This window comes from Acinetobacter sp. B51(2017), assembly GCF_003711395.1.
Classification (GTDB): domain Bacteria; phylum Pseudomonadota; class Gammaproteobacteria; order Pseudomonadales; family Moraxellaceae; genus Acinetobacter.
Map to the genome: position 1 here is coordinate 56,337 of NZ_PJRJ01000005.1, position 57,671 is coordinate 114,007.

Annotated in this window: 49 protein-coding genes, 1 tRNA gene and 2 pseudogenes (2 of these 52 cut by a window edge); 31 read left to right on the top strand and 21 right to left on the bottom strand. The window is 41.9% G+C overall.

Translation table 11 applies throughout. The features are described 5' to 3' along the window. Nucleotides 1-161: the 5' end (the start) of a biotin--[acetyl-CoA-carboxylase] ligase gene (locus CYK47_RS03925; RefSeq protein WP_122899122.1), read on the bottom strand. Its footprint begins 598 nt before the window's first position; only the first 161 of its 759 coding nucleotides appear in the window; its start codon is at nucleotides 159-161; its stop codon lies off the left edge, out of view. Nucleotides 162-189: 28 nt separating this feature from the next. Between CYK47_RS03925 and CYK47_RS03930 the strand changes: the two genes are divergently transcribed. The 7 genes and pseudogenes from CYK47_RS03930 (at nucleotide 190) to ftn (ending at nucleotide 10,341) form a co-directional block, all read left to right on the top strand. Beyond that, nucleotides 190-993, top strand: coding sequence for a sulfite exporter TauE/SafE family protein (locus CYK47_RS03930; RefSeq protein ID WP_122899123.1), 804 nt, complete (start codon nucleotides 190-192; stop codon nucleotides 991-993). 79 nt (nucleotides 994-1,072) lie between these two features. Beyond that, entirely contained in the window at nucleotides 1,073-1,768 is a 696-nt protein-coding gene (locus CYK47_RS03935; RefSeq protein WP_122899125.1) for a GntR family transcriptional regulator, read from the top strand. 10 nt (nucleotides 1,769-1,778) lie between these two features. Further along, nucleotides 1,779-5,213, top strand: coding sequence for a chromosome segregation protein SMC (gene smc, locus CYK47_RS03940; protein WP_122899127.1), 3,435 nt, complete (start codon nucleotides 1,779-1,781; stop codon nucleotides 5,211-5,213). Beyond that, nucleotides 5,214-6,167, top strand: coding sequence for a cell division protein ZipA C-terminal FtsZ-binding domain-containing protein (locus CYK47_RS03945; RefSeq protein ID WP_122899129.1), 954 nt, complete (start codon nucleotides 5,214-5,216; stop codon nucleotides 6,165-6,167). A 93-nt stretch (nucleotides 6,168-6,260) separates the two neighbouring features. Then, a complete protein-coding gene (ligA, locus tag CYK47_RS03950) occupies nucleotides 6,261-8,300 on the top strand; it encodes an NAD-dependent DNA ligase LigA (protein ID WP_122899131.1) in 2,040 nt (679 codons plus the stop codon). A 231-nt stretch (nucleotides 8,301-8,531) separates the two neighbouring features. After that, the gene (gene rlmF, locus CYK47_RS03955; RefSeq protein ID WP_122899133.1) at nucleotides 8,532-9,506 is read left to right on the top strand and encodes a 23S rRNA (adenine(1618)-N(6))-methyltransferase RlmF; all 975 of its coding nucleotides are present in this window, start codon (nucleotides 8,532-8,534) and stop codon (nucleotides 9,504-9,506) included. Between the two features lie 370 nt (nucleotides 9,507-9,876). Beyond that, nucleotides 9,877-10,341: pseudogene (gene ftn / locus CYK47_RS03960) on the top strand (heteropolymeric bacterioferritin subunit Ftn). Nucleotides 10,342-10,383: 42 nt separating this feature from the next. On the opposite strand, the gene rluB reads toward ftn, so the two are convergent. From rluB to CYK47_RS03985, 5 genes are all read right to left on the bottom strand, one after another. Further along, nucleotides 10,384-11,349 (bottom strand): 23S rRNA pseudouridine(2605) synthase RluB, encoded by a 966-nt coding sequence (gene rluB, locus CYK47_RS03965; RefSeq protein ID WP_122899135.1) that lies wholly within the window; start codon nucleotides 11,347-11,349, stop codon nucleotides 10,384-10,386. A 40-nt stretch (nucleotides 11,350-11,389) separates the two neighbouring features. Then, nucleotides 11,390-11,956, bottom strand: a complete 567-nt coding sequence (gene scpB, locus CYK47_RS03970; protein WP_122899137.1) for an SMC-Scp complex subunit ScpB — start codon at nucleotides 11,954-11,956, stop codon at nucleotides 11,390-11,392. After that, nucleotides 11,953-12,747 carry a segregation and condensation protein A gene (locus CYK47_RS03975; RefSeq protein ID WP_122899139.1) on the bottom strand — a complete coding sequence of 265 codons (795 nt, stop codon included), beginning with the start codon at nucleotides 12,745-12,747 and terminating at the stop codon, nucleotides 11,953-11,955. The genes scpB and CYK47_RS03975 overlap by 4 nt, the downstream gene beginning before the upstream one ends. Nucleotides 12,748-13,018: 271 nt before the next feature. After that, nucleotides 13,019-13,636 carry an L-threonylcarbamoyladenylate synthase gene (locus CYK47_RS03980; RefSeq protein ID WP_122899141.1) on the bottom strand — a complete coding sequence of 206 codons (618 nt, stop codon included), beginning with the start codon at nucleotides 13,634-13,636 and terminating at the stop codon, nucleotides 13,019-13,021. 125 nt (nucleotides 13,637-13,761) lie between these two features. After that, nucleotides 13,762-14,424, bottom strand: coding sequence for an elongation factor P hydroxylase (locus CYK47_RS03985; protein WP_122899143.1), 663 nt, complete (start codon nucleotides 14,422-14,424; stop codon nucleotides 13,762-13,764). Nucleotides 14,425-14,521: 97 nt separating this feature from the next. On the opposite strand from CYK47_RS03985, the gene CYK47_RS03990 reads away from it, so the two are divergent. The 8 genes and pseudogenes from CYK47_RS03990 to CYK47_RS04025 all read left to right on the top strand — a co-directional run bounded on the left by CYK47_RS03990 (nucleotide 14,522) and on the right by CYK47_RS04025 (nucleotide 26,309). Beyond that, nucleotides 14,522-15,079, top strand: a complete 558-nt coding sequence (locus CYK47_RS03990) for a YceD family protein (RefSeq protein ID WP_122899145.1) — start codon at nucleotides 14,522-14,524, stop codon at nucleotides 15,077-15,079. 74 nt (nucleotides 15,080-15,153) lie between these two features. Further along, the gene (gene rpmF, locus CYK47_RS03995) at nucleotides 15,154-15,336 is read left to right on the top strand and encodes a 50S ribosomal protein L32 (protein WP_122899147.1); all 183 of its coding nucleotides are present in this window, start codon (nucleotides 15,154-15,156) and stop codon (nucleotides 15,334-15,336) included. Nucleotides 15,337-15,493: 157 nt separating this feature from the next. Further along, nucleotides 15,494-16,480, top strand: coding sequence for an ACP S-malonyltransferase (fabD, locus tag CYK47_RS04000; RefSeq protein WP_122899148.1), 987 nt, complete (start codon nucleotides 15,494-15,496; stop codon nucleotides 16,478-16,480). Further along, nucleotides 16,477-17,211, top strand: a complete 735-nt coding sequence (fabG, locus tag CYK47_RS04005) for a 3-oxoacyl-ACP reductase FabG (RefSeq protein ID WP_122899150.1) — start codon at nucleotides 16,477-16,479, stop codon at nucleotides 17,209-17,211. Before fabD ends, fabG begins: the two co-directional genes overlap by 4 nt. Before the next feature lie 91 nt (nucleotides 17,212-17,302). After that, nucleotides 17,303-17,539 (top strand): acyl carrier protein, encoded by a 237-nt coding sequence (gene acpP / locus CYK47_RS04010; protein WP_122899152.1) that lies wholly within the window; start codon nucleotides 17,303-17,305, stop codon nucleotides 17,537-17,539. A gap of 161 nt (nucleotides 17,540-17,700) precedes the next feature. Further along, nucleotides 17,701-18,174 (top strand): annotated as a pseudogene (lysM, locus tag CYK47_RS04015) (peptidoglycan-binding protein LysM). A 443-nt stretch (nucleotides 18,175-18,617) separates the two neighbouring features. After that, nucleotides 18,618-22,712 (top strand): BapA/Bap/LapF family prefix-like domain-containing protein, encoded by a 4,095-nt coding sequence (locus tag CYK47_RS15690; protein ID WP_252150243.1) that lies wholly within the window; start codon nucleotides 18,618-18,620, stop codon nucleotides 22,710-22,712. Between the two features lie 447 nt (nucleotides 22,713-23,159). Then, entirely contained in the window at nucleotides 23,160-26,309 is a 3,150-nt protein-coding gene (locus tag CYK47_RS04025; protein ID WP_122899154.1) for a BapA/Bap/LapF family large adhesin, read from the top strand. Nucleotides 26,310-26,354: 45 nt separating this feature from the next. Here the strand turns inward: CYK47_RS04025 and CYK47_RS04030 are convergent, their stop codons facing one another. After that, on the bottom strand, nucleotides 26,355-26,549 hold the full coding sequence (locus CYK47_RS04030) for a hypothetical protein (protein ID WP_122899156.1): 195 nt from the start codon (nucleotides 26,547-26,549) through the stop codon (nucleotides 26,355-26,357). 57 nt (nucleotides 26,550-26,606) lie between these two features. After that, nucleotides 26,607-27,185: a DJ-1/PfpI family protein gene (locus CYK47_RS04035; RefSeq protein WP_122899158.1), complete on the bottom strand. Its 579-nt coding sequence runs from the start codon at nucleotides 27,183-27,185 to the stop codon at nucleotides 26,607-26,609. Between the two features lie 166 nt (nucleotides 27,186-27,351). Between CYK47_RS04035 and sbmA the strand changes: the two genes are divergently transcribed. Both sbmA and CYK47_RS04045 read left to right on the top strand, forming a co-directional pair. Then, nucleotides 27,352-28,545: a peptide antibiotic transporter SbmA gene (sbmA, locus tag CYK47_RS04040; protein ID WP_122899160.1), complete on the top strand. Its 1,194-nt coding sequence runs from the start codon at nucleotides 27,352-27,354 to the stop codon at nucleotides 28,543-28,545. Nucleotides 28,546-28,637: 92 nt separating this feature from the next. Next, nucleotides 28,638-29,126, top strand: coding sequence for a hypothetical protein (locus CYK47_RS04045; RefSeq protein WP_122899162.1), 489 nt, complete (start codon nucleotides 28,638-28,640; stop codon nucleotides 29,124-29,126). 57 nt (nucleotides 29,127-29,183) lie between these two features. Here CYK47_RS04045 and CYK47_RS04050 read toward each other — a convergent pair whose 3' ends face one another. Continuing rightward, entirely contained in the window at nucleotides 29,184-29,621 is a 438-nt protein-coding gene (locus tag CYK47_RS04050; protein ID WP_164709143.1) for a hypothetical protein, read from the bottom strand. Nucleotides 29,622-30,159: 538 nt separating this feature from the next. Between CYK47_RS04050 and CYK47_RS04055 the strand changes: the two genes are divergently transcribed. Then, nucleotides 30,160-31,728, top strand: coding sequence for an SNIPE associated domain-containing protein (locus CYK47_RS04055; protein ID WP_122899166.1), 1,569 nt, complete (start codon nucleotides 30,160-30,162; stop codon nucleotides 31,726-31,728). Between the two features lie 45 nt (nucleotides 31,729-31,773). Here CYK47_RS04055 and gatB read toward each other — a convergent pair whose 3' ends face one another. Genes gatB through gatC form a run of 3 tightly spaced genes read right to left on the bottom strand, consistent with a single transcriptional unit; the run spans nucleotide 31,774 to nucleotide 35,093 of the window. Then, nucleotides 31,774-33,249: an Asp-tRNA(Asn)/Glu-tRNA(Gln) amidotransferase subunit GatB gene (gatB, locus tag CYK47_RS04060; protein ID WP_122899168.1), complete on the bottom strand. Its 1,476-nt coding sequence runs from the start codon at nucleotides 33,247-33,249 to the stop codon at nucleotides 31,774-31,776. Further along, entirely contained in the window at nucleotides 33,249-34,727 is a 1,479-nt protein-coding gene (gatA, locus tag CYK47_RS04065; RefSeq protein ID WP_122899169.1) for an Asp-tRNA(Asn)/Glu-tRNA(Gln) amidotransferase subunit GatA, read from the bottom strand. Before gatA ends, gatB begins: the two co-directional genes overlap by 1 nt. Nucleotides 34,728-34,778: 51 nt before the next feature. Next, nucleotides 34,779-35,093, bottom strand: a complete 315-nt coding sequence (gatC, locus tag CYK47_RS04070) for an Asp-tRNA(Asn)/Glu-tRNA(Gln) amidotransferase subunit GatC (RefSeq protein WP_122899171.1) — start codon at nucleotides 35,091-35,093, stop codon at nucleotides 34,779-34,781. Nucleotides 35,094-35,225: 132 nt separating this feature from the next. On the opposite strand from gatC, the gene CYK47_RS04075 reads away from it, so the two are divergent. The 6 genes from CYK47_RS04075 to CYK47_RS15435 all read left to right on the top strand — a co-directional run bounded on the left by CYK47_RS04075 (nucleotide 35,226) and on the right by CYK47_RS15435 (nucleotide 39,980). Beyond that, complete coding sequence (locus tag CYK47_RS04075; protein WP_122899173.1) at nucleotides 35,226-36,272, top strand: rod shape-determining protein; 1,047 nt, start codon at nucleotides 35,226-35,228, stop codon at nucleotides 36,270-36,272. A gap of 13 nt (nucleotides 36,273-36,285) precedes the next feature. Next, entirely contained in the window at nucleotides 36,286-37,143 is an 858-nt protein-coding gene (gene mreC / locus CYK47_RS04080; protein ID WP_122899175.1) for a rod shape-determining protein MreC, read from the top strand. After that, nucleotides 37,130-37,621 carry a rod shape-determining protein MreD gene (gene mreD, locus CYK47_RS04085; protein ID WP_122899177.1) on the top strand — a complete coding sequence of 164 codons (492 nt, stop codon included), beginning with the start codon at nucleotides 37,130-37,132 and terminating at the stop codon, nucleotides 37,619-37,621. Before mreC ends, mreD begins: the two co-directional genes overlap by 14 nt. Beyond that, the gene (locus CYK47_RS04090; RefSeq protein ID WP_122899178.1) at nucleotides 37,609-38,175 is read left to right on the top strand and encodes a Maf family nucleotide pyrophosphatase; all 567 of its coding nucleotides are present in this window, start codon (nucleotides 37,609-37,611) and stop codon (nucleotides 38,173-38,175) included. Before mreD ends, CYK47_RS04090 begins: the two co-directional genes overlap by 13 nt. 42 nt (nucleotides 38,176-38,217) lie before the next feature. Next, complete coding sequence (gene rng / locus CYK47_RS04095; RefSeq protein WP_122899180.1) at nucleotides 38,218-39,672, top strand: ribonuclease G; 1,455 nt, start codon at nucleotides 38,218-38,220, stop codon at nucleotides 39,670-39,672. 131 nt (nucleotides 39,673-39,803) lie between these two features. Then, complete coding sequence (locus CYK47_RS15435; RefSeq protein WP_164709144.1) at nucleotides 39,804-39,980, top strand: PA1571 family protein; 177 nt, start codon at nucleotides 39,804-39,806, stop codon at nucleotides 39,978-39,980. Between the two features lie 55 nt (nucleotides 39,981-40,035). Here CYK47_RS15435 and CYK47_RS04100 read toward each other — a convergent pair whose 3' ends face one another. Then, nucleotides 40,036-41,439 carry a WS/DGAT/MGAT family O-acyltransferase gene (locus CYK47_RS04100; RefSeq protein WP_122899182.1) on the bottom strand — a complete coding sequence of 468 codons (1,404 nt, stop codon included), beginning with the start codon at nucleotides 41,437-41,439 and terminating at the stop codon, nucleotides 40,036-40,038. 139 nt (nucleotides 41,440-41,578) lie between these two features. After that, complete coding sequence (locus CYK47_RS04105; protein WP_122899184.1) at nucleotides 41,579-42,310, bottom strand: phosphoadenylyl-sulfate reductase; 732 nt, start codon at nucleotides 42,308-42,310, stop codon at nucleotides 41,579-41,581. Between the two features lie 199 nt (nucleotides 42,311-42,509). Here CYK47_RS04105 and thrH point away from each other — a divergent pair, with 199 nt between their 5' ends. Further along, nucleotides 42,510-43,133, top strand: coding sequence for a bifunctional phosphoserine phosphatase/homoserine phosphotransferase ThrH (gene thrH / locus CYK47_RS04110; RefSeq protein ID WP_122899187.1), 624 nt, complete (start codon nucleotides 42,510-42,512; stop codon nucleotides 43,131-43,133). Between the two features lie 41 nt (nucleotides 43,134-43,174). Here thrH and CYK47_RS04115 read toward each other — a convergent pair whose 3' ends face one another. The 6 genes from CYK47_RS04115 to CYK47_RS04140 all read right to left on the bottom strand — a co-directional run bounded on the left by CYK47_RS04115 (nucleotide 43,175) and on the right by CYK47_RS04140 (nucleotide 51,322). After that, on the bottom strand, nucleotides 43,175-44,593 hold the full coding sequence (locus tag CYK47_RS04115) for an outer membrane protein transport protein (protein ID WP_122899189.1): 1,419 nt from the start codon (nucleotides 44,591-44,593) through the stop codon (nucleotides 43,175-43,177). 315 nt (nucleotides 44,594-44,908) lie between these two features. Then, nucleotides 44,909-46,084, bottom strand: a complete 1,176-nt coding sequence (locus tag CYK47_RS04120; protein WP_122899191.1) for an OmpP1/FadL family transporter — start codon at nucleotides 46,082-46,084, stop codon at nucleotides 44,909-44,911. Between the two features lie 316 nt (nucleotides 46,085-46,400). Continuing rightward, on the bottom strand, nucleotides 46,401-47,768 hold the full coding sequence (locus tag CYK47_RS04125; protein WP_122899193.1) for an OmpP1/FadL family transporter: 1,368 nt from the start codon (nucleotides 47,766-47,768) through the stop codon (nucleotides 46,401-46,403). A 155-nt stretch (nucleotides 47,769-47,923) separates the two neighbouring features. Beyond that, nucleotides 47,924-49,681 (bottom strand): hypothetical protein, encoded by a 1,758-nt coding sequence (locus tag CYK47_RS04130; protein WP_122899195.1) that lies wholly within the window; start codon nucleotides 49,679-49,681, stop codon nucleotides 47,924-47,926. A gap of 130 nt (nucleotides 49,682-49,811) precedes the next feature. Then, a tRNA-Arg gene (locus CYK47_RS04135) sits at nucleotides 49,812-49,887 on the bottom strand. Nucleotides 49,888-49,963: 76 nt separating this feature from the next. Further along, complete coding sequence (locus CYK47_RS04140) at nucleotides 49,964-51,322, bottom strand: amino acid permease (RefSeq protein WP_122899197.1); 1,359 nt, start codon at nucleotides 51,320-51,322, stop codon at nucleotides 49,964-49,966. Nucleotides 51,323-51,641: 319 nt separating this feature from the next. On the opposite strand from CYK47_RS04140, the gene prpF reads away from it, so the two are divergent. From prpF to CYK47_RS04155, 3 genes are all read left to right on the top strand, one after another. Then, nucleotides 51,642-52,832, top strand: coding sequence for a 2-methylaconitate cis-trans isomerase PrpF (gene prpF, locus CYK47_RS04145; RefSeq protein WP_122899199.1), 1,191 nt, complete (start codon nucleotides 51,642-51,644; stop codon nucleotides 52,830-52,832). A gap of 67 nt (nucleotides 52,833-52,899) precedes the next feature. Then, nucleotides 52,900-53,811, top strand: coding sequence for a sensor domain-containing diguanylate cyclase (locus tag CYK47_RS04150; RefSeq protein WP_122899201.1), 912 nt, complete (start codon nucleotides 52,900-52,902; stop codon nucleotides 53,809-53,811). 72 nt (nucleotides 53,812-53,883) lie between these two features. Beyond that, the gene (locus tag CYK47_RS04155) at nucleotides 53,884-54,783 is read left to right on the top strand and encodes a polyprenyl synthetase family protein (RefSeq protein WP_122899203.1); all 900 of its coding nucleotides are present in this window, start codon (nucleotides 53,884-53,886) and stop codon (nucleotides 54,781-54,783) included. A gap of 78 nt (nucleotides 54,784-54,861) precedes the next feature. Here the strand turns inward: CYK47_RS04155 and CYK47_RS04160 are convergent, their stop codons facing one another. Beyond that, a complete protein-coding gene (locus CYK47_RS04160; protein WP_122899205.1) occupies nucleotides 54,862-55,218 on the bottom strand; it encodes a hypothetical protein in 357 nt (118 codons plus the stop codon). 636 nt (nucleotides 55,219-55,854) lie between these two features. Here CYK47_RS04160 and CYK47_RS04165 point away from each other — a divergent pair. From CYK47_RS04165 to nuoC, 3 genes are all read left to right on the top strand, one after another. Next, nucleotides 55,855-56,403, top strand: coding sequence for an NADH-quinone oxidoreductase subunit A (locus CYK47_RS04165; protein ID WP_122899207.1), 549 nt, complete (start codon nucleotides 55,855-55,857; stop codon nucleotides 56,401-56,403). A gap of 6 nt (nucleotides 56,404-56,409) precedes the next feature. After that, nucleotides 56,410-57,090 carry a NuoB/complex I 20 kDa subunit family protein gene (locus CYK47_RS04170; protein ID WP_122899209.1) on the top strand — a complete coding sequence of 227 codons (681 nt, stop codon included), beginning with the start codon at nucleotides 56,410-56,412 and terminating at the stop codon, nucleotides 57,088-57,090. Nucleotides 57,091-57,178: 88 nt separating this feature from the next. After that, nucleotides 57,179-57,671, top strand: partial view of an NADH-quinone oxidoreductase subunit C/D gene (gene nuoC / locus CYK47_RS04175; protein ID WP_122899210.1) — the 5' end (the start) only. The gene runs 1,292 nt beyond the window's last position; only the first 493 of its 1,785 coding nucleotides appear in the window; the start codon lies at nucleotides 57,179-57,181; its stop codon lies beyond the right edge, outside the window.

Genomic DNA, 57,671 nt, shown 5'->3' on the forward strand with positions numbered 1-57,671 from the left:
GTTTGTTGGTGACTACACACCAAGATGCTCTGTATGCCTTTTTGAGCAATTTCCCGCACATCATCATTGGTTGATTGGGTAATTGGTTTCACCAACAATACTTCTGGGTGTTGTCCGAGCTGTTGTAAACGTTGCTGTAGCTGGCGAGTTTCTAAATCCATTTAATTTTAAATTGAGTAAAAAAGTCTTATGGAGTTAATCACATATTTATTGATTGGCGCAATTGCAGGATTTGCCGCAGGTTTATTTGGCGTGGGTGGTGGCTTAATTATTGTGCCCATTTTATTTATTGTGTTTAGCCAAGCAGGTTTTGACCCCAGTGTCATTATGCATATGGCTGTAGGCACGTCACTGGCAACCATTATTGTCACCTCAATCAGCTCAGTGACTGCTCATCATAAAAAAGGTGCGGTGCTTTGGCAGGTGTTTAAAAACTTAGCACCGGGTTTAGTGTTGGGTTCGTTTTTAGGCGCAGGCATTGCTGATTATTTATCAGGTCAGGGCTTACAACTGATCATTGGTGCTTTTGCGCTGTGGGTCGGCTATCGGATGTTTAGCGGTGCCAAAGCAGCAGTGGATAGCTCTAAAGTTTTGCCAAGTCCAACAAGACAAATGCTGGCAGGTGGTGGCATTGGCATCGCTTCAGCCATTTTTGGTATTGGCGGTGGTAGCTTAACCGTTCCTTATTTAAATAAGCATGGCATGGTGATGCAACAAGCCGTCGCAACTTCAGCAGCGTGTGGTTTACCGATTGCCATTGCCGGTGCGCTTGGTTTTATGTGGTTTGGTGCGAACAGTAGCGTAACGATCCCCAATACCATTGGTTATGTGCACCTTTATGCTTTTATTGGCATTAGTGTCATGAGCTTTATCACGGCAAAACTAGGCGCTAAGGTTGCACATCGTTTATCGCCTGCGATGCTCAAACGTTGTTTTGCCAGCTTACTCACCTGTGTGGGGCTGTATTTTATCTATCAAGCTATGCTGGCATAAAATAAAAGTGCATCTAATGAGTATTGTTGGTTAAAATGGCGGCAAATTATTTTACCGCCATAACAACAACAGGATCACTATGCCACAACATGAGGGCAGTAGCTTGGCACAGCAGATCGCTGAGCACATCGCAAAACAAATTATTCAGGGTGAATTGGTTGAAGGTGAGCGTATTCAAGAATTACGCATTGCAGAAGAACTTAAGGTGAGCCGTGGTTCGGTACGCGAAGCCTTATTATTATTAGAACGTACCCATTTGATTGCGATTTTTCCACGTCGCGGTGCAATTGTCACCGAAATGTCGAGTAGCCAAGTCAGTGCCTTATTTGAAACGCTGAGTTTGGTGTTGGGGCAAGTTGCCACCAATATGAGTGTAGATTTAAGCATCTCGCAGAAAATGTACTTAACACAGCTCGAACAGCAATTACATGATTATGTCGATCACAGCGATATCGAGCATTTTTATGATGCGATCTTCTTTTGCTTTTTAGATTGTGTGCAAGCTGAGCGCTATTTATATTTGGGCAAATTTTACCAAGAGTTATTGCCCAGCCTAAGACGCTGCTATTTTTTAACCTTAAATACCGCCAAGTATGAGCTTGAACAATCCGAAGCGCAGTTTAAATTGGTGATTGCTGCAATTTTAAGCCAAAAATCGCAACAAGCCACTTTATTTATGCACGATTTTTGCCGACACTTGCAACAGCTTGTGTTGCAGTCGCTGACACGAATGAAACAAATTGAATTGGCCTGGGCAAGACGTTCACGGCGGTAATTAGGACATTATGCGTTTAAGCAGTTTAAAACTTTCCGGCTTTAAATCATTTGCCGACAGTAGCACCTTAAATTTTAAAGCCAACCGTACTGCGGTGGTGGGTCCTAATGGCTGTGGTAAATCCAATGTGATTGATGCTATTCGTTGGGTGATGGGTGAGTCGAGCGCGCGGCAATTGCGTGGCGGTAGCATGCAAGATGTGATCTTTACCGGCGCCGCCAAACGTAAGCCTGTGGGGATGGCCAGCGTAGAGTTACGCTTTGACAATACCTATGGCAAATTAGGTGGCATGTATAATGCCTATAATGAATTGTCTGTACGTCGTCAGGTCAATCGTGACGGTAAATCTGAATACTTTTTAAATGGCACCAAATGTCGCCGCCGTGATATTACCGATATTTTCTTAGGCACCGGTTTAGGCCCGCGCTCTTATGCCATTATTGAACAAGGCATGATTAACCGTTTAGTAGATGCTAAACCTGAAGAAATGCGGGTCTATATCGAAGAAGCGGCAGGGGTTTCGCGTTATCAAGCGCGTCGCCGTGAAACCTTAAATCATCTCGAACATACCACGCAAAATTTAGCGCGTTTAGAAGATATTCGTCTAGAACTCAGTAGCCAACTGAAAACCCTCAAACGCCAAGCCGAAGCTGCACTGCAATATAAGCAACTTGAAGCCAGTATTCGTAGCCTAAAAATTGAAGTGTTGTCATTTCAATATGGCAAAAGCATGCAGTTGCAACAAGAATATACTCATGAGATGAACAGCTTAGGTGATCAATTTAAGTTAGTACGCTCAGAACTCACGACACTTGAGCATGATTTAACGGCAACCAGTGCGCTGTTTCAGCGTTTAATGCAGCAATCCATGCCATTACAACAAAATTGGCAAAGTGCAGAGCAAAAATTAGCTGAGCTAAAAAGCCAATTGCAACAAAAACAGCAGCTCATTAGTCAAAATCAGGCCACTTTAAGCCAACTCACGCTACAAAAAGCACAAAGCCAAGAGCGTTTACAGTTAATAGATGTGCAACTTGAAACTTTAATTGAGCAACAAGCGCATTATCAAGCTGAACAGTTACAAGCAGAACAGCAGAGCCATGCTGCAGAGCAACACTACAGCACACTAAAAGCGCAACAGCAGCAATTGCAAAGCCAATACCAAAGCGTGAAAGCACAAGTTGAACGTCAGCAACAACAACAGTTGCACATGCGTAGTCAAGTTGAACAGCTCAACAAAACCATCGAGCGCCAACAGCAACATCATGACATGTTACAAGCGCAAGCCGCCGCTTTAACAGAACATGATCAACAGCTAGAAATCGCTGCTTTACAAGCTGAACATCAAGATTTAAATATCAGTGTATTGCAGCTGACAGAAAAACTCACATACAGCCAAAGCGTATTAGCTAACTTAGAAAATGCAGAACGTGATTTACAGCAGCAGTTACAAAGCTACCAAAATCAAATTCAATTGTTACAGCGTGAACAGCAGCAATTAAACAAAGCTTTACCTAAACTGAGTCAAAATGATTCAAAGGGTCAGACCTTAATGCAAGTTTTACAACTTGCTGAGGCGGCTAAGCCTTATGCGCATTGGCTAGAAAAGCTATTCAGCAGTTGGTTAGGTAGTCAGCTTGTGGCTGCAGAGGGTGAGTTTGCCGAGGATATTGCACGGCAGATCAAAGCATCTGATTCCGCACCCATTCAGCTTGCGGGTTTAATGCCTTTAACCGATTGGGTCATTGCACCAAAGCATTCACTCTGGGCAAATATTGCCATTGCAGAACATTTAGCCCAAGCCCTGACATTACAAAAGCAGCTTGGCACAGGGCAGAGTATTTTAAGCTTAGATGGTTATCATATTGGACCAGATTGGTTGGTTGCACTGGATTATGAGCAAGCGCAAGTGTCCGGTTTAAGCCAACGTTTGCGTTTAGATGAAATTGAGCAAGAAATTGCGCATTTAAACCAAGAAGTTGCGGCATTAAAGCCACGTCGTGCTGATAATCTCAATCAGTTATCGGCGGCTAAAGTGAGCCTGAAAGCACAGCAAACCGCTTTAAGCACGGCACAAGCCGAGCAGCACCAAATTAGTTTGGAAATTGTGAAGCAGCAAACAGCACTCCAAGCCTTTGCCCTGCAAGCCGAGCAGTTACAACAGCAAATCGGCAAACTTGCTGAGCAACTTGAAGAAGATGCCATGCAGCGTGATGATCTAGAGATTGATCTGCACGCCGTGACGATGAAGCTTGAGCAACAGCAGCCAGAATATAAAACCTTGCAATTTCAGTTTGATGAATGCAGCAATGCCTTAGACGAGGCACAGCAACAGTGCACAGTGGCGCAGCATGCTTTAGAGGCAGCCACGCGTCGTTGCCAAGACGTGCAGCAACAAGTAGGTTTGTTAGAAAAAGATGCGTCGTTCTTAACTGAACAACAAAAGCAGATTGTGAGCCAAATACAGCAAGCAAGCAGCTTTGTCGCACCACTAACAGGTGAGTTACCCGATTTAAGCGCTGCCGTAGAACAGCAGCAGATCTTGGCAAGTGATTTGCAAGCACAATGGCTGACTTGGCAACAAGAGCTAAATGCAGTGCAAGGCAAACAACAACATTTAACTCAAAGTAGACAGCACGCACAGCAGCAAGACGAACAATTGCGTCAAGCCCTAGAAGATAAACGTTTGGCATGGCAAGCTGCCAAATCTGATACGGCACATTATGCCGCGCAGTTGCAGGAAATGGCGGCTGAACCTGTCAGTGCTGCATTTGATCTAACCGATAAGCAACAGGCACTTGAACAAGCACAGCAAAAATTTGCCAAATTAGGTGCAGTCAATTTAGCGGCATCTGAAGAATATGAGCAGGTTGCAGCGCGTTATGATGAACTGAAACATCAAATGCAAGACCTTGAAAACACGGTTGAGCAGTTGCAATCTGCCATGAAAAGCATTGATCAAGAAACCCGTAAATTATTTATGGATACCTTTGATCGGGTCAATCATGAGCTTGCGAGCTTGTTTCCCAAAGTATTTAATGGCGGTGAGGCGAGTTTAAGTCTTGAATCAGACTGGCAGTCGGGTGTAAAACTAATGGCGCGACCACCGGGCAAACGTAATAGCTCTTTGGCTTTACTGTCAGGTGGCGAAAAAGCTTTAACCGCCTTGGCGCTGGTGTTTGCGATCTTTAGACTTAATCCTGCACCGTTTTGTGTATTGGATGAAGTCGATGCACCACTCGATGATGCCAATGTTGGACGCTTTTGTAATCTAGTCAAAGAGCTGTCCGAACAGGTACAATTTATTTATATTACCCATAATAAGCTTGCAATGACGATGGCAACAGATTTATTAGGTGTCACCATGCCGGAACCGGGGGCATCCAAATTAGTCACTGTCAACTTAGAACAGGCAGAAGAATACAGTTTAGTCGCGGAGTCATAGATGGAAATCACCACAATTGTTGGTATTGTTGTCGCCATTATTATTATTGGTGTTGGTTTAAAAATGGTGCTTAGAAAAAGTAATGACGCAGCGCCATCTTTAGATTCTGAACTACATATTAACCAAGAAAGTCAGCAACCTGTTATTCCACGGCATGTACGTGACCAGCTACAAGCAGAAACACCGGTAAGCGTATCTGATCGTGATAGCACTATTTCGACCTCTGCACCAACAGCAGCAGAAGCTGAAGCAGTTGCAGTAAACCCTGAAGCAACAATACTTGAGGCTGAACCGACTGCGAAAGCGGAAACAACCACTGCTGTGCCTGAAACAACGCCAAGTCCTGTAGTTGCAAGCCAGCAGTCAGAACCCGCTTTAGAAGAGCAGCCAAAGTCAGAAAAATCGGCTGAATTTAGCTTAAATAGCAACATCGAAAAAGCTGAAATTGCTGAATTTTCCGATGAAAGCAGTATCTTAGATGCGCATTTACATGAGCAACAGTTGGTAGATGAGGAAAGCGCTTTAGCCACAGCAGAAGATTTTGTGGCCTTAAATGTTTATCCTGAGCGTCGTTTATTAACGGGTGAAAAAACTTTAAAAGTGTTAATGAAATACGGTTTACGTTATGGCGAAATGGCCTGTTTCCACCGTTATAACGAAGATGGCACAAAACTATTATTCTCGGTGTTACAAGTGACCGACGAAGGTGCATCAGGCTTTGATTTAGAAGCACTATCAACAGAAGAAGTCAAAGGTTTAGCGTTCTTCTTAGCATTGCCGCATAACGATGTGCAAAATGCCTTTGATACCATGGTAAGTATTTCAGGTCTGATTGCGCGTGAAATTGAGGGCACAGTTTATGATCAAAATAATCAAGAATTTACCCCACAATTACGCGAGCATTGGCGTCATCAAGCGATTGACTATCGTTCAGGGCAAGCTGCACAAGGCTAAATCCTGAATTGAAACCCATCGCGACGGTTTTTATAATAGTGTAGATAAATGATGTTTAGGGCGGGCAACCGCCCTTTTTTATGGTGAATATTGATGACAGAACAGGCCACAATCATTGCGCAAATGCGACAATTGATCCAAATCTTAGCCCAGCATAACCATGCCTATTACGTGATGGATCAACCGACCATTAGCGATAGTGAATATGACCAACTGTTTCACCAACTCAAAGCCTTAGAACAGCAATATCCAGATGCCGTGCAAGCCGATACTCCAACTTTAAAGGTGGGTGGTCAGGCATTGTCAAAGTTTGAATCGGTAACGCATGTGGTACCAATGCTGTCTTTAGGCAACGTCTTTAATTACGAAGACTTACAAGCCTTTGCGCGTCGTATCGAAGAACGTTTGCCCAATCAAACGGTTGAATATGATGTTGAGCTGAAATTTGATGGTTTAGCGATTTCGCTGTGGTACGAAAACGGCGTGTTGACCCGTGGGGTAACGCGTGGTGATGGCGAAACTGGCGAAGATATTACCCAAAACGTCAAAACCATTCGTAACTTACCTAAAGTCATTCAGTTAGCCGATGGCAGCGTACCTAAACTGTTAGAAGTGCGCGGTGAAGTGCTGATGCCTAAAGCCGGCTTTGAAAAACTGAATGCCGATAACGAAGCGCGTGGCGAAAAAACTTTTGCCAATCCACGTAATGCAGCAGCAGGAAGTTTACGTCAGCTTGATCCAAACATTGCCGCAGCGCGTCCTTTGGCATTTTATGCCTATGGTATTGCCCAGTGCGAGCCACATCACGGTTTAACCAGCATGTCAGCGAGCCTTGAATGGCTTAATCAACTCGGCTTTGCCGTGGGCGAGCGTCATTTTGTTTGTGACTCAATTGAAGCTGTACAAGCCGCTTATGAACAAATTAACCGTGAACGTCCGGAATTGTTGGTCGAAATTGACGGTATGGTGATTAAAGTCAATGACTTGAAACAACAGCAAAGCTTAGGTTTTTTAAGCCGTGAACCACGTTGGGCTACTGCTTATAAGTTCCCTGCGGTGGCAGCACTGACTACAGTCGATAACATTGATTGGCAAGTGGGGCGTACAGGCACACTTACCCCTGTGGCACGTTTAAACCCTGTCGCAGTCGGTGGTGTTACAGTCTCCAACGTAACCCTACATAATATTGGTGAAATTCACCGTTTAGATGTACGTGTTGGCGATACGGTAAGCGTGTACCGTAGCGGTGATGTCATTCCAAAAGTCGAAAAAGTTTGGCCGGAATTTCGTCCTGTAGACACAGTTGAGGTGCAGCTTCCTGCTAACTGCCCAGTGTGTGATTCGCCTGTGGTGATGCCAGAGGGCGAAGCACTCGCACGTTGTTCAGGTGGTTTGTATTGTGCCGCACAGCGCATCGAAGCCATTCGTCACTTTGTTTCACGTAAAGCTTTGGATATTGAAGGCTTGGGCGATCGTTGGGTGGAATCGTTATTACATCTCGATTTACTGAAAGATGTAGCTGATATCTACCATTTGCATGAGCATCGTGAACAGCTGCTGACCATTGAAAAAATGGGCGAAAAATCCGTGCAAAACCTGATTGATTCGATTGAAAAAAGTAAGAAAACCACGCTAGCAGCCTTTATTTATGCGCTTGGGATTCGTGGCGTGGGTGAAACCACCGCACGTATGCTTGCCAATACTTTCCAAACTTTAGAGGCGCTTAAAGCTGCTGATTTAGAGGCGTTAAAGAAAACTCCAGATGTGGGTGAGATTACTGCCGAATGGATTTTAGATTTCTTCCAAGCCGAACATAATTTGGAAGTGGTCGGGCGTTTAATTGAGGCGGGTATTCATTGGGATGCACCGATTGCGCCAACGCGTCAACCATTGAATGGCGAAAGCTGGGTAGTCACAGGTACATTAAGCACAATGGGACGTGATGAAGCCACCCAATTGCTACAAGCCTTAGGTGCACGCGTGAGTGGCAGTGTTTCAAGTAAAACCAAATGTTTGGTCGCAGGTGAAAAAGCCGGCTCTAAATTAGACAAAGCAGAAAAATTGGGCATTCCTGTATTAAATGAAGAACAGTTTATTGCCCTAATGAAACAGCATGGTCAAATCGAGAATTAATCTTTTTAAACCATGACTTAAATCAAAAAGACACCGAGGATCATTCATCTTACGGTGTCTTTTTTTATGGCGCTTAAGCAAGGAGCAAGGTTGCTGCGTAGAGGTAGCGTGATCGACAAATAAAAACACAGGGTCGTCATTGTGACTTGAATTCACGTACAATATCGGTTCATTTGCAGGTTTAAAGCCTGCCTTAATGATTCTATTCTCCCGTTGATGATTGGCATAAATATGGCGCACGCAAAGAAATCTTTTCCGCAGCAAAAATCAGAACTCCATGCACGAAATCTGCATCGCAGTCGTTACGATTTTCCTGAGCTGATCAAGAGCTGTCCGGAACTTGCAGCGTTTGTGCGTCCAAATCAATATGATGATCTTTCCATCAACTTTTCTGATCCACAGGCTGTGAAAATGCTCAATAAAGCTTTGCTCAAGCATTTTTATGCCATTCAATATTGGGATATTCCCAAAGATTATCTGTGTCCACCAATTCCCGGTCGAGCTGACTATATTCACTATTTGGCTGACCTGTTGAGTGATCAGAATAAAGGTCAGATACCAACTGGACCTTTAATTCAAGTGTTAGATATTGGGGTGGGCGCGAACTGTATTTATCCGATCATTGGGCGTCAAAGCTATGGGTGGAAATTTGTTGGCTCAGATATTCATGCTGCATCGGTGAAAAGTGCACAATTTATTGTCGAGGCAAATCCAAATCTAAACAAAGGTATTCAGATTCGCTTGCAAAAGACCCCGAGTAATATTTTTAAAGGGGTGATTAAACCCTCAGATCGTTTTGATTTGACCCTATGTAACCCACCATTTCATGCTTCACAAGATGAAGCCAATGCCACAGCCACGCAAAAATTACGCAAACTGGGTCAAGCACTCGATCGCACTAAGGTGGTATTAAACTTTGGCGGGCAAAAGAATGAGTTATGGTGTGAGGGTGGTGAAGCACGCTTTGTGTGTCAGATGGTGCAAGAAAGTACCCAGTTTGCAGAGCAATGTCTGTGGTTTAGTACATTGGTATCTAAGAAAAGCACATTGCCGATGTTACTTAAGACTTTGGCTAAGAGCGGTGCGGTGGATGTAAAAACCATTAAAATGGCACAGGGTCAAAAAGAAAGCCGTTTTGTCGCTTGGACGTTCTTAGACGCAAAGCAACAACAAGCATGGAAAAATGCGCGTTGGACTTCAGCTTAAGCTCATTCTTCTAATAATTGTGAGCTTGTCAGTGCATACACATGGACAAGCTCAAGGTTTAGCGATGAAGGTTGTCCTGATAAATTCACTATTTTTGCTTTGCATAGCGCTACAGGTGAACAAGATTTTCAATCAAGTTACAAAAAAAAATACGCGATAAAACGCCTTGAATTCTGTTCATCTAAGCCTAGTTTTAAGTGCAAGCACTTGTTTTATAAGTGGCTATTTGTTTAATTTAAATGCAAATGCACATAGTTATCATTTAATTTTCATAAAAATCATTAACTTACGAAATAATTACTTTGCAAAATACAATAAAATCCGAGATAATTTTTACAGAATTAATAAATCAAAGTATTGGAGATGGATGATGCGTGGCAATCCAGAGGTTGTAGATTATTTGAATATGCTGATTGGTGGCGAACTGGCTGCTCGTGATCAATACCTGATCCATTCTCGTATGTAAGAAGATTGGGGTCTAAGCAAAATCTTTGAACGTATTGATCATGAAATGCAAGAAGAAGCACAACATGCCGATGCGATTATTCGTCGTGTATTGTTCTTAGAAGGCACACCAAATATGCAACGTGACGACATTAATGTCGGTACGGATGTGGTGAGCTGCTTAAAAGCCGATTTAGAACTCGAATACGAAGTACGTGCCAAGTTGGCGGCAGGGGTTAAACTCTGTGAAGAAAAAGGCGATTACATTACCCGTGATATGCTGCGCCAACAAATGTCAGATACCGAAGAAGACCATACCTATTGGTTAGAAAAACAATTACGTTTAATTGATTTAATTGGTTTACAAAACTATATTCAATCGCAAATGTAATAAAAAAAGCCGCGAATCGCGGCTTTTTTTATGCTTTACAACTTAGAACTTTTTAAAGCCCTTATTGATGCCATAAGGCTTACGACCTGCATCGTCACGGTCACGACGATCGTCACGGCGTTCGCCACGTTCACGCGGTGGAATAGAAGGTGTACCTTCGTTGTCACGACGTTGTTGACGTAAGAAACCGCCACGACGTGCATTCAGTGGTTTGTCTTGCATACGTTCAGTACGGCGTTTTGCCATACCATATAGACCAGTACCTTGACGTGGTTTTAACTCAACTGATTTGGTTAAGTTATCAATATCGTTCTTATCAAGTTCAATCCAACGACCTGTACGTAATTCACGCGGTAAAATCACTGAACCATAACGCGTACGTAATAAACGGCTGACTTTTAGACCTTGTGATTCAAAGATACGACGTACTTCACGGTTACGACCTTCTTTTACCACCACTTGGTACCAACGGTTAATCCCGTCACCACCAATTTCAGAGAACGATTCAAATTTCGCAGGACCGTCATCTAATACAACGCCCTTAAGCATGTTGTTTTTAAGCTGTGGTGTGACTTCACCCATGACACGAACTGCGTATTCACGCTCGATTTCATTTGATGGATGCATTAAACGGTTAGCCAGTTCACCATCGTTTGTGAATAACAATAAGCCAGTTGAGTTAATGTCTAGACGACCCACCATGACCCAGCGATCACCGGCTAAAGTTGGTAAGTTATCAAATACCGTTGGGCGTTTTTCTGGGTCGTTACGTGAACAGATTTCGCCTTCTGGTTTGTAGTAAATTAATACGCGACGACGGATTTCGTCTTCGATTTGGAACTGCACTTTACGACCATCGATACGAAGCTCATCGCCTGGCTCAATACGTTCACCGACTTGGGCCACTTGACCATTGACACTTACGCGACCCGCGGCAATGACTTCTTCCATATAACGGCGAGAACCCAAACCAACGCGTGCCAGTACCTTTTGCAATTTTTCACTCATGACAGCATAACCTTAGAAATTATCACAACAGTCCACCTATTTATGAGCTAAGTGCCTGAGCACCCAACACCACAAAAGCTTCCTTGGCATCCTGTAGGGGAGGCAGTTGATCTAAGGAATTTAGACCAAATGCATTTAAAAATTGAGGCGTCGTAACCAACAACGCCGGTTTTCCTGGGAGTTCACGAAAACCAGACTCTTTGATCCAGTTCCAATCAAATAATGTGCGTATTACTTGGCTATTATTTGACACTCCACGAATTTGTTCAATGTCTGCTCGGGTTACTGGTTGATGATAAGCAATCACAGCAAGTGTTTCGAGCATGGATGGTGACAGACGAGTTGGTCGTTCTGGCCATGTTTGCGCAATGATCGGTTGATACTTTGCACGCACTTGAAAACGGAAACCTTGCGCGGTTTCCACAAGTTCAATTGATCTGCCGTGTTGTAGCACAGCAAGTTGTTGCAAATATTGACGTAAATCAGCTTTGGAATAGGCGTCGCCTAAAGCCTCTTTTAAACGTGAAATTGGCATAGGGGTATCGCTGGCAAAAATCAATGCCTCAAGCAACATGAGCACTTCATGCTGTTGTTCGACTTGACTCATGCCATCACCCCTTGAATCTGTAATGTATGTTGGCTGCCATCACTAATAATCTGTACTTTTTGCTGACGGGTCAGTTCAAGTACTGCCATAAAGGTCACCACCATGCCCATACGCCCTTGGCTGGGTTGTAGTAGCTGGGTAAAATCCAAAACTTGCCCTGAGGTAATTTTCGTTTCAATAAAGGCAATGCGTTCTTCTAGAAGTACTGGCTCTGCTTTAACCGCATGGGTGACAGGTTCAGGACGCTGGAAAATACACAGCATGGCATCGCGTAATTGACTGGCAGCAAACCCCGTTGGCACATCATCCAGCTGTTCGACTTTGCCAATATGCGCAGGGAAGGTATCGCGCTCTAAAACTGACATCTGCCCTAAACGTTCAGCAGCCTGTTTAATACGTAAATAGGTTTCTAAGCGTTCTACTAAATCTTTTTGTGGATCTTTTTCGAGTTGAATTTTTGCGGCTTTAGGTAGTAATAAACGGGATTTTAAATCGGCAAGTAAAGCTGCCATCACCATATAATCAGCAGTCAGTTCGATGTTTAAACTTTTCATGCTGTCAATGTAGGATAAATATTGATTGGCAATCGGCGCAATGTCGAGTTGTAATAAATTAAAGCCGTTTTTTTGAATCAGATAAATTAAAAAGTCGAGCGGGCCTTCGAAATGCTCTAACAAGATTTCAAATGCAGCAGGAGGAATATATAAATCCTCAGGAATCGTCTCTTGCCACTCATCCAAAACGCGGATGTGCGGGGCGTGTGCCAAAGCAGGTTGGACAGATTGATTCATTACAGTTATGAGCCACGCGAATTTTCAAAGGCATGAAAAATTATTTCAACAAAAAGGGAAGTTGAAATAACAAATACAAGAATGCGCTTAGTGTAAAGCAAAACGGTCTGTGAATAAATTACTTACATCGGCAAATGTCAAAAAAAGCCCAAAATAAATATCGGTCATTTATTTGTGTGATATTTCAATCAATTAAAATGACCGATATTAAGTACTTTGCCTAAAATACAAGCGAATTGTGGCTGAGTTGCATAAAATGTATCAGTAAAGATTAGCGAAAAGCGCTGGTATCTCCCACACCTTCACGGATCACCACAGGATAATCACCAGATAAATCGATAATACTGGTGGTTGACAGTGTACCTAAGCCCCCATCAATCAAGACATCAATTCTTTTACCAAGCTGCATTTCAATCTCATAAGGATCATCTAAAGGATCATTTTGCCCTGGCAAGATTAAAGTTGAGGTCAGTAAAGGTTCACCGAGCTCTTTGAGTAACATTCGGCAAATAGGGTGGGTGGGAATCCGTAAACCAATGGTTTTCTTTTTGGGATGCATCAGGCGTTTCGGCACTTCACTGGTGGCCGGTAAAATAAAAGTGCTAATGGCTGGGGTATTATTTTTGAGTAAACGATACATGGCGTTGTCTACCCGCGCATAGGTGGCAATATCTGATAGATCACAACATAAGATCGCATATTGATGTTTGGCATCCAGTTGACGAATTTGGGCGATGCGTTCCATGGCGGCTTTATTACCAATTTGGCAACCAATCGCATAGGCGGCATCGGTAGGATAGACCACTACATCACCAGCGCGTATACGCTCCACGGCTTGGCTAATCAGACGTGGCTGAGGGTTATCTGGATGAATTCTTAAGTGCAGCATGGTGTTCTCCCAATATTGTTGTGTTTATCAAGCGGGCACGTATTGAAACGGCTGGCAGGGAATCGTTTTATTATGCGCAGGATTGACCTGCGCTGTGAGGCAATTGTGTAATTATAAGGGATGACTTAATCCAATTCAGTTCGTAAAAATTCAGCGCTTTGTAAGCTTTTGCCACTTCGAGTGCAGGCACAAATACATTCAATAAAATGTGCAGCATCGCGCGGTAACTTAGCTTCGCCATTAAAATAACCTTGTACTTGAGCATAAACATTGTCTTTAAAGCTTGTGCCATCACCGCCATCGCCCGTTAAATTATCTAAAGAGACACGAAATTTACGTCCAAAGGCTTTGGCAAATAACCATTCAATGGCTTGTGGTTTGATTTCCACTTGCTCAAACAGGCTTTGTTGTTCTTTGCTTCTACCATCTGGAGCATACCAATAGCCTAAATCGGGCAGTTTGCGCCGTGCATCTCCGGCAATCGTCCAATGACTAATTTCATGTAATGCGCTATTAAAGAAGCCATGCGCAAATTGAATGCGTGCGCAACTCTCTGATGTTGCAGGGAAATATTCTGGTTCAAAATCACCTTTCACCAAAGTCACATTTAGGTGGGAAAACCAGTGATTAAAGTGTAAGATAAGCCAATCTACCTGTTGAGCTTCAGTTTGCAGATTAATCCATGGTGCGAGTTGCACGCGGTCTACGGAATCGATCAAACTTGAACGAGTAGGAGAGTTTAACTGTAATGAAGTTGTGACTTCAGGTTGCGGCTGCAACTGCTGCATGACTTGTATTACCCAAATGATCTGTCTGAATAAGTACAAAATTGTATCTTAATCTTTGACAGAGTACTTATGAATTTGTAGAATTGCCGCCTTAATTATGTCAGCAAATACCTTTCCGGCACAGATTGAGCCGTTTAAATGGGCTGAACAGGGCTTTACATGGTCAGGTACCCTGCCATTGTCTCGCTTTGTTCGTATTGCTCGTGAAGCTGTTGGATCAATTGATGATCAATTGATTACCATAGACTGTAAGCTATCAATGGATGCGTATCATCGCATTGTATGGTTAGATGGCAGTGTTGAAACAAAAGTCCCAATGGAGTGCCAACGTTGTTTGGAACCTGTTGAGATTCCACTTGTTTTGGATTTTCATTTAGCCTTAGTCGATGATGAGTCACTGATAGAGCGCTTGGATGAGGATGCTGATTTCATCGTTTTAGGTGAAAGTGAAGCAACAACCAAAGGTTCATATGATGCACCTGCGACTGCTGACTTACTCTCACTGATAGAAGATGAATTGTTATTGTTGTTGCCGTTGTCTGCTAAGCATGATGCTTGCGAACATCAGCATCAACCTGCCATTCAAGACATTGTCGAAGAAAAACGCGATAATCCGTTTGATGTTTTGTCAAGTTTGAAAGGTAAACTTAACTAAATCGTGATATACTATTTGGTTAAGACAACTGAATTTGTTCTGATCCATTTTTTCGATATTTGTAAGGAGCCATCATGGCCGTTCAGCAAAACCGTAAAAGTCGCTCTCGCCGTGACATGCGCCGTTCACATGACGCTTTAACCGAGAATGCATTAACTGTAGACCAAGCTACTGGCGAGACTCACCGTCGTCACCACGTATCTAAAGATGGTGTATACCGTGGTCGTCAATTATTCGCTAAAGCATCTGCTGAATAATTGTTGATGCATTAAGCTTTAAGCTTAGTGAAAAAAATGGGAGCGTTAAGCTCCCTTTTTTTGTCGCTATTTTTGTTGTATTTGGCAATTACCAAAGCCATGTTTAAGTGTTAAATTCGCCTCCATTGAGCTAAAAACAACATGAAAGGATTTTTCTATGTCGGCAAATCGACTTGATCAAGCCGCTCAAGCCACCCAAACTGCTTTTGTTTTCCCAGGTCAGGGTTCACAAAAAATGGGGATGCTTGCGGATTTAGCTGCCCAGTTTCCAGTGATTGAAGAAACCTTCAAAGAAGCATCAGCAGCAGTAGGTTTTGACCTCTGGCATATTGCACAAAGTGGTGAAGGGATTAATGAAACCCAATACACCCAGCCAGTTTTACTGACCGCAAGTATTGCGCTTTGGCGTTTATGGTTAGATTTAGGTGGTGTAGCACCAAAATTCTTAGCCGGTCATTCACTCGGTGAATACAGTGCTTTAGTTGCGGCTGGCAGTTTAAGCCTAGCTGATGCGGCAAAATTAGTGTATTTACGTGGTCAATTGATGCAACAAGCTGTGCCACAAGGTGCTGGCGCCATGGCTGCCATCTTAGGCTTTGAAGATGCCAAAGTAGTAGAACTTTGTGCACAAATTTCAGCACAAGATTTTGGTTCAGTTGAAGCTGCGAACTATAATGCCAACGGTCAAGTTGTGGTTGCAGGCACTAAAGCTGCAGTTGATGCTTTAATTGCATTAGTGAAAGAAAATTCAGGTAAAGCGATTGCATTACCTGTATCGGTACCTTCACATTGTTCACTGATGAAACCTGCAGCGGAAAAATTTGCTGAGGCATTGGAACAAACGGCCATTGAGCTACCATGTATTCCTGTAATACAAAATGTAAACGCAAAAGCAGCGCAAACTGTTGATGAAGTTCGCCTTGCATTAACGGCTCAATTATACGAGTCTGTGCAGTGGACTAAGACCATGCAAGTATTTGAACAACAAGGTATTCATTACCTCATGGAATGTGGTCCGGGTAACGTACTTGCCAATCTTGCGAAGCGTTTGCCAAACATTGAAAAAGCTTTTCCGCTTGATACCCAAGCGCGAATGGAAGATGCATTAAACGCCGTTTTAGTGGCAGAAGGGAAAATTGCATGACACAAGAGCGTAAAATTGCTTTAGTTACTGGTGCAAGCCGTGGCATTGGTGCTGCCATTGCAGCGCAATTGATTCAAGATGGTTTTTTTGTGGTGGGGACAGCCACTTCTGAAAGTGGTGCAGAAAAACTAAGCGCACAATTTGCAGACAATGGCGCAGGCCGTGTACTTGATGTACGTGATGGTGCAGCGATTGATGCTTTAGTGGGCGACATCGAGCAAAATTTTGGCCCAGTATTGGTCTTAGTTAATAACGCTGGGATTACCAAAGATAACTTATTATTGCGTATGTCTGAAGATGATTGGGATGACATTCTGACCATTCATTTAAAAGCAGTCTATCGCTTATCAAAACGTGTGCTTAAAGGTATGACCAAGGCACGTTTTGGCCGCATTATTAACATTAGCTCTGTGGTTGCACATTTTGCCAACCCAGGTCAGTCAAACTACTCTGCTGCTAAAGCGGGTATGGAAGCATTTAGCCGTAGCCTTGCCAAAGAAATGGGTAGCCGTCAAATTACGGTGAACTCTGTAGCACCGGGCTTTATTGCAACAGAAATGACTGAACAGCTGAATGAAGAAATTCGTAAAAAAATGAGTGATCAAGTGGCACTTAACCGTTTTGGTGCGCCACAAGACATTGCGAATGCAGTAAGCTTCTTGGCTTCTGAGAAGGCAAGCTACATTACTGGTACTGTACTCCATGTAAACGGTGGTCTTTACATGAACTAATTGATTCATGTAGAAACTTTCCAAATTTACTAGATTCAATTACACTTAACCGCAAATTAAAAAACGCTACAAAGCATTGAGGAGAATTCCTGTGAGCGATATCGAACTACGCGTAAAACAAGCAGTTGCAGAACAACTTGGTATTAAAGTTGAAGACATCAAAAACGAAGCATCTTTCATGGATGACTTAGGTGCTGACTCTTTAGACTTAGTTGAACTTGTAATGTCTTTCGAAAACGACTTTGACATCACAATTCCAGATGAAGATTCTAACGAAATCACAACTGTACAATCTGCAATTGACTACGTTTCTAAGAAACTAGGTTAATTCTAGATTAAGCATCTTGCTTAAAAAAAGCCACTCATTTGAGTGGCTTTTTTACTTACATAACTTAACTGATTACTACCAAACACTAGCAGCCCAATGACAAGAGATTGAGTATAAAAATAAAGCCAACTACAAATACACAATAACAATTGGAGTAATCTATGGGTTTATTTGATTTCGTCAAAGGAATTGGTAAAAAAAATACGGCACCAGCCGAGCCACAACCGCAAGCTGCAACACCTAGCGAACCATCTGCACAAGAAGTAGCAAATCAATTATTGGGTTTAATTAAAAGCTTAGGTCTAGGGGTGGAAGGTTTATCTGTGACGTATAATGGTGCTGCTGATGTGGCGACTATTAAAGGACAAGTGAAAAGCCAAGCAGATAAAGAAAAGATCGTATTAGCCGTGGGGAATGTTGACCATGTGGCTCAGGTAGATGATCAAATGACAGTTGTTGAAGCTGCACCTGAAAGCCAATTTTAAACAGTAAAATCTGGTGATAATTTATCTAAAATTGCTAAACAATATTATGGCGACGCCAACCAATATAATAAAATTTTTGAAGCCAATAGACCATTGCTTAAAAATGCCGATGACATTTTCCCTGGTCAAGTTTTGCGTATTCCAAGTTAAAATATACAGCACAAAAGAGGAGCTTCGGCTCCTTTTTTTATGTTTTAAAGTTTTTGATTTATTGGTTTTTCTTGGTAATAAACACTCAGTTTTGGTAGATATCGTCATTGAAATTTTAGCTTTATAAAAGTCTAAAAAATAATCATTGAAAACTGTAAAAATTATGTTTTTTTATATGTTTTTTTGTAATTAAATTTTGTATCTAATTGTTTTTAATATTGATGTGATGTATCTAACACTTGCTAGAAAAATTGTGATTATTTTTACTTGAATTGGTCTATATTTCTCGCATTAAATCAACATGATTTAGATCAAATTATTGCTCTAATATAGTGACACTTTTACATTTTTTTAAAAAAAACTATATTACAGCTGCTGTTTTTTTATTTTTTTCTCACTTTATAACAATTTTTGCTATTTAAGTCATTTGGAGACTTCTATTTATGGCACAAGTCCAAGTCATTTCTAAAGCAGCTCACACTGCTTCGGAAACAACGACCTCGAATAAAATCACGTTACAAGAACCTTGTGTAGTTGTTATTAAAGGTTCGCCGCAGGATGTACAGCAATTAGAGCGTAATGGCAATGATCTAGTTGTAACTTTCAAAAATGGTGAAATCCTCATTGTTGCGAATTACTTTGATGCCAACGCTAATCATGACATCGTGTTTGCCGATGAAAATGGTCAGTTACATATTTTAGAAGTGCCTAGTGATGCGGCCAATCCTCTTGCAGTCAATTACAACCCAATTGAAGAGATTGAACCACTACTTGATAGCCAAAGCTCAGATTTATTACCGTGGTTAGCACCGATTGTGACGACTGCGGGCATTTTAGCGTGGGCGAATGATTCTGATTCAAGCCGTCGTAGCGATGATTCAGACTCAGATGCAGATTCAGATAGCGACTCTGATTCGGACAGCGACTCAGACTCAGATAGCGACTCTGATTCAGATAGCGATTCAGACTCGGATAGCGACTCTGATTCAGATAGCGATTCAGATTCAGACAGTGATTCAGACTCTGATAGCGACTCAGATTCGGATAGTGACTCTGATTCAGATAGCGATTCAGATTCGGACAGTGATTCAGACTCAGATAGCGACTCTGATTCGGACAGCGATTCAGATTCGGACAGCGATTCGGACTCAGATAGCGACTCGGATTCGGACAGCGATTCAGACTCCGATAGCGACTCGGATTCGGACAGCGATTCTGATTCTGACAGCGACTCTGATTCTGACAGCGACTCAGATTCGGATAGTGACTCAGACTCGGACAGCGACTCAGATTCGGATAGCGACTCAGATTCGGATAGTGACTCTGATTCAGATAGCGATTCAGATTCGGATAGCGACTCAGATTCGGATAGTGACTCTGATTCAGATAGCGATTCAGATTCGGACAGCGATTCAGACTCAGATAGCGACTCGGATTCGGACAGCGATTCAGACTCAGATAGCGACTCTGATTCAGACAGCGATTCGGATTCGGATAGCGACTCGGATTCAGACTCAGACAGCGATTCAGACTCGGACAGCGATTCAGATTCGGACAGCGACTCTGATTCAGATAGCGATTCAGATTCAGACAGTGATTCAGATTCAGATAGCGACTCTGATTCTGACAGCGATTCAGATTCGGATAGCGATTCAGATTCGGACAGCGACTCAGATTCGGATAGCGACTCTGATTCGGACAGCGATTCGGATTCAGACAGCGACTCTGATTCGGACAGTGACTCAGATTCGGATAGCGACTCCGACTCGGACAGCGACTCAGATTCGGATAGTGACTCAGACTCGGACAGCGACTCAGATTCGGATAGCGACTCAGATTCTGACAGCGATTCGGACTCAGACAGTGACTCGGATTCGGACAGCGATTCAGACTCTGATAGCGACTCTGATTCGGACAGCGACTCAGATTCGGACAGCGATTCAGACTCTGATAGCGATTCGGATTCGGACAGTGATTCAGATTCGGACACCGATGCGGACTCAGATAGCGACTCAGACTCGGATAGCGATTCAGACTCTGATGCTGAAGACATCACTGAGCCAGAGGTTAAGTTGGCGCAAAATTCAAAATCATCCGTGTTATTAACTTCAAATGAGGCCGGTGATTACAGCATTACAGCGGGTGGACAAACTTATACTGGTACAATTGCAGCCAACCAATCAATCACCGTGACTTTTGACCAGCCACTTGCAGAAAATGAAACAGTGACTGCAACAGTGACGGACGCTGCAGGCAATACAGGTCAAGCAAACCTAGTTGCCGATGTGACTGATCCACAGGTTGAATTAACTCAAATTGCACCAGACACAGTTGTATTAATCTCAGATGAAGATGGTACCTATGTCGTCACTGTAGATGGTGTCAGCTATGCAGGTGACATTACAGCCAATGAAATGGTGACTGTGACATTATCTCCAGCCTTAACAGATGGCCAAGACGTCGTAGCTTATGTCTCTGATGCAGTGAACAACACAGGCAAAGCACAACTCATTGCTGATGTGACGGAACCGACTGTAGAGCTTGAACAAACTTCGCCTGAAAGTGTAGAAATCACGTCAAATGAAGATGGTGAATATACACTCAGCATTGGTGATGACGTTTACACGGGTGAGATTAAAGCTGGAGAAACGCTAGAAATTCCACTAGATCGTCCATTAACTGAAGGCGAAGAAATTGTTGCCGAAGTGAAAGATCAAGCGGGTAATACAGGTGAAACCACTTTAGTTGCCGATGTGACGAAACCGACTGTAGAGCTTGAACAAGCTTCACCTGAAACTGTAGAAATCACATCAAATGAAGATGGCGAATATACAGTCAGCATTGGTGATGATGTTTACACGGGTGAGATTAAAGCTGGAGAAACGCTAGAAATTCCACTGGATCGTCCATTAACTGAAGGCGAAGAAATCATTGCTGAAGTGAAAGATCAAGCCGGTAATACAGGTGAAACCACTTTAGTTGCTGATGTGACTCCACCAACAGTGACAGTGAATCAAACAGCAGACAATAGTGTAGTCCTGACTTCAACTGAAGATGGCGAATATACAGTCACTATTGGTGAGCAAACATATACAGGTAGCATCGCTAAAGACGAAGTTGTGACGATTGAGTTGCAGGATGTTGCGGCAGGTACACCTGAAGTGACTGCACAAGTTACCGACCAAGCTGGTAATACAGGATCGGCGAGCACAACACTTGACTTACAAGCACCAACGGTTGTAGTACGTCAGACAGACCCACTAACATTGGTACTCACTTCTGATGGAGATGGCTCATATACAGTAACTGCGGGTGGACAGACCTTTACTGGTCAAGTGACAGCAGGTACGCCAGTGGAGCTGAGCTTAACTACAGCTTTAAATGGTGGTGATAAGATCGAAGCTACAGTGCGAGATAGTTTTGGTAATGCTGGTCAGTTTGAAAATAGCGTACCTGTTGCAGTGGCCAATGGTAATACTTTATTAGGTTTAGTGGGACTAGATGTTGCAGGTTTAATTGACTTAAATCAGCAAATGTTTGCAGCATTAGATCCTGACAATAATTTAAGCAAAGTTGAAATTACCCAAGGCGGTTTCATTTCTGTAGTTGCATTGCAATTTGGCTATTCACAACAACTCGCACAACAGTTTGGTCTAAAAATTACTTCTGTGAAAGGAGATAGCTTATTAGGCCTAGGCTTAGTGCAATTGTCTGCATCGAGTATTGTGATTGAAGCGCTTGATGGCGGTACTTTAGATAACCAGAAAGTATTGGAATTCTTAGCCACAGTTGCCTTAGAGCCACAAACAGGTGTGTTGGGTCTGAGTGGATTGCTAGGCAGTATCTTGCAATTAGATGTATTACAGAAGCTGACGGTGACGGTAACAGATGAATACGGCAGCAGTAACACATCCGATTTAGCTTCATTGTTGGGTGCTGAAGTTTTAGATAATCTACTTGCGGGTCAAACCATCTATGAAGGTGTAGATAAGAATGTTAATGCATTGCTAGATGATACGCTTGATCAATCTCAAGCAACTCAATCAGTGCGTTTATATGGCCATGACGGCCATGACGTACTCATGGGTGGTCAAGGCAATGATGTGATTCGTGGCGGTAATGGTAATGATACCCTGAATGGTGGTGCAGGCGATGACTACTTAGTAGGTGGTGCAGGTAATGACGGCATTACAGGTGGTGCGGGTACAGATATTGTATTCTTTGAACTCCTGAATGCAGAGGATGCAACAGGTGGTAATGGTGTAGATACATGGAATGACTTCCATGTGGGCGATACTGCAACTGATGCTGAAGCTGATGTTGTTGATGTACGTGAATTATTAGGTGATGAAGTCACAGCTGATAATATTGATCAATACTTAAGTGTTGAACAAGATGCTGAAGGCAATGTGACTTTAAACATTGATCGTGATGGTCAAGCTGATAGTTTCCAAAGCACAGTGTTAATTCATTTAGGTCAGCAAGCAGCAGACTTAAGTTTGCAGCAGTTATTAGAAAATAATCAAATTATCTTCTAATCCTCACTAATTCAGTTTTTTTCAATAAAACCCAAGCTTCAGCTTGGGTTTTTTAGTGAGGAGAGTGATTGTTTTAAATTGTGAAATATTATTATTTATTTTTGTGTAGTGTGATTTATTTCCTATTTTTAAAAATAACAATAACAAGTCGCTTCTATTTTAGAACTATTTAAATAATTTATTGATTTATATATTAAAAATATATAAAAAGCTGATATTTTGAGCGGTTCTTTATTTTATGATTAAAAAATTAAACAGAAATATGAATAATAAATGTATAGAGTTAGTTGTTTTTATGTAGATGCATCAAATTTAAATATACTGCGCTTGACGTTTATCAAGTCCAGTTGGGAACATTAGAACGCGGATGATCTAATGAATGTAGCTGAAAATGCTGGTTAGGCGTTTGGGGATAATCCAAACCAGCAGTGTAAATTTGAGTAAATAATGAATACAGAATTTTTTTGGGCCTATTTAGCTGAAGATACAGGCCGTTATGATGGTGTGACAGCCAATGGTTTGGTGCTGGTGCAAGGGGTGAATCCAGAGCAAGCGTGGTGGCTAAGTTTAGATGGTGGTACAACGTGGACTCAAAGCTATGGCACCAGTTTTACTTTAGCTGCGGGTCAGCATCACGTTTTGCTTAAACGTAGTGAATATGAATTGCCGTATTTACTGGGCAAGATTAGGGTTGACCAAACTGCGCCAGAGGCGCCTCAGGCACAATTTTCCAATAATGGGGAATATATCACTGGAAGCACCGAAGCTGGTGCAACGGTAAAAGTACATATCATGCGTGATGGTATGCTGGTAGAGCTTGCCTCGACGGTGGCGGGGAGCGATGGCCGCTATAGCATACGGATTCCGAGTTTAGGCAATGCTGAAACCGTACAGGTGACTGCGATAGACTCGGCCTTAAATCAATCCGAAGTGAGCTATGTAAAAGCCCCATTAATTTTAGAAAATTTGCTTGCCACAGCAGACAATCAGGCATTTTTGCACACGCAATTTTTAGCTACAGAAATTGCCAATCCATTGCAGCATAAAACTAGTTTTTCTTTGCTATCGGCAGATTTAGGGCCTGTACTAGCCGCGGATGTGGTTACTCGCGTGTTTGGTGCAGCATTACATTTTGATGTGGCAGAAAATACCCAGCGTCAATTGAGTTTAAAAGGTCAATCGGGTGGGGTGCAAGTAGGCGCCATGTATGACCTGCATATCTATAAACTAAATCAAGCGACGGGTGAATGGGTCAGTCAATATGTGGAGCGTAACTGGTTAAAAGCGGTGTTATTGGCAGGCGTATCGGGTGAATTTGAGATTCGCTTAGATGCGGGTCAATACATGATGGTATTGGGCAATGGTTTAGGGGTGAGTGCTTTGACCGGCTATACCCTAAAAACGGTGTCTGACCTAACTTTGGACTATAGCCAACCGACAGGTGCAACTGGGGAAATCACAGGTAATGTACTTCAAGACATTGATTTCAATCATGGCCTAGATGTATTGCCAGAAGGCACACGTATTTTGAGTATGCAGGTGCTCAATGAAGCGGGGAGTTTAGATCATTATTTGGTCGGTGATCAGGGCACGTATAGCGTACAAGGTTTGTATGGCGTGCTGTATATTCAATCCAATGGCAGCTACCGCTATGAAATTGATGCAGACTTCCAACTGATACATAGTGTCACTGAGGTATTTAGCTACGAAGTGGCAACCTTAAATGGTGCTCGCAGTACAGCTAATTTAAGTATTCAGATTAATGCCAGCCGCGTACCTGAAACACAAGTAGATTATCAGCTAATTTTGCAGCCCGAACCGAGCATTTATGCCGGTGAAAGCTTAGGCAAGGTGGTAGATTTTAGCATTTTAGATGTGGAACTGCTTAAACCAATTTTAGGCGCCGATGCCTTAGCCTTTAAAGGGGCGATGAGCTTTAATGTTGAAGAACAGACCTTACGTGAACTCACGTTTAAAGGTGCATCGGGTGGGATCGAAATTGGTTCTCAATATGACTTGGTGATTTATAAATTAGACCCTGCTACAGGTCATTTTATTCAGCATCATGTGGTTGAGGATTGGTTTAAAGTGATTTTATTTGGTGGTGTATCCAAACCTACCAGTTTGAGCTTTACACCAGGACAATACAGAGTGGTCTTAGCAGGCAAAACTTTGATTGGTGCGCTCAAAGGGACTGCGGTTGAAGTGCTAGAAGATGTCATTAAAGACTATAGCCAACCGCTCAGCCATACTGTGAGCAATCCTTTAAGTGGTGATTTCACTGTAGATGCAGCCGATCAAGTTTTAAAGGTTAATCAAAGTTTTATCAGTGCTGAGGGTGTGACCCAAGTACAGGGTCAATTTGGTCTGCTCAGTATTGAGCGCAGTGGCGAATATCATTACCAACCTTATAGCAGCTCTACAGCAGCATACGGTGAAATTGAAAGCTTCTCGTATTTGGTGCGTCATGCCGATGGCAGTCAACGTATCGAAGTCATCAATATCCAAATTAATAATCAACATGCCAGTGATGATGTTAATGCACTGCAATTAGATACAAGCAATAAAGTCTTTAGCCATACCGAACAGGATAAGCCACACCGTAAAGACTATAGCTATAGTTTTAAGGTAGATGCTGCAACGCAAACGGATATCACCTTATCAGCCAAAGTATTGTCACTGCTCAATAATAACCGTGAGTTAAAATATATCTTAACCAATATCACGACGGGTCAAGTGCAACAGGGCAGTGTTACAGGCAAAAATCCAAGTTTAGAGCAGTTTAAATTTACTGATTTAAGCGCAGGCGACTATGTGTTAAGTCTAAATCTAGATTCAAGCAGTGGTTTAGCTGGCACAATTACCTCGGTGAGCGTGACCCAAAACAGTCTCTATGTATCTGAGTTTGTCAGTACAGCCCCTCAGATGGTGACAGGTAATATACTCGACAATGACTTGGGTTTAAGTCATTTCACTGGCATTAGCATCGCAGATCAAAGCATTTACACGGGTGCAGGTCAGCAGAGCATGCAGGTGGCGGGTCAATACGGCAGTTTAACCCTACATATTAATGGTGATTATAGTTACCAAGCCTATGGTAATGCCTCAGGGGTTGAGCAGTTTGAATATCGCTTAAATTCAGCAGTGGGTTCGCAAAGCAAAGCGGTATTAGAAATTCATGTCGGTCAGCATATACAAGCCAGCAGTGCAGATGAAACCGTAATTGCAAGTAGCGCTCATGATCAACTGCATTTAGGTTTAGGGCAAGATACTCTAGTATTTAATTTACTCGATAATAACAGCGCCACAGGTGGCAATGGCAGCAGCATTTGGCATGATTTTCAAGCGGGTCACGTCAATCAAAATCGCAATGCCGATCAAATTGATTTAAGCCAATTGTTGCCACAGCTTGCGCCTGAGCAGCTTAGTGATTATCTGATGTTAAGTTATGATCAAGGCAGCCAAACGCTGGCTTTAAGTATTGATCGTGATGGTCAAGGCAGTCATTTTGCCGAGGAAAATCTACTTTACCTGAGCAATCAAAGCCAAGCTTTAAGCTTAGATGAGCTGCTATACAATCAGCAAATTTTATTTTAATGGAACATGCCCAAGCCAAGTGCTTGGGCATTTTCTTTGAGCATGTTAAAAATAACGCCAATATTTATTTTCATCGCTCACTGCTAAAACAAAATTAAAATAGTCATCGTTGGCCACCAATAGGCTACGTGGTGTAACTAAAAGCACTTTGAGTAAAGTCCCTTGTTCCAGATGGATGGGATGTTGTTGCCGCCGTCCTAAGGTCATGGGCAGCAAGATTTCAATCACACGTTGTTGCATCTGTAGGCTCCGTTTATGCCACCACGAGCAAGACAAAAATGGCCGAGTTACAGCAAGTTAAATGCTGATTTTTGTACCTAAGAGAGTCACAAATTGTGCAAGCCAAGCCGGATGTGCAGGCCAAGCTGGGGCTGTGACTAAGTTGCCATCGGTAACCGCTTCAGTGACGCCAATATCTGCAAAATTACCACCCGCGAGTTTAACTTCTGCGCTACAGGCAGGATAAGCCGAGCAGGTTTTACCTTGTAAGATACCTGCCGCAGCTAAAATTTGCGGGCCATGACACACTGCTGCAATGGGTTTTTGGGCTGTATTAAATTCTTGTACAATTTCAAGCACACGCGCATTTAAGCGTAAATATTCAGGCGCACGACCACCCGGAATCACCAGTCCAACATAATCTTCGCTGTTAACTTGATTAAAATCATAATTAATCGCGAAATTATGACCACGTTTTTCGCTATAAGTTTGTTCACCTTCAAAATCATGAATCGCCGTGGCTACCGTAGCTCCGACTTGCTTATCTGGGCAAACCGTATGCACTTGATAACCTAAAGCCAGTAAAAATTGAAATGGCACCATGCACTCATAGTCTTCGACATAATCACCTACCAACATTAAAATTTGTTTAGTCACGCCCGCATCCTTGATTAAAGTTTTGTTTAAATTATAAGCATATTTTTGCTAATGACGCTGACCAAAGTGACCAAAATACAACTACATAAAGTACATAAAAAAGCCGCCTATTATTTTAGAAAAGTTTTATGATGACCTCCTTAGTAAAAAATACAGAGAAATCATTGTGTTTAAGTCATTTTTTCCGCATCCCAAATGGTTTTTTTTATCCTTAATTCTATGGTTTGCCATCAATATTGCGCTGTGGTATTCGGGCGGGCACAGCTGGGGCAGTTATTTAGGCTTAAATTTAGTGGCGGATGATGCTTTACCTATTGGCGTCAGCCGTTTTTGGTCAGGCAATTTTTTATGGTTTTATCTGTGGTTTGTGCTGTCGACCAGCATTTTTGCCATGTTTTGGCGCTTAAAATCCAATAATCCTTGGCAAAAGTGGTCAGTATGGGGCTCGGCTTTTATTCTGTTTAATATTTGGTTTGGGGTACAAGTCAATGTGGTGATTAACGCATGGTATAGCCCATTTTATGATTTGATTCAAAAAATGCTGACCCAAGGTGGTGGTGATGTCAGTTTGTTATATAACGAAACCCTGACTTTTTTATACATCGCCATGGTATATGTGACCTTTGCGGTATTTAACTTATTTTTTGTCAGTCATTATATTTTCCGTTGGCGTACCGCCATGAACGACTTTTATACCGCGCATTGGCAAAAATTACGCCATATTGAAGGTGCGTCGCAGCGTATTCAAGAAGATACCATGCGTTTTGCCAAAACTATGGAAGGCTTAGGCGTAAGCCTGATTGAAGCCTTTATGGTGCTGATTGCCTTTTTACCGGTGTTATTTACCCTATCGAGCCATGTTAAAAGCTTACCCTTTGTCGGTGAAATCGCGCATGCTTTGGTTTGGGCTGCGGTGACATGGTCGGTTTTAGGTACTATTATTTTAGTGATTGTGGGCTTTAAATTGCCGGGGCTTGAGTTTAATAACCAAAAAGTTGAAGCCGCCTATCGTAAAGAATTGGTCTATGGTGAAGATTACCAAAACCGTGCCGATCCTTTAACTTTAAAAGAATTATTTAGCAAAGTACGCGTCAATTATTTCCGTTTATATTTCCATTATGCCTATTTTAACTTGGTGCGGATTTGGTATATGCAGCTCGATAATCTATTTGGCTTATTTGTGCTGTTCCCAAGTATTGCCGCAGGTACCATTACTTTAGGTTTAATGATGCAGATTTCCAATGTGTTTGGCAAAGTGCGTGAATCATTCCAATATTTAATTGCCTCATGGCCGACGATTATTGAACTACTCTCGATTTATAAGCGTTTAAAAGCCTTTGAATCAGCCCTTGATGATTAAAATGATGCCCACAATGTGTGGGCTTTTTTACATAAAGATAAAAGGCGCAAGCTGCACTTTATGCTACAACACAGCCAAATGAAAGGAACTGCATGATGAAAAAATTACTCGGTCAAATTGCATTAGCAACCAGTTTAACTTTAGGTGTGGTTGCCACCACGCAAGCAAGCAGTACAGTGGATGCTTTAAGCCAATGTTTAGTGCAATCGACCACGGCTACGGATAAAACTACTGTATTACAATGGACCTTTGCTGCGCTTGGTCAGCATCCTGATTTAAACACTATGAGCAGCGTCACCACTGCACAAAAAGAGCAATTGGATAAGAATTTAGCCCAAGTATTGCAACGTATTTTGGTTGAGCAATGTAGCAGCCAAACCAAATCCGTGATTCAAACTGATGGTTTAGAAGCAGTGGGGGAGAGTTTTCAAGAATTAGGCACCATTACCGGTAACGAAATTTTAAAAACCCCACAAGTGAAAAGTCAGCTTAATGGGGTATTGAAGCATGTGGAAATGGGTAAATTGGTGACGACGTTTTTAACGCCTGATATTTGGAATAAATTAGGCGTGATTCGTTAAGCTTAAGGTTTACTTTTGGCAAGTGATGGCTTGCCAAAAGCTGAACATTGCAAAGTATTAAGTATATTTTTCAGGGTTATTTAAAATTTCTAAGGCTGCACAGCCGTTACTGACAATCGAGTCGGCAATGGTTTCGGGAATGGCTTTATTCATCGTGATACTGCTTACGCTATTGGAATCAAGCATTTTGCCTTTGGCGTTATAGTTGACGTTTTGTTTAATGCCAAACTCGCGATTAGGGCAGTTAATTTTATATAAAATCATTTGGTAGTCGTTAATGGTCATACCGTCTTTGGTGAGGTCGTTATAGATCACGGCTTTGATCCACATTTCTAGTTCTGTGGCTGGGGTGCTTGAGCGTCTGATCGGATTAATGTGTTCAGGTGAGGCGTAATATTTTTTTTCGTCACTTTGGGTGAGTTCAAACCATTCGGCAGCGTAGATGCTGCTCAAGCTCATTAAAGTTATGCTGAGTAGGGTAAGTTTTTTAAACATGATTTAACCCTCAAATCTTTTTTGATTTTTTATTATTTTAGTCTGCTTAAAGATGAGCAGCAATGTAATTGGTCTGCTGGTCTGAGTTGCTTTGTTATAAATGAAATTATTCTCCTCCCTAGCCCTCATCCTTTCTTGCGCTTCGTTTTAAAGCAGTGCTTTAAAACTCGCTCAGGAGAGGGAACACCACGTATCAATTTGATCACATGACAAAGTCTCCCTTTTTTAAAGGTGAGAAGCAAAGCTTCGCAAGGAGAGGGATTCAGAAGTCACGCATAAAGAAAGACTTTGACAGTTGGATACGTCCTAAGTCTTCAAGTTTGGCGATAGAGGATACTTTTTGATGGGCATTGGTATTAAGTATTTGATTGTATAATAGTCATTATTGATATAGATTTTATCCAAAATATTCTTATAAATGGATAAATTTATGGCATTTTTCTTTTTTGTAGTTTGTCTGTGTTTAGGTGGAGTTGTATTTACTTTATATAAGAAAAATTAAGAGCTCCAAAACAAGCATAACAACAGTGAAATAGAGTTGAGAGCAAATCATTCAAAAATTGCTGATCTTCGAGCTCAAACAAGTAGTGATTATCGACAGATTACAGGGCTGACGAATATTAAAGAAAACTTAGAAGCGAGAGTTAAGTCGCTGGAGCGTTTTCAAGATGTAGTTGATACTATGGAGTTTATAAATCAACAAAAAGAGAAAGCCAATAATGAAATTTTTGAGCAACAAAATCTGAATAAAAAAGATTGCAACTTAAGATTAGCAAAATGTGAAGAATATAGATTGGAGATAGTTAAGTCAGCTAATAAACTATTAGAAGAAATAAAAACAAAAATTGAGAAAACAACTATCTTTCTTGAAAATCATCATCAGACTACTTTATTGAAGATTGAGAAAGAAGCTCAAGAGTTGTTAGGCGAATACTATTTATTAGCTAATGAAAAACAAGAATTGAAGAAATTAGTGCAGGCATTAGAAAATAAGATTAAAGGCTATGGTGATGAATATTTAATCCCAAATCAGACAATATTAAATGATTTAATTGATGGTTATGATCATGTGGATGCTGCACAGTACCTAAAATCTATAAGGGAAAAAGTGAAATCAGCAATTAAAGAAAATAGAGTAGCTGAATGTGATTATGTGGAAGATAATCGCAAAAATACAGCTATTGCTTTTATTACGAATGCCTTTAATGGTAAGGCAGATGCACATTTAGCCCGAATTAGACACGATAATGTAGGTAAGATTGTTGAAGCTGTAAAGGAAGATTATTTATTGCTTAATAATTACGGACAAGCTTTTAGAAATGCTCGTATTACTTCTGAATATTTAAATTTAAGGCTTGAAGAAATTAAATGGGCTGCTCTTGTACAGGAATTTAAAGTAAGGGAAAGAGAGGAACAGCGTGAAATTCGAGAAATGATTCGCGAAGAAGAAAGAGCACGTAAAGAGTATGAAAGAGCTATGAAGGAGGCTGAGAAAGATGCTTTAGCGCTTCAAAAAGCGTATGAGAAAGCAAGAAAAGAGTTTGAGTTAGCATCTGACGATCAAAAACTAAAATATGATGAGAAGTTGAAAGAACTTACTGAAAAATTAAAAGTCGCAGAAGAAAAATCTCAGCGTGCGATTTCGATGGCACAACAAACTAGAGCTGGTCATGTATATATAATTTCAAACATTGGCTCTTTTGGCGAAGATGTTTTAAAGCTTGGAATGACGCGAAGACTTGAGCCGATGGATCGTATACGTGAACTAGGTGATGCTTCAGTTCCATTCACATTTGATGTTCATGCGATGATTTATAGTGATGATGCCCCAACACTTGAAAGGAAGCTTCACCATTACTTTAATCATCAGAGGGTGAACAAAGTAAACTACAGAAAAGAATTTTTTAGAGTGGGCTTAAATGAAGTGAAAGAGTTTTTGGAGTCTGAAAATATATCTGCAAAGTTCACTTTAAAAGCAGAAGCATTACAATATAGAGAATCTCTCAGAATTGAAGCCTTACCTGATGATGAGCAACGAGAATTAGAAGATCGAATTGAAAAGATTGAATTGAATAACCCAATCGAAATCGAACTAGAAGAGGGGTAAAAGAAAAACCCGCTTTCGCGGGTTTCTTTTTCAAAATTAATCAGATTAACCAATCAATTTCTTCATCAATTCATTTACTTGCGCAGGGTTGGCTTTACCTTTCGCTGCTTTCATCACTTGACCAACAAGACCGTTAAAGGCTTTTTCTTTACCAGATTTATACTCTTCAACCATCTTCTCGTTAGCAGCAAGCACGTCTTTAATAATCGCTTCAATTGCGCCTGTATCAGTTTCCTGTTTCAAGCCTTTTTCCGCAATAATCTCGTCCGCAGTTTTGCCTTCTTCCCACATAAAGCCGAAGACTTGTTTTGCAATCTTACCGTTAATCGTGTTATCCACAATACGTGCAATCATGCCACCCAATTTTTCAGCAGATACAGGAGAATCAGACAATTCTAAGCCTGCTTTATTTAAAGCACCTGAGAATTCACCCATCACCCAGTTAGCCGCAATCTTACCTTGTGCAGCACCGCCCGCAGCCTTAACCACTTCTTCGTAGAACTCTGACATTTCACGCGTAAGCGTTAAAACGTGCGCATCGTATTCAGTTACACCAAAGTCCGCTACGAAACGTGCACGACGTGCAGCAGGCAGCTCAGGAAGGGCAGCGCGTGCCGCTTCAATTTGCTCGTCTGCAATGATCACAGGTAAAAGATCAGGGTCAGGGAAGTAGCGGTAATCGTTCGCTTCTTCTTTTGAACGCATAGAACGCGTTTCCATCTTCACAGGGTCGAACAAACGGGTTTCTTGGTCGATGGTGCCGTCCCATTCCAAGATTTCCATTTGACGTTCAATTTCAACATTGATCGCTTGTTCAATGAAACGGAATGAGTTGAGGTTTTTCAATTCACAACGTGTACCAAATGGTTGACCCGGACGACGTAAAGACACGTTACAGTCGGCACGGAATGAACCTTCTGCCATGTTACCGTCAGAAATACCTAACCAACGCACAAGTGTGTGGATTGCTTTAATGTAGGCAACGGCTTCTTCAACCGAACGCATATCCGGCTCAGATACGATTTCTAAAAGCGGTGTACCTGCACGGTTTAAATCGATACCTGACATGCCTTCGAATTGGTCATGGATTGATTTACCTGCATCTTCCTCAAGGTGAGCACGGGTTACGCCAATGCGTTTTACTGTGCCATCTTCAAGTTGGATGTCGATATGACCCAAGCCCACAATTGGGTTGTCCATTTGGCTAATTTGGTAGCCTTTAGGCGAGTCAGGGTAGAAATAGTTTTTACGTGCAAATACAGACGCTTGGTCGATGTAAGCATCAATACCTAAACCAAAGCGAATCGCAAGATCAACCACTTCTTTGTTGAGTACAGGTAATACGCCCGGCATTGCAAGGTCAACAAGGCTGGCTTGCGTGTTTGGATCATTACCAAAAACAGTCGATGAACCTGAGAAAATTTTGGTGTTGGTGGCAAGCTGAGTGTGAATCTCAATACCAATAACCACTTCCCAACCGTCAATTAAGTTTGACTTTGGTTTTGCAGTGTTCTTCGCCATTATGCGTTCTCCTCAGCAATTGCAGCGCGTTTTGTATGCCAATCGGTTGCTTGTTGATACTGATGTACCACAGACAACAATTGCGATTCTGACCAGTAGTTACCAATCAGCTGTAAGCCAACCGGTAAGTTGTTTGCGTCAAAACCAACAGGCGCGTTAATGGCAGGTAAACCTGCAAGGTTCACCGCGATGGTGTAAATGTCACCTAAGTACATTTCAACAGGTGACAGGTTTGCACCAATCTTATATGCCGTGGTTGGTGCAGCAGGTGCAGCAATGACATCAACTGATTCAAATGCTTTTAAGAAATCTTGTTGGATTAAACGACGTACTTTTTGCGCTTTTACATAGTACGCATCGTAGTAACCCGCAGACAGCGCATAAGTACCAATCAAGATACGTTGCTGAACTTCTTTACCAAAACCTTCTGAACGAGAGCGTTTGTAAAGATCCATTAAGTCGACTGGATTTTCAGCGCGGTAACCGTAACGCACGCCGTCATAACGTGAAAGGTTTGACGATGCTTCAGCAGGTGCGATTAAGTAATACGTTGGCACGTAGCTTTCCGTCATGTTGAGATCAATCTCAACCAACGTTGCGCCCATTTCTTCTAACTTTTTCAGTGATTCTTCAACACGCGCTTTTACGTCAGCGTCTAAGCCTTCTACGTTAAAGTACTGTTTTGGAATACCAATGCGTAAGCCTTTCACCGATGTGCCGTTGAGGTTCGCTACGTAGTCATCAACTTCTTTGTCTACAGAGGTTGAGTCTTTGGCGTCATGACCTGCCATCACGTTCATGAGGTACGCACAGTCTTCAGCCGAACGCGCCATTGGGCCACCTTGGTCTAAAGATGAGGCATAGGCGATCATACCAAAACGTGATACACGACCATAGGTTGGTTTAAGACCAGTCAAACCACAGAAAGATGCAGGCTGACGGATTGAACCACCCGTATCTGTACCTGTTGCAAATGGAGCAAGGTCAGCCGCTACAGCCGCCGCAGAACCACCTGAAGAACCACCCGGAACATGGTTTAAGTTCCATGGGTTTGCCGTTGCGCCGTAGAATGAGTTTTCTGAGGTCGAACCCATGGCAAACTCGTCCATGTTGACTTTACCTAAAGTCACAAGACCGGCTGTTTTAGCTTTGGCAACTACAGTCGCATCGTAAGGCGAGATGAAGTTATCGAGCATTTTAGAACCGGCAGTGGTTTTAATGCCTTGGGTACAGAAAATATCTTTATGCGCAATCGGTACACCAGTCAGTACGCTTGCGCCGCCCGCTTGACGCAGTGCATCCGCTGCGTCTGCTTGAGCCAATGCTTGCTCAGCAGTCACGGTAATATACGATTTCACTTGTGCATCGATTTTTTCAATGCGTTTTAAATAATGTTCGGTAATTTCGCGTGATGAAAACTGAGCATTGGCTAAACCTTCAGTCAGTTCACGAATCGATAAACGATGTAAATCAGTCATGAGAGAAAAATCTTCACTAAAATATAAGAAAAAGCTTTAGATGAATAAATATTATTCAATTACGCGTGGTACAAGGTACAGACCTGCTTCTACAGCAGGGGCAACAGCTTGATATTCTTCACGATGATTGCTTTCAGAAACTTCATCAACGCGTAGGGGTTGCGGATTGTCAAATGGGCTTTTTAGTGGCTCAACACCATCGGTATTGATCTCTTTGAGTGATTCCATCATGCCTAAAATTTTATTTAAACTTTGAGCATATTCAGCAGATTGCGTATCATTAAGCGATAATCTTGCGAGATGGGCAATTGCTGAAACTGTTTGTGCATTTAAATCTGCAGAATGCTGAGCATCCGATGTCGACATAACATCACCTCATCAGTATTAAAAATTTTCAAAATATCGTGCGTTATAATAAGCGATTGACTTGTTCAAAGCATCACATTTAGTTAAAGTTGCCCACTTGCGTCCACATAAAGTTTAATTGAGAACGTCCCCGTGATTCTAAAACGACTAATTGGCTTGTTTTCGCCTGATCTGGCCATTGACTTAGGTACAGCGAATACCCTTATTTATGCACCAGGACGCGGCATTATCTTAAATGAACCAACCGTCGTGGCGATTCGTCACAGTGGTTCACAAAAAATTGTTGCCGCCGTAGGTCTTGATGCGAAACAAATGCTTGGTCGTACTCCTGCAAACATCTCAGCCATCCGTCCAATGAAAGACGGTGTGATTGCTGACTTTGAAGTAACCGAGACCATGCTCAACCAATTTATTGGTAAAGTGCATGAAAAGCGTTTATTCCCACCTGCGCCACGTGTCGTGGTGTGTGTACCGTGTAAATCAACCTTAGTTGAGCGCCGTGCGATTCGTGAAGCGGTATTTAACGCAGGTGCACGTGATGTACGCTTAATTGAAGAACCAATGGCTGCGGCAATTGGCGCTGGTATGCCGGTTGAGCAAGCATGTGGTTCAATGGTCGTGGATGTCGGTGGTGGTACAACTGAAATCGCGATTATTTCACTGCAAGGTTGTGTATATGCTGACTCGCTGCGTATTGGTGGTGATGTGTTTGATGAACAGATCATTAACTATGTACGTAAGGCACATGGCTGCGTGATTGGTGAAACCACTGCAGAAACCATTAAAAAAGAAGTTGGTATGGCATTGCCTGATGAAGGCGCGAAAGAACTTGAAATTGAAGTGCGTGGTCGTAATTTGGCCGAAGGTGTGCCGCGTGCGATTAAAGTCACTTCAACTGAAGTCACTCAAGCGATTGCTGATCCGTTACAAAGCATTGTGTCTGCAGTAAAATCAGCACTTGAACAAACTCCACCGGAATTGTCATCAGATATCGCCGAGCGCGGTATTGTGTTAACGGGTGGTGGTGCATTACTACGTAACCTCGACAAGATGTTGGCACAAGAAACCGGCTTGCCTGTGGTTGTAGCAGAAGATCCACTGACGTGTGTTACGCGTGGTGGTGGTAAAGTGCTTGAGTTCTTTGATAACCCAAATCACGATATGTTATTCGTTGGCTAAAAGGATCTAGGCGGTGCAAGCAAATCTGTTTTCCAGACAGCCGCCATCTTTTCGCTCATTGATCATTGCGGTCATCACATGTTTGGTTGTGCTGTTTTTAAACTGGCGCGTTCCACATGTGATTCAGCCCGCAAGAGATGTCTTGTATGCGGCATATAATCCGATATATGCCTTAGCAAGTTATCCCGTGTTATCGCGAGAGTGGCTCACTCAACAAACCAAGTCTGAAGCACAATTGCGTCGTGAAAATACTGCGATGCAGGCGGAGCTATTACAGGCGCAAGTCCGTTTGCAAAAATTATCTGAACTTTCAGCAGAAAATACCCGTTTACGCGGCTTGATCGATACACCATTGATTATTGATGGTCGTATGGAAATTGCCGAAGTGATTGGCACAGATGCCGACCCATTGCGACATATCATTGTCATTAACCGTGGTTCAAGCAGCGAGTTAAAAGTCGGACAAACGGTACTCGATGATAAAGGTATTATGGGGCAAGTGGTGGCGGTGTATCCGCATAGTAGCCGTGTCATGTTGCTGTCGGACAAAGAACACTCTTTATCGGTACGTTTAGAACGTAGCGGTATTCGTGCCATTGTCAGTGGTAAAGGCGATTTAGCTCAACTTAAAATGGAATATGTGCCGACCAGTGCCGATGTCAAAGTGGGTGAAAAAGTCTATAGCTCAGGTTTAGGTGCGCATTTCCCTGCCGGTTATTTAGTTGGTATGGTACAAAAAGTTAGCCGCCATAACAGCGGTGAATTTGCTCAAATTGATATTAAACCCGCAGCTCAGCTTGGCGGCGGTCAGCACGTTGTGGTTTTATTCTCAGACTCATTGGCGATGGAGCAACCGCATGTCGCTCAATAGATTAAATCGCAAGACCAATCAAGATCCCTTAATTGCCATTGTGATGTCGGTGATTGTGGCATCGGTATTAATTGTTTATCCATTATCCTATAGTGCCTCAGGTTGGCGACCAGAATATATGTTGCTGGTGGTGATGTTTTGGGTGATTTGTCAGCCGACATGGTGTGGGGTATGGTTTGCATTTGCAACAGGCATGTTTTTAGATTTACTGGTCGGGGCACCGCTGGGGCTGAATGCCTTAAGCTTTGTGATTGTGAGCTTTGTGACACGGTTTTTAATTCGTGAAAAACGGATTTTAACCTTTTTACATATTTGGATCATTATCAGCTTGGCCACCACCGCGCATTTATTATTGCAGTGGTTTATGCAGGTCATGGGCGGACTTGATTTTGCTTTAGCCCGACATTGGCAACCTTTACTCAGCAGCATTGCGGTATTTCCGCTGCTATATTTTATGTTAAAACGATGGCGCATCTAATTTTAGCTTCGAGTTCGCCGCGGCGTCGTGAGTTATTAAGCCAACTAGGCTTAAGCTTTGATATCTACAGCCCCAATATTGATGAGTCAGTCAAGCTTGGGGAAGAGGTCAGTGCCTATGTCGAGCGTTTGGCATGTGCCAAAGCTGAAGCTGTTTTAGCACAGTTTCCTGACGCTATCGTCATTGCCGCCGACACTTCGCTTGGCGTAGATGGACAGATCTTAGGAAAACCTAAATCTAAAGCCCATGCTTTTGCCATGTGGCAGATGATCTCTAATCGCAAACATGATGTTTTTTCAGGTGTTTGCGTGCGTACAAAACAACAAATTTCCAGTATAGTGGTACGTACTCAAGTTGAATTTCAAAATTTAACGCTCAAAGATATGGAAGATTATTGGGCAACAGTGGAACCCCTTGGTAAAGCCGGTGGTTATGCGATTCAAGGCATAGCAGCGCGTTATATTCCAAGCATACATGGTAGCTATAGCAATGTAGTGGGTTTACCTTTACATGAAACAGTACAGTTATTAACAGCGTTTAAGGCATTAAATTAAACGCTGCGCAAAAAGAATTTTTATAATGTTTTGAGTTTTATTATGTCTGACGAATTATTAATTAACGTCACCCCGATGGAATGTCGGGTGGCGTTAATTGAAAATGGTACCGTCAACGAATTGTTCGTTGAGCGTACCGCCAAACGTGGTTTGGTCGGCAATATTTATAAAGGCAAAGTGGTTCGGGTTTTGCCAGGGATGCAAGCTGCTTTTGTCGATATTGGTTTATCACGTACAGCATTTTTACATATTAATGACATGGTGTGGCCACGTCATCAGCCTACCCCAAATGTCTTCGAACTGTTGCAACCTGGACAAATCCTGACCGTACAAGTCATGAAAGATATGCTGGGGACTAAAGGCGCACGCCTATCAACGGACCTGTCTATTCCTTCGCGTTATTTAGTCTTGATGCCCTATGGTAGTCATACCGGTGTATCACAGCGTATTGAAGCTGAAGAAGAGCGTAATCGCCTGCGCAGTATTATTGAGAATATTCAAGCCGAGCATAAACTCCCAGGTTCGGTGATTGTACGTACTGCAGCCGAAGGCGTGTGTGAAGCAGAAATTGCGCAAGATATGGCCTATTTGGCCAAGCTTTGGGAATACATTCAGCGTAAACAAAAAAGCATTGCAGTACCGTCATTAATTTTTGAAGAGTTGCCACTACCGCAGCGTATTATTCGTGATTTAGCCAACGAAAAAACAGCCAAAATCTATGTTGATTCACGCGAAATACACGGCAAATTACAAGAGTTTGTGGCTGAGTTTGTGCCGATGATGCAAGATCGTTTATTGCATTACCCAGGTGAATGTCCAATCTTTGATTTATATAACGTCGAAGAAGATATTCAAAAGGCACTGCAAACGCGTGTAGCGCTTAAATCGGGTGGTTATCTGATGATTGACCAAACCGAAGCCATGACCACCATTGACGTCAATACTGGCTCTTACGTGGGTGGACGCAGTTTAGAAGATACTGTGTTTAAGACCAATATGGAAGCCACACAGGTGATTGCCCGTCAGTTACGCCTGCGAAACTTAGGCGGCATCATCATTATCGACTTTATTGATATGCAAGAAGCTCAACACCGTGAAGAAGTGATGAGCCAGTTTGAGCAGATGCTAGAACGTGATCATGCCAAAACCAAAATTACCCAAGTGTCAGAATTGGGTTTGGTGGAAATGACGCGTAAACGTACCCGTGAATCTTTAGAGCACTTATTATGTGAATCTTGCCCAACCTGTCAGGGACGTGGTTACATCAAAACTGCCGAGTCAGTGTGTTACGAAATCTTTCGAGAGATTCTGCGTTACACCCGCGCATTTAGCTCACAGACTGGCTTTACTGTCGTAGCGCATCCTTCGGTGATTGATCGCTTACTCACCATTGAAGCGCCAGCAGTGGCGGATTTAGAGCATTTCATTAATCGCGTCATTAAATTCCAAGTCGAAAATTTATATACGCAAGAGCAATACGATATCATTTTAAACTAAAATTGTAACAGGATATCGTTAAACACTTGTTACATCTGAGATTTTACTTTTTTCCTGTTCTTGCTCAATATGACAGTACAAGCTAGCCAAGACCGAGATGTCAAAATAACGGTCGAGCAAAAGAGGTCAGTATGGGAATGAGTAAAGTGATTATGCAAGCCAGTGTTCAACATCATCCAAGCCAGCATAAAAATACCCACCATGCCTACATGGTGGATGATCAAGGCAAAGAAGTACAAATTACCAGTGCTATGGTACGCACAGTGTGTCATCAGTTATTGCAACAATGTGGAATGATTAAAAATTAAGGGGCTAAAATTAGCCCCTTAATTTTGCAAATTTATTGGCAATTTCTACCAATGCTTAACTGACTGCTTGTAAGGGCACATCATTTAAGGGAGTGGTGCTTGGATTTTGAATGAGTGCCTCAAAGCGTGCAATTTCATCTTCTAACAGCCCCAATAAATTTTGCATTTTTGGCACTGCATTACGGCAGGCCGTTAAGCCAACCTCTAACTTACCCATATAGCTGGTCATGGTAATATTTAATGCTTGACCATCTAATACAATTGAAGCTGGATAAATTGCGTCTAAACGTGCGCCATTCCAATACAATGCTTCTGTTGGGCCCGGTAAATTTGAAATTACTAAGTTAAAGGCTTGGCGTTTAGGTAATAACCCCGACACAATATTTAAACCCGCAGGGCTATAGACGCAAGCACTATAACTTAAAATCTGATCGCTACTCATGCGTTTAAAGCGTTGCTTAGCATTCATGACACTGCGACGAATGGTATTTAAGCGTGCCAATGGGTCAGTTTGATGGGTAGCTAAATTGGCTAAAATCATGGTAATACGATTAGAAGTATCAGAATCATCATTACGTACCGATACTGGCACCATGGCAATCATAGGCTTAACAGGTAGCGCATCTTGACTGACTAGATACTCACGTAAAGCACCAGAACAAATCGCTAATATCACATCATTGAGCGTGACATTGAGGGCTTTGGCAATTTCACGCAGACGGTCGAGTTCAAAAGATTGTGCGGCAAAGCGACGCGAAGCACTGACGCGTTGATTAAAAATGGTGGTCGGGGCTTGGAAGCTAGAGACATAATCGGGATGATTGTTTTTCTTATCTTTAAAAGCTGAGAGCAATTCTGCCATGACCTTTGGCGTGGCTTTACATTGTCCTTGTAGGATATTGGCGAATTTTTTAATTTTACTGCTGGGTGCTTCTGGATTTTTTAAGCGTTTGGCACGACGACTTTCGACACACCACGGTGCAATGATGCCTTTGGTGGCAGGGTCATGGGCAAAAGATTTTTCTAGTAAACGCATACCTGCGACGCCATCGGTCATGGCATGGTGGATTTTAAAGTACATGGCAAAACGATTGCCTTCGATGCCCTCAATGATATGACAAGTCCACAGCGGTTTGGCACGATCAATCAGGCTGCTATGTTCTTGTGAAATATATGCCAGTAGCTCACGAATACGCCCTGGATGTGGCAGGGCAATATGACGAAAATGGTGTTCTAAATCAAACTCAGCATCATCATCCCAAAATAAGCCATTGAGTTTATTGGTAAAAGGTGGCACAGGAATACTTTTTTCATGACGAATATCTGCAACTAAATCTTGGATAAAGGTCGATGGCGCATCTTCTGGAATTTGAAATAGAAATAAGCCAGCAACGTGCATGGGTTGTTGACGTTTTTCCAAAGACAAAAACAGTAGATCGATTGGATGTAAAGGGCGCATATCCGGTTGCCTCGTATTTTTAAATTACTTTTTAGAGTTATTGCGTGTTCTAAATTAAATTATATAAGTGATTGTAATTAAAACAAATGATTTATGAGTTTTTCTGAAAAAAAAGCCACTGCAAGCAGTGGCACAGACTTTATTTAAGGTTGCCCGCGTGTAAACCACACTCTTTATGCGTGGCTTCCTCCCACCACCAGCGACCTTCACGTTCATGTTGATTTGGCAACACTGCACGCGTGCACGGTTCACAACCAATTGAAATAAAACCTTTTTCATGTAATGGGTTATAAGGTACTTCCATTAAACGAATATAATTCCATACATCTTGGCTTGACCAATTGGCTAGCGGATTATACTTAATGAGTTGTTTGCCTGGGCCTGAAAAACCAGCGTCGGCTTGGATCACTGGAATTTCATGACGTGTACCTGGGCTTTGGTCACGACGTTGACCGGTAATCCAACCATCTAAAGTGGCTAATTTTTTACGTAAAGGTTGAACCTTACGGATGCCACAGCATTCTTTATGATCATCTTTATAGAAACTGAATAAACCTTTTTCAGTGACAAGTTGCTGTACCGCTTCATGTTCTGGGAAACAAATTTCGATGTTAATCCCATAATGCTGACGTACTTGCTCAATAAATTGGTAGGTTTCTGGGTGTAAACGCCCCGTATCTAAACTAAATACGCGAAAAGGCTTGCCTAAATTGGCAGCCATATCAATCAGTACCACATCTTCTGCACCCGAAAAAGAAATGGCGATGTCACCTTGTTGGCTTAAAGCCAGTGCCATAATTTCAAGAGGTGATTTTTCTGCATATTCGGCCGCAAGGGCATCAACTAAATCAATCGTGGGGATAGTTGTCATGAGCGTTCCTGGCAAATAGGCTTGGACAGTTCAAAACCTATATAACTTGATTAGTGAAATATTCTAATGCAATTGAATTTATCTGCTTAGCACTAAAAATGCGATGGTTATGAAATAAATAGATTTAAAAATTAACCAAAGGCAGCGTACTTTTTCGCTACCATACCCAAAACTTAAACTTGAATACAGGAAAGACAGCGTGGAAGTGGTGTGTTTGGATCTTGAAGGGGTGTTAGTACCAGAGATTTGGATCAATTTTGCCGAGCAAACAGGCATTCCAGCATTTGCTGCAACAACGCGTGATATTGCCGATTATGATGTATTGATGCAACAGCGCTTAACTTTACTTAAACAACATGGGTTTAGCTTGCATGATGTACAGGCAGTCATTGCCAAGATGCAGCCTTTTGCGGGTGCGAAAGCATTTTTAGATTGGCTGCGTCTGCATTTTCAAGTGATTATTTTATCGGATACTTTTTATGAATTTGCCCAACCTTTAATGCAGCAACTGGGTTCACCAACCTTATTTTGCCATCAATTAATAGTCGATGAGCAGGGTAAAGTTGTAGATTATAAGTTACGTCAGGCAGACCAAAAGACCCAAGCGGTAAAGGCACTACATGATTTGAATTTTCGCGTGATTGCAGCAGGGGATTCGTACAATGATATTGGTATGCTGACAGAAGCTGAGGTTGGCTTTTTATTTGAAGCACCAGCGCATGTGATTGAGCAGTTTCCGCAATTTCCAGCTATTCAGGGTTTTAGTGCATTAAAGCAAGCTATTTGTCAGGCATCAAAACGGCAGATTGATGGCGAGGGCTAGACAGAAAACTAAAAAAAGGGGCGCTTGGCGCCCCGTGCTGATTAAAAACGTTGCGCGATTTTAAGACCATAGGCCATAGCATCATTATTGCTAAAACGACCTGCTGGCGTGTGTGCACCGGTTTGTGCATCGGCATCACCAAGCCATAAATACTTAGCACCAAAAGAAATTTCGCTACCTGGTTGTGGGGTATAACGTGCGCCTAAGCCAACATTCCAATAACCCTCAGTAGGCCCTAAAGTAGACACTGGATTGCCTGCACCTGAATCCCAGCCGACAGACAATGTTCCGCCCCATTTTGGATTGAGTTTACGCCCAACGCCTAAATTTGCTGACCATTGATCTTTAGAATAATCGACTAAGTTAAAGCCATTCGCTTGATTGACTAAGCCTAAACCGCCTACCACTTGTGACAATAAGCCAAACTTATGCGGTTGAATAGCAAATTTTGACCATTCTACCCAGCGTACATTGCCAAATAACACCGTATCTGTCATGACGCCAGTTTGGAAATCTAAATTAACTGACTGTGGCGTGGTAATTTTGGTGTCGGCTTGTGAGGCATTAATGGCAGCAGCTTGTGCTTCTAAACCCAACAGGGCAGAAGCGGGTAACAACATGCCAATATTTTCGCGAACGTTGACTTCGTGTTCAATTTCAGAACGATACGTCAAAGACGCTTTGAGTGCGACCTCTGGAATTTCATAGGCAACCCCAGCCAACCAACCAAAGGCATGATTTTCGCCAATGTCGGCATCATAGCCATTGTATAGACTATAGGTAGTACCACGTAATGCGACTTTACCTTTTACAGTTTGATAGACACCACCACCGTAAATATTCCAGTTTTCAGTCGGTTGGACGCCCATCACAAAGGCCAAGTTTTGCGTATCGACATCAACAGTTGTCCCACCTGTGACATTGTTATTTAAATAACTATTGACGTTATTTAAACCTTCTTGAATTTTCGCTTCGACTTGGCGGCGCACAATGCGCTGAATAGGTGCAGCCAATTGATCAAAGGTGGCGCCTTCACCTAAAATTTGCTGAGCGCCTTGATCTAATAAGCCTGGCATACGACGCTCAATAATGGCATCCGTAGTGGCAGTTGGTAACAAGGTATCATTTGGGCGAGCCACAAAGGCATTGTCACCGCTATAGGCAGCTGCTGCGCCAAACGGTTGATCGTACATCAAACCAAATGAAATATGCTCGGTGGCTTGGACTTTTAAAACCGCACTTGGGAAATAATAATCTTCGCCCATGTCACCAGTTTTATTGCCTTCTAAATCTACCCCAGACACTTTGGGGTCTAAGATATTTATTCCCGCTTCAAAATAATTCCCCGGTTGTAAAAAGCCTTGCATTGATTGACCTGAACGATCTAAGGCTGCGGCAAATACTGAAACGCTTGGTAGACAAGTCAGCATTAAAGCACTGGCTAAGGTGGTTAATTTCATGGTTTCCATCCTGGAAAAAAGGTTTAATTTTTCTGATTTTCTCAATTAAATAGAGTATTCAATTGTGGTTGATTTTTTTGGAAAATTACCACAATAAAAAAATGAGTAAATGCTCTAATTTGACTAAGCGGTCAAAAAAATGTTGATTTAATGCACTATTCATTTAAATTTTATAAATCTTATAGGTGTTTTTATATTGAATATATTGCATATTATATTTGAATAATATTGTTTTTTTATAAAAATCTAAGTGTTTATTTTATAATCAATTAAGTAGCATAAAAAAACCGGATCACTTGGATCCGGTTGATTTTATTAGAAACGGTAGCCGATTTTCATCCCGTAACCAATAGCATGGTTATCTGAGAATTGTCCAACTGCGTTACCCCCAGTTTGTGCTGTTGCATCGCCTAACCAGAAATATTTTACTCCACCTTGGATAAAGTAATGTTCGGCTGGACTATATTGACCGCCAAGACCAATGCTCCAATACCCTTCAGTTGGGCCTAAGGTGGTCACGGGATTACCTGCACCAGTGTCATAACCTAAAGCTACATTAGCTGCCCATTGAGCATTAAATTTACGCCCTACACCGACATTTGCCGACCACTGATCGTCTGAGTAATCAATCAGGTTTTGATTGACTAAAGGATGGTTCAGTAGGGTTGGACTCACCACAAAGTTGTCCCAATGTACCCAGCGCACATTGGCAAAAGCTAAAGTATCGGCTGCAATACCCGTTTGAAAATCAAGGTTAACCGATTGCGGTGTAACCGCTTCTACTGTGCTGACCACTTGGCTTAAATCGACGCCATTTGGGAATAATGGGTGATAACCTGCAGGCACTTGAGGAATACTTGAAGTTTCTGTGGCATTGGCTTTATGTTTAATTTCAGAGCGATACGTCAGCGCAGCTTTTAATGCAATCTCAGGAATTTGATACGCAAAACCTGCTAACCAACCAAAAGCCGGCTCTTGGTCAACTTTAATATTATAATTGCCAAGCTTATTTGCACCACCATAAGCTGCACCGCGTAAACGAATATCAGCTTCTACCGTTTGCCATACTGGGCCTGCATAAAAATTCCAATGTTGATTCGGTTGATAGCCCAGTAATGCGGTTAAGTTATTGGTACGCACTTCTACTGTTGTGCCATCGACACCATTACCAAATATCACGTTATCCGCAGCATAGCTCGCATCTGCACCATAAGGCTGATCGTAGAGTAAACCAAGAGAAATTTTATCGGTCGCTTGAACTTTTACCGCAGCAGAAGGGAAGTAGTAATCATCCGCCATGTCGCTAACCGGTTTTTGGTCACGACCTTGACCTTCTACTGTTGGATCAAGAACTGAAAGACCTGCTTCTGCATAGTTGCCTGGTTGTAAAAATGCCGCGATGGATTGACCTGAGCGGTCTAGACCAGCAGCAAAGGTGGTCAGTGGCAACGCAGTCAATAGCACTGCTGCAGACAATACAGAAAGCTTCATAGCTTCAGTCCTTGATAAAAGCGGTAAGTTAAATTTGTTGGAAAATTACCACAATTAAAAAAAGAGTAAATGCTTTAAATTGAGCAAATTGCGCTAAGTTTGCTTAAATTGCCATAACATTGTTAATAAATTACATATTTTGATATTTATATCTATATGATTTAAAACATTAAAAAAATAATTAATAAAAATGCATTGGCTGAAATGACATTAAAAACCTAGATGGTTTAAATTTGAGCAATTAATTTATAAGTGTATAAAAATACCGAATTTAGCCGTGACTAAATTCGGTAGAGTTCACACATATTGCTCAATTTTAGAAGCGATGACCAATTTTTAAACCATATGCTAAAGCATCATTGTCATTAAATACGCCGGCAGGAGAGTGAGCACCTGTTTGTGCTTTAGCATCACCAAGCCATAGATATTTAACTCCGCCAGCAATAAATGATTTTGGAGTTGGACTATATTGTAAGCCTAAGCCCATATTCCAAAAGCCTTCTGTTGGCCCTAAAGTGGTCACAGGGTTGCCCGCGCCAGAATCCCAACCGACAGACACATTACCTGCCCATTTGTCATTCATCTTGCGTCCAACACCAACATTTGCCGACCACTGATCTTTAGAATAATCAACTAAGTTAAAGCCATCTGGTTTACCTAGACTTGGCAATAAACCACCTGCCAGTTGTGATAATTGACCAAACTGATAAGGGCGCATCGAGAAATCTTTCCAATTTACCCAGCGTACATTGGCAAAAGCTACAGTGTCCGCCATGATGCCTGTTTGAAAATCTACATTGACAGATTGTGGTGTGGTGACTTTACTTTGTCCAGATTGACCTAAAGCAGCCACTTGTTCTGGGGTGAGTTTATTTTGTGATACCAATAAAGCACCCATCGCAGGCACTAAAGGCATACTTTCGCGGGCTGTAAATTCATGATCGATTTCAGAGCGATAGGTTACAGAGGCTTTTAAGGCGATTTCTGGAATTTGATACGCAAAACCTGCTAACCAACCCACTGCGCTGTCTTCGGGTACATCTAGGGCATAACCATTAAATAAGCTATAGGCATTACCCCGTAGACTAACATCGGCTTTTAAAGTTTGATAAACCGCACCACCGTAGAAATTCCAGTGTTCATTGGGCTGAAAACCCACTAAAAAATTTAAATTTTGCGTCATCACTTCAACTGAAGTGCCGCCTGTAGTGGCATTGTTAAGTGCAATTGCTACGGGTTGTCCTGTACTTGGATCAACTTGTAAAGGCGTTCCATCTGGTGCAATAAAGTTAGGCTGTCCAGTGACAACAGCTAAACCATTGGTTAAATCGCTCGGCGGTAAAATCACATCCGATGTGGTGCTCACAAAGTTATTACGCCCGCTATATTCGGCATCTGCACCAAAAGGTTGATCGTAAATCAAGCCGATAGAGAATTTTTCAGTCGGTTGTAGTTTTAATACGGCATGTGGATAGTAATAGTCGCTGGCCATATCGCCTGTATTGTTGCCAGAACTGTCTTTGCCCGAGACATTTGGGTCTAAAATACTAATTCCTGCTTCAAAGTAATTATCTGGTTGTAAAAATCCTGCAATAGATTGACCAGAACGGTCTAAAGCGGCAGCAAAGGTGGTGAAGGGTAAGCCTAAAAGGCAAAGTGCGGCTGTTAATTGTTTTAATTGCATAAGCTCATTCCTTGTCGTGCAGTCTCAAACTGTCATCGTTGTTATGTGATCACTGCTTCATGCATGTGAGGTCATATTGACCTAACTTAGCACAGAATAAAATTGAGTAAAGCAAAAAATAACCGAGCAATCTTGCTCGGTTATGACGGATTGGATTAAGCAATATTGTCCAGATCGTAATCTGACCATTTTTGACTGGCCAGCTTTAAATCAAAGTCAAGATTTTGATGGATTTCTTGTAAATTAATTAAACCACGGTCTTCTGGCAGTTGTACCAACAGCGGCAAATGCGTGACCCCGTTATCACCCACAGCAAAAGCATAATGGCGCTCTTTATGGTTAATCGAAATCAGAGCTTCAAACTCTAAATACACGGTTAAATTAGGATATTGTTTAGGAATACGTACAATATCTAAATAGGCATTTTGGCGTTCATGAAAGGCATTTTCTTTTAAAAATTGAATCTGCTCGTCAATTTTTTTGGATTTATTTAGCATTTTGCCTAAAAATGACTGTCCTTCTTTGTCTAAGCTGCGTTGTAACTCTTTTAACTGCCGATATTGCTCTCGATGCTGTTGTAAGGCGCTGCGCACAGTCATGTTTAACTGGTTAATAGGTTGTAACATGGCTTCATGGTTTTGTGCCCAATCTTCAGCGGATAATAGAGCAAAGACTTGGCTACGGCGTTTTTCATGTAAGGCTAAATAGGATTTTAAGCGTGCTGCAAACTGATCCGCCTGACTATCAAACATTACTGCTGCTTGTGATTGGAAATCATAGAAGTAACTGATGATATCGCCAATAATTTGCCGCGTGCTCATATACAAATAGTCCATTTCATCAATATGCTGGACTTTATGACGCAGCGCATGATGCAATGGCTCTAAAATCTGAATAGCCAGTTCTTTTTCAAAAGCCAATAGGCGTTTTTCGACCACTTTTTCAATCACTAAACCCGATGAATCTAAAGGTTTAAGTAACAATGGCAATAAGCGTTCGTTATTGACTTGCTCAAGTTGACTGACAAACTCAATCACATGCTGACCAATTTGTTTTTCAACCGTGATGATGCGCTCGACTTGCCATTGAAAAAATTGCTGATGTTCGGGTTGATTTAAATAAGCTAAATCCAGCACCGCAGCGTTTAAATAAATATTGTCGCTTAAGGCCAAACGTTCTTCGCTTAAAAAGCGACGGATTGAAAAAGGATTGACATCGCTTTGATCGCTTTGCGCCAGGGCAAAAATATAACGTGAGGTTTTGACGATTTCTAGCTGACGTAATTTTTGCTGTTCAACCAAAAACACCTGTAACAATGGATGCGACTGACGTGTTAGTTGACGACCACGTAAGGTTTTAAAGTAATAATGCAGCAGTTGCTGCTTCAGAAACACTTCACAAATAAAGCATTTCAGCATGTCACTGCTTAAACGGCGATGATTCTCGGGTAGTTGAATATCGGCTTTGTCGTTAACAATACGGGCGGCGGTATAAATAAAACCTTGACGTAAATTAAGCTTAATTTGTTGTAAATTGAGGTTTTCTTCAACATTGGTTTTGTCAAGCTGGGCTAAAATGCTTTCTAAATAATTGGCGATTTGTATCGCATCTTGATATTTTTCTAGTTCAGCTAAGGAATTTAAAATTTTTTGACCTAAGTTTTTCATCCCTGGATGGACAATTGCTTCGACCACCATTTCAAAATGCGCTGCGGGGCTACAGCTAAAGCTATTTTGCTCAGCATTCCATTTGATATTTTTTTTCAGCAGAATCTGACGATAGATGCGATCCCGTTGTTCAGGATCAATTTGGCTAAAAATAGTGCTTAAATTGTTTTGCCAATACAGATCTAAATAAGGATCAATTTGCGTGACTAACGATCTGAGTTCATAAGGAATGTAATCCTGTATCATCTTGAATGTTATCCTTCAACACAATAGTTATTTTAATGAGAAATTGTGATGAGATTAACACAAGAAAATGGGTAAATTATACAGATAAGAGAATATTGCTGCTTAAATAAAATACTTTTTTGCTAAATTATGGTGCGCCTTGCGGGAGTCGAACCCACGCCGGTCACTTAGGAGGCAACTGCTCTATCCAATTAAGCTAAAGGCGCATAGGACATAATGTACGCCACTTTTCGCTAAAAAAAAAGTTATTGCCGAGGCAATAACTTTTTAAATACTCAATAATTAGGCTTTGTTGTTGGGTTTAAGTAGCTTAAAGAAAATCAGCATACTGATGATCCACACAGGAATCATAATTACCGACTCTTTAAAGCCTTGTGTCCACATGATATATAAAATCACGCCAATAAAACTTAATACCAACAGGTTGCCAAACGGTGAGAATAGCGCAGGGAATAAGGTTTTTTCGCCCGTCTTTTTCATGGCTTGAATAAACTTAAAGTGGGTTAAGCTAATCATGGCCCAGTTAAGTACCAACGCACCCACCACGATATAAATAAGATGGCTTAAAGCATCTTCAGGTACAAAGTAGTTTAAAATTACACAGCCAAAAATTAATAAGGCAGAGAATAATACCGCTGGAATAGGCACACCTTGTTTATTGACTTTCATAAATACTTTAGGTGCATTGCCTTGCTGTGCTAAACCAAACAGCATACGACTGTTGGCATACATACCACTGTTATATACCGATAAAGCTGCGGTTAAGATAATAAAATTAAGTAGATGTGCTGCCCAATCAATGCCCAATTGACTGAAAATCATGACAAATGGGCTCTTATCCAAGCCGCCAAGTTCGAGCTGATTCCAAGGCACTAAAGATAATAGAATGGTTAACGCACCCACATAAAACACCAAAATACGAAACACCACTTGGTTAATCGCTTTAGGAATGGTTTTTTGCGGATCTTTGGCTTCTGCTGCTGCCATACCAATTAACTCAATGCCGCCAAAGGCAAACATTAAGAACGCCAGCATATAAAATAGCCCTTCAAAGCCATTTGGGAAGAAACCACCAGCGGTCCACAGATTGCTAAATGCTGCTGTCGAATCTGGGCTTGCGGTCATCAGTAAGTAAATACCAAATACAATCATCGAAATGACCGCAGTCACTTTAATAATGGATAACCAAAACTCTGATTCACCGTAGAATTTAACATTCCCTAAGTTAATGAGGGTAATCATCACAAAGAAAAATAGAACCGATGCCCATGCCGGGATATGAGGCCACCAATAGTTAATATATTTTGCCACCGCAGTCAGTTCAGTCATGGCGACTAAAATATATAAAATCCAATAATTCCAGCCGGCTAAAAAGCCTGGGAATTTACCCCAATATTTATAAGCAAAATGACTAAATGAACCAGCCACGGGTTCATGAACGATCATCTCGCCCAGTTGACGCATAATTAAAAATGCAATGAAACCACCAATGGCATAGCCTAAGATGATGGATGGACCTGCAGATTGGATGACCTGTGCGGAACCTAAAAATAAGCCAGTACCAATCGCGCCGCCCATGGCGATGAGTTGGATATGACGGTTCTTTAAGCCACGCTGAAGTTGCGAAGACTCGTTATTCAAAGTATTCAGCCCGACAATGGATAAGTCATTTGATTGTAATAGATCACAAACAATTCGCCTAGTAGAGCCTTAATGTTGATTTTTTGTTATAGGTTGCATAAAAAAAAATCATACTGCTATTTTTTATAAAAGATAGCTGAATCAATAGATTAATTTTATTAATAGCCGTTAAGTTTATATACTGAGCTTTTTAAGCTTTGCTTAAATGTTGATTTTTTATACTTAAGTCCTAAGTCAATGTCATTGTGTATAAAAAGCAGTATCCTTAGGCACAAGCAGCTTGACTGCCAATAACAATGATCAAAAGGATGAAATAACAATGGCATTTGCCCCACAAATTAAAATTGCTGCAACCTATATGCGTGGTGGAACCAGTAAGGGCGTATTCTTTAAACTCGATGATTTACCTGAAGCGGCACAAGTGCCAGGGCGTATTCGTGACCAAATTTTATTACGCGTGATTGGTAGTCCAGATCCTTATGGCAAGCAAATTGATGGTATGGGTGGGGCAACTTCAAGTACCAGTAAGACCGTAATTTTGGCCAAAAGTGAACAAGCCGACCACGACGTTGATTACTTATTTGGACAAGTGTCGATAGATCAAGCTTTTGTCGACTGGAGTGGTAACTGCGGTAACTTAACTGCTGCAGTTGGGGCTTTTGCGATTACCAATGGCTTAGTCGATGCCGATAAGATTCCTGAAAATGGCATTTGCACGGTAAAAATTTGGCAAAAAAATATTGCTAAAACCATTATTGCGCATGTGCCGATCAGCAACGGTCAAGTCCAAGAAACGGGTGATTTTGAACTCGACGGTGTGACTTTCCCTGCAGCAGAAGTACAAATTGAATTTTTAGATCCAGCTGATGATGGTGAAGATGGCGGTGCCATGTTTCCTACAGGTAACTTAGTGGATAGGTTTGAAGTGCCTGAGATTGGTACATTCCAAGCCACTTTCATTAATGCAGGTATTCCAACCATCTTTATTAACGCTGAAGATTTAGGTTTTCAAGGCACAGAATTACAAGACGCGATTAATAGTGATGCCGCCACCTTAGCGCGTTTAGAAACCATTCGTGCTTATGGCGCCAAATATATGGGCTTAATTGATGATGTCGCTGAAGCAGAAAAGCGTCAGCATACGCCAAAAATTGCTTTTGTTGCTGCGCCTCAAGCCTATACCACATCGAGCGGTAAAGCCTTAACTGCCCAAGACTGTGATTTATTGGTACGTGCTTTATCAATGGGTAAGTTGCACCATGCCATGATGGGCACTGCGGCAGTGGCAATTGGCACAGCTGCCGCGATTCCAGGTACATTGGTGAATTTAGCTGCTGGTGGTGGCGAGCGCGAAGCGGTACGTTTTGGTCATCCATCGGGGACTTTACGTGTCGGTGCGCAAGCCATTCAAGAAAATGGTCAGTGGGTAGTCAAAAAAGCAGTCATGAGTCGTAGTGCGCGTGTACTGATGGAAGGCTGGGTTCGTGTAGTGCCAGAAGCATTCAGCTAAAAAAGCACTCGCTCCTTTGATATAAATTTTGTTAGCATGCAGTAAAGCTTATTTATTATTTTGCTGTATGTTTATTCTTGATTCTAATCAATATTCAGTTCCACAGGTACAAAGCCTGATTCAGGTTTTGCCTGTGGCAGCGGTATTATTATCACCTACAGCAGAAATTTTAGCGGCAAATCAGCATTATGCTAGCTTTTTTCGACGCCCTTTCTCACAACTTTTGTCTAAAAACCTGCAACATATAGACAACTATTGTTATCAATCCTATTGCAACGATTTACGCATATTAAGACAAGGAAAGAAAATACAGCCTTTTGAGCATATTTTTGCGCAGCGTGAACATCGGTTGAATTTTCAAGCCTATTACAATAGTCAAGGTGATTTGTCTGCCGTATTAGTTTGTGCGGTGGATGTGAGTGATCTGACTGCTAAACAGCGGCATTTAAAACAGTGTAATCGTGATCTAAAACAAAAGCTTGATCATGATGAGCTTACAGGACTTTCCAGCCGTCATGCTTTTGCGCAACAGTTACGCCAGCAAAATGCAGTGGCGGTTGCCATTTTAGATTTAGATAATTTTAAAAACTTAAATGACCAATATGGGCATATATTTGCTGATCGAGTATTAAGTCAGTTAGGTAAACGCTTACAACACTTGAGCCAAAAATATGCTTGGCCCACCATTTATCGTATGGGGGGAGAAGAGTTTGTGATTTTATTTGAGCAGCATGATTTACTACAGGCCTGTCAGATTATGGAACAGATTCGTCAAGCTACGCTGTTATTAAATCAGGAATTCGCCTTATCTCAAGACACGATTTCCATTTCAGCAGGGGTTGCTGCTGTCACACAGAATTATACTGCCATTCATGCGCTAGAGCAGGCTGATCAAGCCATGTATATGGCCAAACAACAGCATAAAAATAGTGTCTATTATTACCAAAACGCAGATTTTTATCGTTACTTTGAGGCTTAAACTTGGATGCATCTTGACTGAGAACACAGTATGATGTGCCATGCAATCCTAACTTCTTGATTCGAGGCGAAAGTGTCCCTTCAGCAAAATCATGCCCTGGTGTCCGCACAACAACAAATTCAACAAGATCTGATCAACACTTTAGATGCCTTTGCACTGCCTGAGCCTTTAAAAGCTGCGGTGCATCATGCTGTAATGTTAGGCGGTAAACGCGTACGTCCCGCGCTGTGTTATGCCACTGCGGCTTTACAACCGAATCAAAACTTTGCTGCAGTGCGCCGTGCTGCGGTGGCAATTGAATTAATTCATTGCTATTCGCTCGCGCATGATGATCTGCCATGTATGGACAATGATTTATTGCGCCGTGGTCAACCCACCTGCCATGTGGCCTTTGGTGAAGATACCGCTTTATTGGCTGGAGATATTTTGCAATCGATGGCCTTTGAGGTGTTAGGTAGTCGTTTGTTTGACCAAGGCGCTGCGGTTGATCAAGGTATTGTCCTTAAACAAATGCAAATTTTAGCCACGGCAAGCTCTAAAATGGTCTGTGGTCAGGTCTTAGATTTACAAGCTGAAGGTAAACAGATTGACCAAGCTGCGTTAGAAAATATTCATCGTAATAAAACGGGCGCGTTAATTTCTGCTGCCATCATGATGGCGGCTGTCACTGTATTTAAAGGTACAGATGTTGCGCTGCCTAAATTACGTGAATATGCTCAAGCCATTGGTTTAGCGTTTCAAGTGCAAGATGATATTTTAGATGTTATTGCAGATACCGAACAATTGGGTAAAACAGCGGGCAAGGATCAACAGGTGGAAAAATCCACTTATCCAGCATTAATGGGTTTAGCTCAAGCGCAAGCTTACGTACAGCAATTGCATCAGCAAGCGTTTGCCGCCTTAACGCATTTTGATACAGGTGCGGAACAATTACAGAGCATCTCTGAGTTTTTGTTGCATCGTCAAAGTTAAATATTGTGCAGTACAATATCAAGCAGGCATTGAGCCTGCTTTTTTATATCGTTTATATACGGCCACATAAGGATGTGCTTATTGGTGTACAGTTGCATCGGGTGGAATAATCGGGCGGCCATTACGCAGTGCAGTGACGGCAGCGGGATCAAAATCAATCAACAATTTATTTTCTTTGCCATCAATCTCATAGCGACGAATTAATTTTTGATCGCCATCTAAAGTTTCGACCTGATATTCATCGGCAATGTTCATAATGCCATCTAAATTGGTGGTGGCAGATGCCATATCTTGACGAAACAATTCGTAAATATCACGCAGCTCAAAACTGGCTTGATTAGTTTCTGGATTTTTTTGCACGTAAGTTTGAATATGACGAATAATTAACTGAGCAAATAAGAAATAATCCGGTTTATGGGTAAATGCCAAGCTCATGTCTTTACTCCTTATTCTGATATGTTCTTGTTGTATGCTGTATACAAATAGCATGAGTGGCTTAAAAAAACAGCACTGTTTGCAAAAACATGACAAAAGGTCAGTCGGCTAGGCACTGACTAAATTGTGCTGTACTCAAAGAAATTTTAAGATTTAGTTGCTTATTAAAGCGACATTGCGACTTGGCGGCTGCAAATGGCTGTACAAGTTAAAAAAATCAGTCAGATCAAGTACAAAATTATCAACTCAAGCGGTATTCAGTAGCACTTTACCAACAGATGATAGTGCCATACTTAGATTTTTAACTGGCATAAATTGAGCTTAGTTTTTGTTTTTTATCAATTCTTGGGTTTTATGGCTATTTTCTGGCTGCATCCAGTCAGATTGATTTTTGAAAAAAATAATAATATTTAAACTTTTAATTTAATAAACCGATCAAATGCAACCACAAGGCGCTAAAGGGCAAAAAAAGGCTTAAGTGATTAAAAAATCATCCGAAAGACTAAGACCGAGAAGCTAGCAACACACGTCATCAATCAGGTACAATTGGCGGGATTAATTTTGTGTTTGGTGTATTTGAAGGCCAATACATACATTCTTTGTTAATAAATTAGGCCTGCCAGGAGTTATCCCCGCATGAGTGCCATTACTCCATACGAATGGGCAATTATTGCCTTCGTGATCGGCGTTACATTTCTTTGCGTCTTTATGCTCACTGTCCCATTACTCCTCGGGGGTAAATCATGGGGTCGTGCTAAGCAGGAGCAATTTGAGTCAGGTGTTGTAGGTGCAGGTGGTGCACGTATTCGCTTGTCGGCAAAATTCTATTTGGTGGCAATCTTCTTCGTTGTATTTGACTTAGAAGCATTGTACCTCTACGCATGGTCCGTTTCGGTTCGTGAAGTAGGTTGGGTAGGTTTTGCAACTGCAGCTGTATTTATTTTAGTTTTACTTGTTGGTTTGATTTACGAATTTTCGACTGGCGCACTGAATTGGGCACCTTCTGATAAACGTAAAGCAGCAGGGATTAAACCTAAAATTGGTTCACCAAATATGGACCTTGCAGAAATTACACGCTTTAACTCAATTGAAGAATTGGTGACTGACCCTACAGGTCAAATCCCAGCGCAATCCTCTGGTCGTGTGAAACAAAAGTCACCGACTATATCATCTGACAAGGAGTAAGACGGGATGAAATATACCTTAACCCGTGCGAATCCGGATGCTGATCAATATCCACTTCAAGAGCGTATTCAAGTTGAAGACCCGCTTTTACAAGAAGAAGTGAATAAAAATGTGTTTATGACTCGTTTAGAGGACGTAGCACATACAGCAGTAAACTGGGGTCGTAAGAACTCAGTTTGGCCGTTTAACTTTGGTACATCTTGCTGCTACGTAGAGTATGCAACAACATTAACCGGCGTGCATGACTTGTCACGTTTTGGTGCCGAGGTTATTCGTGCTTCACCACGTCAGGCCGATTTGATGATTGTTGCTGGTACGTGCTTTATGAAAATGGCCCCAGTGATTCAACGTTTGTATGAACAAATGCTTGAACCAAAATGGGTCATTTCAATGGGTGCTTGTGCCAACTCAGGTGGTATGTACGACATCTATTCAGTTGTACAAGGTGTGGATAAAATTATTCCAGTGGATGTTTACATCCCAGGTTGCCCACCACGTCCTGAAGCATTAATCCAAGCATTAATGTTATTGCAAGACCAAATTCAATTAGAGCGCCGTCCACTTTCTGCGGTAATTGGTGATGATCTTAAGCCAATTTATAAGCCAAAGATGATGCCAGAACGTGACCGTAAGAATGAACAGCGTATGGCTGTGAAAAACTTGCGCTCTATGGATGAAATTAAATAATTTAAACGGCAATTTTTTTATTACACCCGTATGGGTGTTGTTGTCGTTTAGGTTTGAATGAATTTGTATTAAATAGGAAGCCAAGCCAATGGCTGAAGACATTGCTATGCCAGGATCAACACCAATTGATCCACGCCCAGCATTTGCAATTGTAGAAGAGCTCAAAACCAAATTTGGTGAGAACTTCTATGTGCAAACGACTTTTGAGGATTTCCCAACAGTCTGGGTTGAGCGCGCACGTGTACAAGAAGTTTTAATGTTCTTGCGTACAGTGTCACGTCCTTACGTGATGTTGTTCGACTTGTCTGCGGTAGATGAACGTTTACGTACCCACCGCGACGGTTTACCTGCGTCTGACTTTACTGTGTTCTATCACTTGTTATCGCTTGAGCGTAACACGGATATTCGTATTAAAGTTGCCTTGAATGAGAGCGATCTTAACATTCCAACGGCAACCAACGTTTGGCCAAACGCCAACTGGTACGAGCGTGAAGCTTACGATATGTTTGGTATCAATTTCGAAGGGCATCCAATGCTGCGTCGTATTTTGTTACCAACCTATTGGGAAGGTCACCCGTTAC

Excerpts from the sequence above, each read along its gene's own strand:
- CYK47_RS03930 (WP_122899123.1), top strand. The coding sequence starts at position 190 with ATGGAGTTAATCACATATTTATTGATTGGCGCAATTGCAGGATTTGCC.
- CYK47_RS03935 (WP_122899125.1), top strand. The coding sequence starts at position 1,073 with ATGCCACAACATGAGGGCAGTAGCTTGGCACAGCAGATCGCTGAGCAC.
- smc (WP_122899127.1), top strand. The coding sequence starts at position 1,779 with ATGCGTTTAAGCAGTTTAAAACTTTCCGGCTTTAAATCATTTGCCGAC.
- CYK47_RS03945 (WP_122899129.1), top strand. The coding sequence starts at position 5,214 with ATGGAAATCACCACAATTGTTGGTATTGTTGTCGCCATTATTATTATT.
- ligA (WP_122899131.1), top strand. The coding sequence starts at position 6,261 with ATGACAGAACAGGCCACAATCATTGCGCAAATGCGACAATTGATCCAA.
- rlmF (WP_122899133.1), top strand. The coding sequence starts at position 8,532 with ATGGCGCACGCAAAGAAATCTTTTCCGCAGCAAAAATCAGAACTCCAT.
- rluB (WP_122899135.1), bottom strand. The coding sequence starts at position 11,349 with ATGAGTGAAAAATTGCAAAAGGTACTGGCACGCGTTGGTTTGGGTTCT.
- scpB (WP_122899137.1), bottom strand. The coding sequence starts at position 11,956 with ATGAGTCAAGTCGAACAACAGCATGAAGTGCTCATGTTGCTTGAGGCA.
- CYK47_RS03975 (WP_122899139.1), bottom strand. The coding sequence starts at position 12,747 with ATGAATCAATCTGTCCAACCTGCTTTGGCACACGCCCCGCACATCCGC.
- CYK47_RS03980 (WP_122899141.1), bottom strand. The coding sequence starts at position 13,636 with ATGCTGCACTTAAGAATTCATCCAGATAACCCTCAGCCACGTCTGATT.
- CYK47_RS03985 (WP_122899143.1), bottom strand. The coding sequence starts at position 14,424 with ATGCAGCAGTTGCAGCCGCAACCTGAAGTCACAACTTCATTACAGTTA.
- CYK47_RS03990 (WP_122899145.1), top strand. The coding sequence starts at position 14,522 with ATGTCAGCAAATACCTTTCCGGCACAGATTGAGCCGTTTAAATGGGCT.
- rpmF (WP_122899147.1), top strand. The coding sequence starts at position 15,154 with ATGGCCGTTCAGCAAAACCGTAAAAGTCGCTCTCGCCGTGACATGCGC.
- fabD (WP_122899148.1), top strand. The coding sequence starts at position 15,494 with ATGTCGGCAAATCGACTTGATCAAGCCGCTCAAGCCACCCAAACTGCT.
- fabG (WP_122899150.1), top strand. The coding sequence starts at position 16,477 with ATGACACAAGAGCGTAAAATTGCTTTAGTTACTGGTGCAAGCCGTGGC.
- CYK47_RS15690 (WP_252150243.1), top strand. The coding sequence starts at position 18,618 with ATGGCACAAGTCCAAGTCATTTCTAAAGCAGCTCACACTGCTTCGGAA.
- CYK47_RS04025 (WP_122899154.1), top strand. The coding sequence starts at position 23,160 with ATGAATACAGAATTTTTTTGGGCCTATTTAGCTGAAGATACAGGCCGT.
- CYK47_RS04030 (WP_122899156.1), bottom strand. The coding sequence starts at position 26,549 with ATGCAACAACGTGTGATTGAAATCTTGCTGCCCATGACCTTAGGACGG.
- CYK47_RS04045 (WP_122899162.1), top strand. The coding sequence starts at position 28,638 with ATGATGAAAAAATTACTCGGTCAAATTGCATTAGCAACCAGTTTAACT.
- CYK47_RS04050 (WP_164709143.1), bottom strand. The coding sequence starts at position 29,621 with ATGTTTAAAAAACTTACCCTACTCAGCATAACTTTAATGAGCTTGAGC.
- gatB (WP_122899168.1), bottom strand. The coding sequence starts at position 33,249 with ATGGCGAAGAACACTGCAAAACCAAAGTCAAACTTAATTGACGGTTGG.
- gatA (WP_122899169.1), bottom strand. The coding sequence starts at position 34,727 with ATGACTGATTTACATCGTTTATCGATTCGTGAACTGACTGAAGGTTTA.
- gatC (WP_122899171.1), bottom strand. The coding sequence starts at position 35,093 with ATGTCGACATCGGATGCTCAGCATTCTGCAGATTTAAATGCACAAACA.
- mreD (WP_122899177.1), top strand. The coding sequence starts at position 37,130 with ATGTCGCTCAATAGATTAAATCGCAAGACCAATCAAGATCCCTTAATT.
- CYK47_RS04090 (WP_122899178.1), top strand. The coding sequence starts at position 37,609 with ATGGCGCATCTAATTTTAGCTTCGAGTTCGCCGCGGCGTCGTGAGTTA.
- rng (WP_122899180.1), top strand. The coding sequence starts at position 38,218 with ATGTCTGACGAATTATTAATTAACGTCACCCCGATGGAATGTCGGGTG.
- CYK47_RS15435 (WP_164709144.1), top strand. The coding sequence starts at position 39,804 with ATGGGAATGAGTAAAGTGATTATGCAAGCCAGTGTTCAACATCATCCA.
- CYK47_RS04100 (WP_122899182.1), bottom strand. The coding sequence starts at position 41,439 with ATGCGCCCTTTACATCCAATCGATCTACTGTTTTTGTCTTTGGAAAAA.
- CYK47_RS04105 (WP_122899184.1), bottom strand. The coding sequence starts at position 42,310 with ATGACAACTATCCCCACGATTGATTTAGTTGATGCCCTTGCGGCCGAA.
- CYK47_RS04115 (WP_122899189.1), bottom strand. The coding sequence starts at position 44,593 with ATGAAATTAACCACCTTAGCCAGTGCTTTAATGCTGACTTGTCTACCA.
- CYK47_RS04120 (WP_122899191.1), bottom strand. The coding sequence starts at position 46,084 with ATGAAGCTTTCTGTATTGTCTGCAGCAGTGCTATTGACTGCGTTGCCA.
- CYK47_RS04125 (WP_122899193.1), bottom strand. The coding sequence starts at position 47,768 with ATGCAATTAAAACAATTAACAGCCGCACTTTGCCTTTTAGGCTTACCC.
- CYK47_RS04130 (WP_122899195.1), bottom strand. The coding sequence starts at position 49,681 with ATGATACAGGATTACATTCCTTATGAACTCAGATCGTTAGTCACGCAA.
- prpF (WP_122899199.1), top strand. The coding sequence starts at position 51,642 with ATGGCATTTGCCCCACAAATTAAAATTGCTGCAACCTATATGCGTGGT.
- CYK47_RS04150 (WP_122899201.1), top strand. The coding sequence starts at position 52,900 with ATGTTTATTCTTGATTCTAATCAATATTCAGTTCCACAGGTACAAAGC.
- CYK47_RS04160 (WP_122899205.1), bottom strand. The coding sequence starts at position 55,218 with ATGAGCTTGGCATTTACCCATAAACCGGATTATTTCTTATTTGCTCAG.
- CYK47_RS04165 (WP_122899207.1), top strand. The coding sequence starts at position 55,855 with ATGAGTGCCATTACTCCATACGAATGGGCAATTATTGCCTTCGTGATC.
- CYK47_RS04170 (WP_122899209.1), top strand. The coding sequence starts at position 56,410 with ATGAAATATACCTTAACCCGTGCGAATCCGGATGCTGATCAATATCCA.